At 54.9% G+C, this 56,920-nt stretch carries 52 protein-coding genes, 1 rRNA gene, 2 pseudogenes and 1 riboswitch (1 of these 56 cut by a window edge); of the genes and pseudogenes, 30 read left to right on the plus strand and 25 right to left on the minus strand.

Annotated elements, in window-relative coordinates; genetic code table 11:
• Positions 1-148 precede the first annotated feature (148 nt).
• A 5S ribosomal RNA gene (gene rrf, locus H616_RS0104780) occupies positions 149-264 on the plus strand.
• A gap of 147 nt (positions 265-411) precedes the next feature.
• On the opposite strand, the gene H616_RS0104785 is transcribed toward rrf, so the two are convergent.
• Entirely contained in the window at positions 412-981 is a 570-nt protein-coding gene (locus H616_RS0104785; RefSeq protein WP_051233983.1) for a hypothetical protein, read from the minus strand.
• Between the two features lie 73 nt (positions 982-1,054).
• Positions 1,055-1,507: an Rrf2 family transcriptional regulator gene (locus H616_RS0104790; protein ID WP_027966341.1), complete on the minus strand. Its 453-nt coding sequence runs from the start codon at positions 1,505-1,507 to the stop codon at positions 1,055-1,057.
• A gap of 257 nt (positions 1,508-1,764) precedes the next feature.
• Here H616_RS0104790 and hemN point away from each other — a divergent pair, with 257 nt between their 5' ends.
• Positions 1,765-3,150: an oxygen-independent coproporphyrinogen III oxidase gene (hemN, locus tag H616_RS0104800; protein WP_027966342.1), complete on the plus strand. Its 1,386-nt coding sequence runs from the start codon at positions 1,765-1,767 to the stop codon at positions 3,148-3,150.
• Between the two features lie 99 nt (positions 3,151-3,249).
• On the opposite strand, the gene H616_RS0104805 is transcribed toward hemN, so the two are convergent.
• A complete protein-coding gene (locus tag H616_RS0104805) occupies positions 3,250-4,329 on the minus strand; it encodes a linear amide C-N hydrolase (RefSeq protein WP_240470532.1) in 1,080 nt (359 codons plus the stop codon).
• Between the two features lie 57 nt (positions 4,330-4,386).
• Positions 4,387-5,739: an NADP-specific glutamate dehydrogenase gene (gdhA, locus tag H616_RS0104810; protein WP_027966344.1), complete on the minus strand. Its 1,353-nt coding sequence runs from the start codon at positions 5,737-5,739 to the stop codon at positions 4,387-4,389.
• Positions 5,740-6,101: 362 nt separating this feature from the next.
• On the opposite strand from gdhA, the gene H616_RS15530 reads away from it, so the two are divergent.
• The 4 genes from H616_RS15530 (at position 6,102) to H616_RS0104830 (ending at position 10,258) form a co-directional block, all read left to right on the plus strand.
• A complete protein-coding gene (locus H616_RS15530; protein WP_156906421.1) occupies positions 6,102-6,248 on the plus strand; it encodes a hypothetical protein in 147 nt (48 codons plus the stop codon).
• A gap of 67 nt (positions 6,249-6,315) precedes the next feature.
• A complete protein-coding gene (locus H616_RS0104820) occupies positions 6,316-8,427 on the plus strand; it encodes an adenosylcobalamin-dependent ribonucleoside-diphosphate reductase (protein ID WP_035572611.1) in 2,112 nt (703 codons plus the stop codon).
• A gap of 84 nt (positions 8,428-8,511) precedes the next feature.
• Positions 8,512-9,261, plus strand: a complete 750-nt coding sequence (locus H616_RS0104825; protein ID WP_027966346.1) for a hypothetical protein — start codon at positions 8,512-8,514, stop codon at positions 9,259-9,261.
• Positions 9,262-9,328: 67 nt separating this feature from the next.
• The gene (locus H616_RS0104830; RefSeq protein ID WP_027966347.1) at positions 9,329-10,258 is read left to right on the plus strand and encodes an ROK family protein; all 930 of its coding nucleotides are present in this window, start codon (positions 9,329-9,331) and stop codon (positions 10,256-10,258) included.
• 248 nt (positions 10,259-10,506) lie between these two features.
• On the opposite strand, the gene H616_RS0104835 is transcribed toward H616_RS0104830, so the two are convergent.
• A complete protein-coding gene (locus tag H616_RS0104835) occupies positions 10,507-10,818 on the minus strand; it encodes an ArsR/SmtB family transcription factor (RefSeq protein WP_027966348.1) in 312 nt (103 codons plus the stop codon).
• A gap of 292 nt (positions 10,819-11,110) precedes the next feature.
• On the opposite strand from H616_RS0104835, the pseudogene H616_RS15680 reads away from it, so the two are divergent.
• The 3 genes and pseudogenes from H616_RS15680 to H616_RS0104850 all read left to right on the plus strand — a co-directional run bounded on the left by H616_RS15680 (position 11,111) and on the right by H616_RS0104850 (position 12,909).
• A pseudogene (locus tag H616_RS15680) lies at positions 11,111-11,944 on the plus strand (arsenic resistance protein).
• 36 nt (positions 11,945-11,980) lie between these two features.
• Positions 11,981-12,367 carry a DUF6858 family protein gene (locus H616_RS0104845; RefSeq protein ID WP_027966349.1) on the plus strand — a complete coding sequence of 129 codons (387 nt, stop codon included), beginning with the start codon at positions 11,981-11,983 and terminating at the stop codon, positions 12,365-12,367.
• Between the two features lie 107 nt (positions 12,368-12,474).
• Positions 12,475-12,909, plus strand: a complete 435-nt coding sequence (locus H616_RS0104850) for a universal stress protein (RefSeq protein ID WP_027966350.1) — start codon at positions 12,475-12,477, stop codon at positions 12,907-12,909.
• A 133-nt stretch (positions 12,910-13,042) separates the two neighbouring features.
• Here H616_RS0104850 and H616_RS15535 read toward each other — a convergent pair whose 3' ends face one another.
• Complete coding sequence (locus H616_RS15535) at positions 13,043-13,282, minus strand: hypothetical protein (RefSeq protein ID WP_156906422.1); 240 nt, start codon at positions 13,280-13,282, stop codon at positions 13,043-13,045.
• Here H616_RS15535 and H616_RS0104855 point away from each other — a divergent pair.
• The 3 genes from H616_RS0104855 to H616_RS0104865 all read left to right on the plus strand — a co-directional run bounded on the left by H616_RS0104855 (position 13,281) and on the right by H616_RS0104865 (position 17,124).
• Entirely contained in the window at positions 13,281-14,486 is a 1,206-nt protein-coding gene (locus H616_RS0104855) for an NnrS family protein (RefSeq protein ID WP_027966351.1), read from the plus strand. The genes H616_RS15535 and H616_RS0104855 overlap by 2 nt on opposite strands.
• A 210-nt stretch (positions 14,487-14,696) precedes the next feature.
• A complete protein-coding gene (locus tag H616_RS0104860) occupies positions 14,697-15,491 on the plus strand; it encodes a Crp/Fnr family transcriptional regulator (RefSeq protein WP_240470534.1) in 795 nt (264 codons plus the stop codon).
• Positions 15,492-15,657: 166 nt separating this feature from the next.
• Positions 15,658-17,124: a peptide MFS transporter gene (locus H616_RS0104865; RefSeq protein ID WP_027966353.1), complete on the plus strand. Its 1,467-nt coding sequence runs from the start codon at positions 15,658-15,660 to the stop codon at positions 17,122-17,124.
• Here H616_RS0104865 and H616_RS14205 read toward each other — a convergent pair.
• The 3 genes from H616_RS14205 to H616_RS0104880 all read right to left on the minus strand — a co-directional run bounded on the left by H616_RS14205 (position 17,077) and on the right by H616_RS0104880 (position 21,219).
• Complete coding sequence (locus tag H616_RS14205; RefSeq protein WP_084155727.1) at positions 17,077-18,048, minus strand: LysR substrate-binding domain-containing protein; 972 nt, start codon at positions 18,046-18,048, stop codon at positions 17,077-17,079. The genes H616_RS0104865 and H616_RS14205 overlap by 48 nt on opposite strands.
• 137 nt (positions 18,049-18,185) lie before the next feature.
• A complete protein-coding gene (locus tag H616_RS0104875) occupies positions 18,186-20,066 on the minus strand; it encodes a TRAP transporter permease (RefSeq protein ID WP_084155723.1) in 1,881 nt (626 codons plus the stop codon).
• Between the two features lie 151 nt (positions 20,067-20,217).
• On the minus strand, positions 20,218-21,219 hold the full coding sequence (locus tag H616_RS0104880) for a TAXI family TRAP transporter solute-binding subunit (protein ID WP_027966355.1): 1,002 nt from the start codon (positions 21,217-21,219) through the stop codon (positions 20,218-20,220).
• A 398-nt stretch (positions 21,220-21,617) separates the two neighbouring features.
• On the opposite strand from H616_RS0104880, the gene H616_RS0104885 reads away from it, so the two are divergent.
• From H616_RS0104885 to H616_RS0104905, 5 genes are all read left to right on the plus strand, one after another.
• Positions 21,618-22,871: a 2-aminoadipate transaminase gene (locus H616_RS0104885; RefSeq protein WP_027966356.1), complete on the plus strand. Its 1,254-nt coding sequence runs from the start codon at positions 21,618-21,620 to the stop codon at positions 22,869-22,871.
• 28 nt (positions 22,872-22,899) lie between these two features.
• The gene (gene hglS / locus H616_RS0104890; protein WP_027966357.1) at positions 22,900-24,264 is read left to right on the plus strand and encodes a 2-oxoadipate dioxygenase/decarboxylase HglS; all 1,365 of its coding nucleotides are present in this window, start codon (positions 22,900-22,902) and stop codon (positions 24,262-24,264) included.
• Between the two features lie 123 nt (positions 24,265-24,387).
• Positions 24,388-25,155: a sulfite exporter TauE/SafE family protein gene (locus tag H616_RS0104895; RefSeq protein WP_027966358.1), complete on the plus strand. Its 768-nt coding sequence runs from the start codon at positions 24,388-24,390 to the stop codon at positions 25,153-25,155.
• Between the two features lie 255 nt (positions 25,156-25,410).
• A complete protein-coding gene (locus tag H616_RS0104900; protein ID WP_051233985.1) occupies positions 25,411-26,877 on the plus strand; it encodes a serine hydrolase in 1,467 nt (488 codons plus the stop codon).
• A gap of 137 nt (positions 26,878-27,014) precedes the next feature.
• Positions 27,015-27,890 (plus strand): DMT family transporter, encoded by an 876-nt coding sequence (locus H616_RS0104905; RefSeq protein ID WP_027966360.1) that lies wholly within the window; start codon positions 27,015-27,017, stop codon positions 27,888-27,890.
• Here H616_RS0104905 and thiE read toward each other — a convergent pair.
• Both thiE and thiM read right to left on the minus strand, forming a co-directional pair.
• Entirely contained in the window at positions 27,887-28,501 is a 615-nt protein-coding gene (gene thiE / locus H616_RS0104910) for a thiamine phosphate synthase (protein WP_027966361.1), read from the minus strand. The genes H616_RS0104905 and thiE overlap by 4 nt on opposite strands.
• Complete coding sequence (gene thiM / locus H616_RS0104915; protein ID WP_027966362.1) at positions 28,491-29,351, minus strand: hydroxyethylthiazole kinase; 861 nt, start codon at positions 29,349-29,351, stop codon at positions 28,491-28,493. Before thiM ends, thiE begins: the two co-directional genes overlap by 11 nt.
• Before the next feature lie 31 nt (positions 29,352-29,382).
• A riboswitch (TPP riboswitch) is annotated at positions 29,383-29,489 on the minus strand.
• Positions 29,490-29,642: 153 nt separating this feature from the next.
• On the opposite strand from thiM, the gene dbpA reads away from it, so the two are divergent.
• The 5 genes from dbpA to H616_RS14215 all read left to right on the plus strand — a co-directional run bounded on the left by dbpA (position 29,643) and on the right by H616_RS14215 (position 34,944).
• Positions 29,643-31,034, plus strand: coding sequence for an ATP-dependent RNA helicase DbpA (dbpA, locus tag H616_RS0104920; protein WP_027966363.1), 1,392 nt, complete (start codon positions 29,643-29,645; stop codon positions 31,032-31,034).
• Positions 31,035-31,046: 12 nt separating this feature from the next.
• A complete protein-coding gene (locus H616_RS14210; RefSeq protein WP_035572617.1) occupies positions 31,047-31,949 on the plus strand; it encodes a PA4780 family RIO1-like protein kinase in 903 nt (300 codons plus the stop codon).
• Positions 31,950-32,092: 143 nt separating this feature from the next.
• Positions 32,093-32,431: a P-II family nitrogen regulator gene (gene glnK / locus H616_RS0104930; RefSeq protein ID WP_027966364.1), complete on the plus strand. Its 339-nt coding sequence runs from the start codon at positions 32,093-32,095 to the stop codon at positions 32,429-32,431.
• Positions 32,432-32,517: 86 nt separating this feature from the next.
• Complete coding sequence (djlA, locus tag H616_RS0104935) at positions 32,518-33,285, plus strand: co-chaperone DjlA (RefSeq protein WP_027966365.1); 768 nt, start codon at positions 32,518-32,520, stop codon at positions 33,283-33,285.
• A 105-nt stretch (positions 33,286-33,390) separates the two neighbouring features.
• Positions 33,391-34,944: a Na+/H+ antiporter NhaC family protein gene (locus tag H616_RS14215; protein ID WP_051233987.1), complete on the plus strand. Its 1,554-nt coding sequence runs from the start codon at positions 33,391-33,393 to the stop codon at positions 34,942-34,944.
• 46 nt (positions 34,945-34,990) lie between these two features.
• Here H616_RS14215 and ribA read toward each other — a convergent pair whose 3' ends face one another.
• Positions 34,991-35,626 (minus strand): GTP cyclohydrolase II, encoded by a 636-nt coding sequence (ribA, locus tag H616_RS0104945; RefSeq protein ID WP_027966366.1) that lies wholly within the window; start codon positions 35,624-35,626, stop codon positions 34,991-34,993.
• A 157-nt stretch (positions 35,627-35,783) separates the two neighbouring features.
• Here ribA and hemE point away from each other — a divergent pair, with 157 nt between their 5' ends.
• Together hemE and H616_RS0104955 are read left to right on the plus strand one after the other, a co-directional pair.
• Complete coding sequence (gene hemE, locus H616_RS0104950) at positions 35,784-36,860, plus strand: uroporphyrinogen decarboxylase (protein WP_027966367.1); 1,077 nt, start codon at positions 35,784-35,786, stop codon at positions 36,858-36,860.
• A complete protein-coding gene (locus H616_RS0104955) occupies positions 36,853-37,227 on the plus strand; it encodes a VanZ family protein (protein ID WP_027966368.1) in 375 nt (124 codons plus the stop codon). Before hemE ends, H616_RS0104955 begins: the two co-directional genes overlap by 8 nt.
• 31 nt (positions 37,228-37,258) lie before the next feature.
• On the opposite strand, the gene H616_RS0104960 is transcribed toward H616_RS0104955, so the two are convergent.
• Entirely contained in the window at positions 37,259-38,185 is a 927-nt protein-coding gene (locus tag H616_RS0104960; RefSeq protein WP_027966369.1) for a LysR family transcriptional regulator, read from the minus strand.
• 139 nt (positions 38,186-38,324) lie between these two features.
• Between H616_RS0104960 and H616_RS0104965 the strand changes: the two genes are divergently transcribed.
• On the plus strand, positions 38,325-39,101 hold the full coding sequence (locus H616_RS0104965) for a ferredoxin--NADP reductase (protein ID WP_027966370.1): 777 nt from the start codon (positions 38,325-38,327) through the stop codon (positions 39,099-39,101).
• A 20-nt stretch (positions 39,102-39,121) separates the two neighbouring features.
• Here the strand turns inward: H616_RS0104965 and recG are convergent, their stop codons facing one another.
• Together recG and H616_RS14220 are read right to left on the minus strand one after the other, a co-directional pair.
• Positions 39,122-41,203, minus strand: coding sequence for an ATP-dependent DNA helicase RecG (gene recG / locus H616_RS0104970; RefSeq protein ID WP_027966371.1), 2,082 nt, complete (start codon positions 41,201-41,203; stop codon positions 39,122-39,124).
• Positions 41,200-42,156: a hydrogen peroxide-inducible genes activator gene (locus H616_RS14220; protein ID WP_051233988.1), complete on the minus strand. Its 957-nt coding sequence runs from the start codon at positions 42,154-42,156 to the stop codon at positions 41,200-41,202. Before H616_RS14220 ends, recG begins: the two co-directional genes overlap by 4 nt.
• 165 nt (positions 42,157-42,321) lie before the next feature.
• Between H616_RS14220 and H616_RS0104980 the strand changes: the two genes are divergently transcribed.
• Positions 42,322-43,188 carry an SDR family oxidoreductase gene (locus H616_RS0104980; protein ID WP_027966372.1) on the plus strand — a complete coding sequence of 289 codons (867 nt, stop codon included), beginning with the start codon at positions 42,322-42,324 and terminating at the stop codon, positions 43,186-43,188.
• A gap of 43 nt (positions 43,189-43,231) precedes the next feature.
• Here the strand turns inward: H616_RS0104980 and H616_RS0104985 are convergent, their stop codons facing one another.
• The 4 genes from H616_RS0104985 to gmk form a co-directional block, all read right to left on the minus strand.
• Positions 43,232-43,621, minus strand: a complete 390-nt coding sequence (locus H616_RS0104985; RefSeq protein WP_027966373.1) for a RidA family protein — start codon at positions 43,619-43,621, stop codon at positions 43,232-43,234.
• 81 nt (positions 43,622-43,702) lie between these two features.
• Positions 43,703-45,838, minus strand: a complete 2,136-nt coding sequence (locus H616_RS0104990; RefSeq protein WP_027966374.1) for a RelA/SpoT family protein — start codon at positions 45,836-45,838, stop codon at positions 43,703-43,705.
• An 86-nt stretch (positions 45,839-45,924) separates the two neighbouring features.
• Positions 45,925-46,188 carry a DNA-directed RNA polymerase subunit omega gene (gene rpoZ / locus H616_RS0104995; RefSeq protein ID WP_027966375.1) on the minus strand — a complete coding sequence of 88 codons (264 nt, stop codon included), beginning with the start codon at positions 46,186-46,188 and terminating at the stop codon, positions 45,925-45,927.
• A gap of 98 nt (positions 46,189-46,286) precedes the next feature.
• The gene (gene gmk, locus H616_RS0105000) at positions 46,287-46,910 is read right to left on the minus strand and encodes a guanylate kinase (protein ID WP_027966376.1); all 624 of its coding nucleotides are present in this window, start codon (positions 46,908-46,910) and stop codon (positions 46,287-46,289) included.
• A gap of 192 nt (positions 46,911-47,102) precedes the next feature.
• Between gmk and H616_RS14225 the strand changes: the two genes are divergently transcribed.
• Genes H616_RS14225 through H616_RS14230 form a run of 3 tightly spaced genes read left to right on the plus strand, consistent with a single transcriptional unit; the run spans position 47,103 to position 49,403 of the window.
• Positions 47,103-47,774 carry a lysophospholipid acyltransferase family protein gene (locus tag H616_RS14225; protein WP_205619061.1) on the plus strand — a complete coding sequence of 224 codons (672 nt, stop codon included), beginning with the start codon at positions 47,103-47,105 and terminating at the stop codon, positions 47,772-47,774.
• The gene (locus tag H616_RS0105015) at positions 47,771-48,721 is read left to right on the plus strand and encodes a phosphatidate cytidylyltransferase (protein ID WP_027966377.1); all 951 of its coding nucleotides are present in this window, start codon (positions 47,771-47,773) and stop codon (positions 48,719-48,721) included. Before H616_RS14225 ends, H616_RS0105015 begins: the two co-directional genes overlap by 4 nt.
• 7 nt (positions 48,722-48,728) lie before the next feature.
• Positions 48,729-49,403, plus strand: coding sequence for a CDP-alcohol phosphatidyltransferase family protein (locus H616_RS14230; RefSeq protein WP_205619062.1), 675 nt, complete (start codon positions 48,729-48,731; stop codon positions 49,401-49,403).
• A 2-nt stretch (positions 49,404-49,405) separates the two neighbouring features.
• Here the strand turns inward: H616_RS14230 and H616_RS0105025 are convergent.
• From H616_RS0105025 to hemP, 6 genes and pseudogenes are all read right to left on the minus strand, one after another.
• Positions 49,406-50,086: pseudogene (locus tag H616_RS0105025) on the minus strand (ATP-binding cassette domain-containing protein); the annotation flags it as partial.
• A gap of 56 nt (positions 50,087-50,142) precedes the next feature.
• Positions 50,143-51,168, minus strand: coding sequence for a FecCD family ABC transporter permease (locus H616_RS0105030; protein ID WP_051233993.1), 1,026 nt, complete (start codon positions 51,166-51,168; stop codon positions 50,143-50,145).
• Positions 51,165-52,130 carry a heme/hemin ABC transporter substrate-binding protein gene (locus H616_RS0105035; RefSeq protein ID WP_051233995.1) on the minus strand — a complete coding sequence of 322 codons (966 nt, stop codon included), beginning with the start codon at positions 52,128-52,130 and terminating at the stop codon, positions 51,165-51,167. The genes H616_RS0105030 and H616_RS0105035 overlap by 4 nt, the downstream gene beginning before the upstream one ends.
• A 9-nt stretch (positions 52,131-52,139) precedes the next feature.
• Positions 52,140-53,183: a hemin-degrading factor gene (locus H616_RS0105040; RefSeq protein ID WP_027966381.1), complete on the minus strand. Its 1,044-nt coding sequence runs from the start codon at positions 53,181-53,183 to the stop codon at positions 52,140-52,142.
• Between the two features lie 11 nt (positions 53,184-53,194).
• Positions 53,195-55,222 carry a TonB-dependent receptor domain-containing protein gene (locus tag H616_RS0105045; RefSeq protein WP_027966382.1) on the minus strand — a complete coding sequence of 676 codons (2,028 nt, stop codon included), beginning with the start codon at positions 55,220-55,222 and terminating at the stop codon, positions 53,195-53,197.
• Positions 55,223-55,350: 128 nt separating this feature from the next.
• Positions 55,351-55,554: a hemin uptake protein HemP gene (hemP, locus tag H616_RS15360; protein WP_338035743.1), complete on the minus strand. Its 204-nt coding sequence runs from the start codon at positions 55,552-55,554 to the stop codon at positions 55,351-55,353.
• Between the two features lie 255 nt (positions 55,555-55,809).
• Between hemP and ilvD the strand changes: the two genes are divergently transcribed.
• Positions 55,810-56,920, plus strand: partial view of a dihydroxy-acid dehydratase gene (gene ilvD, locus H616_RS0105050; RefSeq protein WP_027966383.1) — the 5' portion only. Its footprint extends 578 nt past the window's final position; 1,111 of the gene's 1,689 nt are visible here — the first part of the coding sequence; it begins with the start codon at positions 55,810-55,812; its stop codon lies beyond the right edge, outside the window.

The raw sequence follows: 56,920 nt of genomic DNA on the forward strand, positions 1-56,920 counted from the left end.
GGTGTTGAGCTAACCGGTACTAATTGCCCGTGAGGCTTGACCATATAACCCCAAGCCGTTTGATCACGAGACACACGGCCGGATACGCAACTACAGTGCCAACAGTGGCCTGTTGAGACGATCTCACAGCATGATTTACCCCTTTTCGCCTGACGACCATAGCGTGCGTGAACCACCTGATCCCTTGCCGAACTCAGTAGTGAAACCGCTCCGCGCCGATGGTAGTGTGGGGTCTCCCCATGCGAGAGTAGGTCATCGTCAGGCACTTATACCAAAAGCCCCGAGCGCAACGCGCTCGGGGCTTTTTTTATGCCTGGGGTTGGTCCTGGAGTTGGTGTTTGAGTTATCGCCAAACGGCTACGTAAGCTGTTATATGTTTGTAGGCCAAGGGTTAGCCCATCAAGGGCTAGTCTATAAAGAGGGACTCTCGCAGAGTTGGTTCATGCGCTCTATTGCTTGTTTGGCACCTTCTAAGCCAAAGGCCATGAACCAAGGATCATTTTCACTACGCATCATGCGAACTCGCATGATTTCTCCTGTGGTCATCTCATTCAGTAGCAGTGTCATTTCTTCCAGGTTGAAACGAGCATAGAAACCGTCATCTCCACGATTGGTAATAAAGGCAACACTGCCGCTATGGATCGGCTGCTCATCAACTCGTATGTCTGCCGCCACGTGATTCTGTATTTCGCTCTGGGCTTGATTTTCTTGAAGCCTGACGCGTAACTCCACCCAAGGTTGCTGGCAATGGCCTGGGCGAGCGTTAATGCTTAAGATAGAGTCAGCATAGCTGCTATCGTCCAGAGCGCGTGCATAGTGCTCATCCCCCAGTGATAGCACCAGTGATTTCCAGCGTCCGTGAGACTCGATATCACCGATATTGAAATTGGTTGCCTGTACTTGGCTAGTTAAAGCGAGTGACGTTAGGCATAGCATTGTGTGCTGGAGAGCCCGTTGCGAGAAAAGCTTCATAGAGCGCATGAGTCAGATTGATTCCTTGCAAGTGCTAGGGCAAAAGGGGGATTTGAGACTGTAATGTGATGACATCGTTCAGCTATGGTTTCGATGGTGACGCGTCAAGTTGCAATAGCTTGATCAGTGCTGGTTCTTGATGGGTCAGTAAGTCGGCTAGGGTGTAGCGGTCCAAAACCTCAAGAAAGGCGTTCAGGGCATCCTGTAGTATGAAGCGTAGCTGGCAGGCGGGCGTAATCGCGCACTGATTATTGTCGCTAAAGCATTCCACTAGCGTAAAGCCATTTTCGAGTTGGCGTATTAACTCACCCAGAGCGATGGCTTCAGGAACTCGCTGCAACAGTAGCCCACCATGTTTACCACGAATTGCTGTGATATAGCCGCAATGGCTGAGTTCTTGAACCACTTTCATCAGATGGTTACGAGAAATGGAAAAGCGCTCGGCGATGTCAGCAATGGTGGAGCGCTTTTCACCTTTTAGCGCCAAATAGATCAGCACGCGCAGTGAGTAGTCCGTGAAATGGGTCAGGCGCATGAGTGTCCCTACACAATGGCTAATGGCTAATGGCTAATGGCTAATGGCTGAGCTGAAGGTGAATCCAAGTTAAATAATCATAATATTTTGCCATAGCCTGAGGGTTTCGGCACGAAACGACGTGCCTATAAAGGCATTGTTGATCCAGGTCATCTATCTCTTGAAGGAAGTCCACGGCTAACGCTAAGACTGGCATAATTCATTCATATGCTACCGACCACGTCGGTGGTTCTCGTTCCAAGAGGCCTGATTCTGCCATGTTTAATACGCTTCCGTTCATTCGCCCGTTGGTCGAAAAATATGACCGTCCAGGACCGCGTTATACGTCGTATCCTACGGCGCCTCAGTTTCAGACAGCATTTGCTGAGGATGACTATCGTGAGGCTGCTCGGCGTAGCAACGAGGTAGCGTCGCCTAAGCCGCTATCGGCTTATATACATATCCCGTTTTGCGAAAGCCTGTGCTACTACTGCGCGTGTAACAAGATTATTACTCACAACCATGAGCGGGCGGCGGAGTACCTAGAGTGGCTGAAGCATGAAATTAACATGCAAGGCGCCCTGTTTGATGACTCGCGTTATATGACGCAATTGCATTTGGGGGGCGGCACTCCGACTTTCCTCAGTAATGCGCAACTCGGTGAGCTGATGGCAGCGCTGGATGAGGCCTTTCATTTTGCTGAACCGGAGGCACGTGAGTTTTCCTTGGAGGTTGACCCGCGGACTGTGACACCGGAGCAAATTCGAGAGCTACGCGAGCTTGGCTTTAACCGTTTAAGTTTTGGTGTGCAGGATTTTGATCGTCGCGTTCAGGAAGCCGTCAATCGTGTTCAGAGTGAAGAACAAGTGATTGAGCTGGTAGCGACTGCTCGTGAGGCTGATTTTGCGTCGGTCAGTGTGGATCTGATCTATGGTTTACCATTACAGACAGTTGCCAGCTTTGATACGACGTTGGAAAAAATTATTGCTCTGCGTCCAGACCGCATCGCTACCTACAGCTACGCTCACCTGCCTGAGCTGTTCAAGGCTCAGCGCCTGATTCGCCCTGAGCATATGCCACCGCCAGAGCGAAAAATGGAACTGTTGGAGCTGACGATTCGGCGTCTCACAGAAGCCGGTTATCTCTATATTGGTATGGACCATTTCGCGCTACCCAACGATGAGTTGTCGTTGGCTAAGGAAAATGGCAGTTTGCAGCGCAATTTCCAGGGTTATTCCACTCATGCCGATTGCGACCTTATCGGCCTTGGTGTCACGGCGATTGGTAAAGTCGGTGATAGTTATAGCCAGAATGTTAAGGAAACTGCCCAATATCAGGCTCGGCTTGAAGAAGGCCGGCTACCTATTATGCGGGGCTATCGCCTGCACGCCGATGATATGCTGCGCCGTGACGTAATCAATACGTTGATGTGTCACGGCAGTGTGGATTTCGCAGTCATTGAAGCGGCTCATGGCATCGACTTCAAAACAACCTTCGCTGATGCGCTGCAAGAACTGCAGGAAATGGCGGATGACGGGCTGGTTAATATCAGCGACACAGCGGTTGAGGTGTTGCCAGCAGGGCGATTGATGATGCGTAATGCAGCAATGGTTTTTGATGCGTACTTAACGCGTAGTGCTGGGCGATATTCCCGTACTGTTTGAGACGTGTTTATATAAAAAATTATAAAAAAGCCCGCCTTGTGGCGGGCCTCCTGTTAAATAGTGCCTGGTTTAGACAGCCTTGCTTTAGATACCCAGTATTCAGATACCTAAAAACTTGAACGGCTTGGACTCCTCAAACTCACTATTCACCATGCCTGAGTAGATGTTTCTCTGATGGGGCCCAAGGTCAAGTTTTAAGACCTTGCCATTTTCCTCAGAGAAGTCCAGTTGCTCCATGTCTACCCAGAAGACGTTCGGTGTCAGCGCTGACTCAAAGAAATAGCGCTTGTTTTTCTGGTCGGACACGGTGCGCCAGCGAGTAGATGAAATATTGGGTTGGTCGGGTGTTGTGATACCAAATGGTACCGACACATTACGGATGACGCTAAATACACTGGCTAAGGATTCTCTCGTATTGCCTGTTCTGGGTACTGCATTGACATAGAACGAGGCGCGAGCAAAGCGGTCAGAGGCACGATTAGTCCCGGGCAACATGACGGTGCCATCTATCTGTTGCCAGTATTCATTGATGGCGAGCTGTCGTTCAAAGGTTGGAGAGTTGGTGACTACCTGGAAGTCGTTGCTATGGTGAACAACGCGCTGACCATCAATATATTCGATGATAGCGCTATCACCGGACGCGTCTGAAAGCGCGAGGTGCAGGGTAGCCAGCCTGTCTTGCCCTGGAACGTTGTCGGTTACCAGAGTGAAAGGATCTTTCTCCAGCTCCGCTACGGCCTCTTCCACCGTGGCGAAATTATCGAGCATGTATTGTGCCCAAGCAGCGATGGTCAGCCCCGGTGAGCTGCCATCGTATTCAGGGTAAGACGATTCAACAAGCCATAATATGTTGGCAACCAAGCCTTCTTCGTTCATGCCATCAGTGGTGGAAATGTCGTAGCCTGAGCTGATTACGCTGCCATATTTTGACGTCCACTCGAGAGAGTTGGGGCCCGCCTCGCCAGAGCGTTCCATGCCGCGTGGAAATACCCATAGATTGGTTCCAACATCTTCTCTCCAATCCATGGAGCGAGCTGTCATGACCTCGTTATCAATGCCTTGGTAAATAAAGCGTGTGCAGGCTTCGGCGTCATTGAGTGTCAGCAGGCTAACGGGAGCCAGCATCAAGCCGCAAATAACAGCATGGCAGCGTCTTTTTGAGTAGAGCGTTCTCAGCATGATAGACCTCTCCAGTTAGAGATTGTCATCGCCTGGGGTTTAGTAGCGACGGTTGAATCAGCAGACACCCTGCTCGATCATGGCATCAGCCACCTTACGGAATCCGGCGATATTGGCGCCTAGCACCAAGTTGTGTGGCTCATTGAACTCTTCTGCTGTGGTCGCACAACTTTGGTGAATATTAGCCATAATCGCCTGGAGCTTAGCATCAACTTTCTCAAGGGACCACTGCTCCATACTGCTGTTCTGAGCCATCTCCAGCTGGCTGGTGGCGACTCCACCAGCATTCGCTGCCTTGCCTGGGCCATAGGCAATTTTTGAGGCGATGAAGTGATTTGCGGCATCTGCGGTAGAGGGCATATTGGCCCCTTCGCTCACGCAATACACACCGTTATGGGTTAGCGCTTTTGCATCGGATAGCGTCAGCTCGTTTTGTGTGGCACAAGGGAAGGCCGCATCTGCTTTGACACGCCATACGGCATGCCCGTCGTCTGGGTAATCCCCTTTGGGAATATAGGTCGATTCAGCATGCTGCTCGGCATACTTAGTCAACGGCGCGCGCTCCACTTCCTTGAGACGCTTAAGGGTTTCAAGGTTAATGCCGCGGGGGTCATGGATCGTGCCGCCAGAGTCGCTGCAGGTGATGGGCTTGGCGCCCAATTGATAGAGCTTTTCGATAGTGTAGATTGCGACGTTGCCAGCACCTGACACTAAGCAAGTTTTGCTACGTAGATCTTCTTTACGGGCAGCCAACATATTCTGAGCGAAGTAAACCGCCCCGTAGCCGGTTGCTTCCTTGCGCCCCAATGAACCGCCCCAGTTTAAGCTCTTGCCAGTCAGAATGCCTTCGTAACGTGCGGTAATGCGCTTGTATTGGCCATACAGGTAGCCAATCTCACGAGCGCCCACACCAATGTCGCCGGCTGGCACGTCGCGGGTTGGGCCGATATGGCGATACAGCTCGGTCATGAAAGCTTGGCAAAAGCGCATGATTTCGCCGTCAGACTTGCCCTTGGGGTCAAAGTTGGAACCGCCTTTGCCGCCGCCGATGGGTAGCCCAGTTAGTGCATTCTTGAAGATTTGCTCGAAGCCCAAAAATTTGATGATGCTGGCATTCACGCTGGGGTGAAAGCGCAGGCCACCCTTGTATGGACCTAAGGCCGAGTTGAACTGAACACGATAACCTTTATTGATTTGAACGCGCCCGTGATCATCGACCCAGCAAACGCGAAACATGATTTGTCGTTCCGGCTCAACCATCCGTTCGATGATGCTGTGTTCATGATAGCGGGGGTTACTCTGAAGTAATGGACGTAGGCATTCCAGAACTTCCTCAGCAGCCTGGTAGAACTCACTTTGTGCTGGGCTGGTGGCGCGCAGACCAGAGAGGGTGTCGTGAATGTAGTCCATGTGTGCAATCTCGGCGAAATAAGTGGGGCCGTCACTATACGGCCAAGCTGTGCTATGCATCAACCGCATGGGGTATACGCACTTTGGCTAACACCACGCAAGACAGCTTGGTGTTTCCCACAGCCGTATTCCAAACCGTGCGATCGCCGCCGTTGCTGGGGTGTTAAATTGTCAAATGAATAACGCTGTTTTTTACAAAATATTACCCTATGTAGTGCTTGTTTTTATTCTTTCGCCTATATATTGTGCTTTAACTATCTTGGTAGGCGAAAAAACAAACGTAAGGATAAGTGCTTGATAGGCGTTAGTGTATCGCGCGGGTGCCTGGCGAATATGGGTAGATTTGTTGAACGTTTTGTGTGGTGACGCGACGAAAAGAGCCTGAGGGTCTGTTGTTTCAGCGCCGCTTGTCGAGTGAAGGCGACACCGATACCGGCACCAAGATTGGTCTGCTGACCAAAAACTTTTCGATGGCCGTGAAGAAGGCGCGCCGTTTGCTGAGCTACTGATTCGCTTGAAAAAGCTGGCGCATAGCGCCTGATTGCTTGTTAACTGATTTTTACGGAGCTAATCCGCATGAGTACGTCCACCAACGCAGTAACGTTGTCCAACGAGGTGCCAATGCAAGAGCCCTCGCGTGATATCTGGGATGCTAAATACCGTCTCAAGGATCGCCATGGTGCTGCGGTGGACAAAGATGTTAGCGCCACTTGGGAGCGCGTCGCCAGGGCTCTGGCCGCAGTGGAAGGCGATAACGCCAAGGTTTGGCTACCGAAGTTTCGTTGGGCGCTGGAAAACGGCGCGATTCCCGCTGGACGCATTATGTCCAATGCTGGCGCCGAGGATTTTAAACCGGCGGTTAGTCTGATTAATTGCACGGTTTCCAGCACCATCCGTGATTCCATGCGCGATATTCTGAGCAGTGTTGTTGATGCTGGTATGACGCTTAAGGCGGGTTGCGGTATTGGCTACGACTTCTCTACGTTGCGCCATAAAGGTGCCTTTGTGTTTGGTGCGGGTGCGGGGACTAACGGTCCGCTGGCGTTCATGGATATCTACGACAAGATGTGCTTCACCGTAGCCTCTGCCGGCGGCCGTCGTGGTGCTCAGATGGGCACTTTCGATGTCGGCCACCCAGATGTGCGCGAGTTTATCGAAGCTAAACGTGAAGCGGGTCGTCTGCGCCAGTTCAACCTTTCGCTGCTGATTACCGATGAGTTTATCGAAGCGGTCAAGAATAATGCGGATTGGCCGTTGGCCTTCCCACTGCATGGCGGCGAGAAGGGTGATGTTAGCGAAAATGAGCTGATTTACCGCGACTGGCCGATAATTGAAGACGACTACACCGTTGATGCTGAAGGGCGTGTAGCTTGCCGTATTGTTGATGTGATCAAGGCGCGCGAGCTGTGGGACACTATCATGCGCTCGACCTACGACTTCGCCGAGCCAGGCTTCATCCTTATCGATGAAGTCAATCGCATGAACAATAACTGGTTCTGCGAGGAAATCCGCGCAACCAACCCGTGCGGTGAGCAGCCTCTTCCGCCAGAGGGGGCGTGCTTGTTGGGTTCTGTCAATCTGACCCGCTTTGTTATCGACCCCTTCGGCGATAGCCCGAGCTTTGATTGGGCGCGTTACCGCGAGGTGGTTGCCATCTTTACGCGAATGCTCGATAACGTAGTAGAAATCAGCGGCCTGCCGCTGGAAGGCCAGCGCCGCGAGATCGAAGCCAAGCGCCGTCACGGCATGGGCTTTCTGGGTCTGGGGTCAACGCTGACCATGCTTAAGATTCCTTACGGCTCGGCCGAATCGCTGGCCTTTACCGAAGAGATCAGCCGTAATCTCGCCATCGAAGGCTGGAAGCAAGGGCTTGAGCTGGCACGTGAAAAAGGTATGGCTCCGGCGTTGAAAAAAGAATACGAGTTGACGCCAAAGATGCTGCGCATTCGCCCAGAGCTGGCCGCCGATGGTTATGAGGTGGGTGACAAACTGCCGGGTCGCATTCTGCTCGCACGTTACAGCCGCTACATGCAGAAAATTGCCGACGTTGAGCCGGAGCTGGTAGCTGCGCTGGCGGAAGAAGGGGCACGCTTTACTCACCACAGCTCAATTGCACCGACCGGCACCATCAGTCTGTCGTTGGGTAATAATGCCTCTAATGGCATTGAGCCATCGTTCTCGCACCGCTATTACCGCAACGTGATCCAGTCGGGTAAAAAGACCAAGGAGCAGGTCGAAGTCGTCTCTTTTGAGCTGGCCGCCTATCGTCATTTCATTGCCGCTGATGCCGTAGAGAGCGACCTGCCCGCCTACTTTATTACGGCCGACTCGGTCTCGCCTAAACAGCACGTGGCTGTTCAAGCCGCTGCTCAGGCTTGGGTTGACTCGGCCATTTCTAAAACCGTTAATGTGCCGACTGAGTTTCCGTTTGATGAGTTCAAGGGGCTCTATTTAGACGCCTACGCCAGCAAGCTTAAGGGCTGCACCACCTTCCGCTTCAATCCCGAGGCCTTCCAAGGTGTACTAGTGCGCGAAGATGATCTCAAGAGCACTACCTATGTGTTTGACCTGGAGAATGGCGAGCGTGTTGAGCTGAGTGGTGATGAGACGGTGATCTATGATGGCGAAGAGCATAATGCAGCTAATTTGTACGATGCGTTGAAGGAAGGCACTTATGGCAAGTGGTAAGTCACGATCTACTGCGCTCGCCGAGGCGGCCGTGACTGGCCGTTGCGTGAGCGCCACAGCACAACCTTCTGAAGGAGCCCTCTGATGGCCGTCGAGATCACGTCAAAGATTGTTGCATATAGTGTCAAAAAGCCGGAAGACGTGCCTGCACCTGCACCATTGGCTGACGATAGTCCGCTGACCGTGCGTATTCCTTCGCGCCCTGAAGGCACGCTGGAGGCGGTATCGGAAAAAATTTCCTACGTCGGGGCTGAGGGCCGCAAGAAAGTTTATCTGCTGGTGTCATTCATGCCTGTGGAGGGCGTTATTAACGGCCAACGCGTCGTCATTGAGCGCCCAGTGGAGTTTTTCTTCCCGTCGGGGCAGTTGTCCAGTGAGCATCAGTGGATTACTGCCACCATGCGCAGCCTGTCGCTGGCTGCACGCGGCGGCTACGTCACTCAGGCAGTGGCCGACCTGCGCAAGGTAGCCTGGGATAAGGGATTGGTGCGCTGCGGCTGGAATCGCTATGGCAAGCCGGTTTTTCACGACTCCGAAGTGGCTGCCATTGCCTGGTCGATTCAACAGATTCTATATCGCCGCGGTTTCCTTGATGAGGACGGCTTGCAAGTGCCGGTAGAGGATCTGGTGGTTCGCTACTCGCAGCGGCTGGCTAGTGGCAACGCTTGGCAGCCGCCCAGCGATGAAGAAATCCAACGTGCTGAACAGGAGGCGCAAGCCAGCAATGGCGGCCCCGTTGTGGTGGGGCACTGCCCCGAGTGTAACGGCGAGCTGATCATGATGGACGGCTGCCCCACCTGCTACGCCGGTTGCGGTTGGTCCAAGTGCGGATAAAAGCAGCAGGGTGTTGAGCAAAATGCGGCGTTCTGCCTTTCACCAAAGGCACAAGGAGACGTGCGTCATGCACAGTGATTGGCTGATCGGTATTGATCTTGGTGGCACTAAAACGGAAGTTATCCTGCTCGATCGGCATAGCAAGGAGCACTTTAGAAAGCGTGTTATTACGCCTGCGGGCGACTACCGTGCCACTCTTGAAACTATTGGTTTATTGGTGCGGGAAACCGAGGCGCAGGTTGGCGTGACAGGGTTGCCGGTGGGGGTTGGCATCCCAGGTAGCGTGTCTGGCATTACCGGAAGGGTGAAAAATGGTAATTCCACCTGGCTGAACGGCCAGCCCATGCAGGATGACCTGTGCCGCTTGCTGCAAAGGTCAGTCACCCTGACCAACGATGCCAACTGCCTTGCACTTTCTGAGGCGACAGACGGCGCTGGCAAAGATTATGGCATGGTATTTGCGGTGATTTTGGGCACCGGCTGCGGGGCCGGTATCAGTGTGAATGATCGGGTTCTTAGCGGCCCTAATGGTGTGGCGGGAGAGTGGGGGCATAACCCTCTGGCTTGGACGTCACAGTCGGAGCTAGCCGCACGCCCGTGCTTCTGCGGTCGCCATGGCTGCAACGAAACCTTCCTCTCAGGCACCGGGCTTTCATTGACCTATCAACGTTTGACTGGCCAGCAGCTACCCGCGCTTGATATTGCCAGCAACGCGCGCAACGGTGATCCCGATGCAGCCGAGGTCATGGCCCATTATCTGGAACATCTGGCTCGCGGCCTGGCTGCTGTTATTAACGTGCTAGACCCAGACGTGATTGTGCTGGGCGGCGGCATGAGTAATGTGAAACAGCTCTATGAGGGGCTACCGGAAAAACTGCCACAGTACGTGTTCGGTGGAGAGTGCCAAACCCCCGTCGTCAGAGCGGAGCACGGAGACTCTAGCGGTGTGCGCGGTGCTGCGTGGCTGGGGCGGCCTTTGAGATGGCCGGCGTTTTAATCAGCCATCGCCAGTGCTTTTCGACGACAAGGGGAAATGGTAGGTGCTGGCGCTTGAGTTGCTGTTGACTCAAGCGTGAGTGTTTTCACTCAGCTCGCTACCTTGTGGCTGTTATTCATCCTGGGCCTTCCGTGCCAATAGCCGTCTCAGATGGTGGTGTCGACCAGTGCAACCGGGTCGCGAGGCAGCAGTTTGCCGCGTCGGGTTGCCTCTGTTTTTTTGAGACGCGCTTGTGTGGTAGCCAGCGTTTAAACGCAAAACTGCTCGTAAAGCACATGGATGACGGCTAGTGCCTGTTCACTGCTGATGCGGTAGTAAATCTGTTTGCCGTCTCGGCGCGTTGCTACGAGTTCTTCACGGCGCAATACCGCTAGTTGTTGCGACAAAGTGGGTTGTTGAATATCCAGCGCATCTTGTAGCTCGCCAACATTATGTTCGCCCTGCGACAGTTGGCATAGCAGTAGCAGGCGGTCTTGGTTGGCTAGTGTCTTGAGTAGTCGCTCTGCCGTATCAGCGTTCTCGTGAAGGCGTTCGATATCCAGTGTGCGCTCATGTCGCATAATATTTCTCCTGTTTTTGTTATATCATAAAAAACATTATATTTTACCACAAACTGTATGCTGAATTTCTGCTCCGTGCTAACACCCTTTGCCGCGTTGGTTCATGGTTGCAAAACGCTGTTACGGTATCTTCTAGTAACATTTTGATAATAGAGCATTATTAATGATGAGTCTGCTTTCTCGCATAACTCGCAACTTGACCCTGGCTATTCCGGTAGCGATGTTGCTGGGGTACGGGCTGGTTGGTTCGACGGACTGGTTGCAGCTGCTGATTGTGCCGCTGACCTTGCTAATGGTTTATCCAATGATGGTGAACCTTAAGTTGCGCAAGCTGTTTGAAGGTAGCGATGTCAAAGCACAGCTGCTGGCGCAGGTGATTAACTTTGGCATCATTCCGCTTGTAGCGTTGGCACTGGGGCGACTGTGGTTTCCTGATCAACCCTATTTTGCGCTGGGCCTGCTGTTGGCGTCGCTACTACCAACCAGCGGTATGACGATTGCTTAGACAGGTTTTGCCAAGGGCAATCTTGCTGCAGCGGTCAAGATGACGGTACTTGGTTTGATTCTTGGCTCGTTGGCTACACCGTTTTATGTGCAGTGGTTAATGGGCGAAAGCGTGCCGGTTAATCTAAGTGCGGTATTTCTACAAATCGGTTTGGTCGTGTTTGTGCCGATGCTGGCTGGTCAACTGACCCAACGTTATTTGATTCGTCGTTATGGACAACAGGGTTACCAGAAACAATGGGCACCCAAGTTCCCGCCATTATCGACTCTTGGTGTGCTAGGCATTGTGTTTGTTGCTATTGCCATCAAGGGCGCAGTTTTAGTGTCTCAGCCTGCCATGCTGCTGGATATTCTAGTACCGCTGTTGGTGCTTTATTTTTTCAATTATGTCTTCAGCACTTTTGTGGCTAAGCGGCTGTTGTCTCGCGGCGATGCTATTGCGCTGGTCTATGGCACGGTAATGCGAAATCTGTCGATTGCGTTGGCACTTGCTATGAACGCTTTTGGCGAGGCGGGAACCGATGCTGCGTTATTCATTGCGGTGGCTTACATCATTCAGGTGCAGTCTGCGGCGTGGTATGTGAAATTCAGCGAACGCTTATTCGGACCTAACGAGGCTTGATTCCATTTGTAACATTTATCCCAAGGAGCGATTTTCATGCAGTACACCCATTTTATGGATAAGTACCCAACACATCATGCTGACCTGCTTAAAGCTGAGACTCGCTTTGTGTCGGTTGATGACGTTATTCGCTATTTTCGCAATAAAGTGGAGGCTGATCCTCGCGCCTGTGTGATTGCCGAGTTTGATCACTACGCGCATACCAAATCGCTCCCCGAGGGGGAAGTGGCAGCGGATATTCTTGCCGCCAAGCACTTGGTATTTTGTTTTGGCCTGAAGCTGCCCAATGCATTGGCTATGGCACCGCGGCCGCGTTCGATAGGTGTCACTGAGTTTGAAGACCGCTTTGTGATCGCGTTTCTGCAAGCGCCGAACCCGATGATGAATGATGTGATGCAGGAATGGGTGGAAAGCTGCTCTTGAAGGTTACGTGAGTGCTTTGTAATCCAAATCAGGCAGGCCGTGTTTAGCTATGGTAGGTTGGTTAATAAGTATTAACGACAGTAACCCGAGCAATCATGGAGACAAATATGTATCAATCTATTTTGGTACCTATCGACGGGTCAGACCAGTCTTGTGAGGCACTTCGAGTGGCCGCCAATTTGGTGGATCCTGAGTCTGGTAGCCTTTACGCACTCAATATTCAAGACCCGCCGCTTGCTGATGATGCGATGGGTAGAGCGGCTGGTTTGCTTGCGACCAATGCCGATGAAATAGTGCAGAAAGAAGGGCGTGCAGTCATTGAACAGGCCTGCGAGCGGGTTGGTTTAACTAACAAGCAGGTACAGCCGATTGTGTTTTCCGGCAAGCCGGCTCAGGTCATTCTTGATGAGTCTCGGCGTTTGGGTGTTGATGCGGTTGTCATGGGAAGCCGCGGCAACAGCAACATCAAAAGCCTGGTCGTGGGTAGCGTCTCGTATCGAGTGATGCATGTAGCATCCTGTGCCGTGATCATTGTGGGTTAGTTTGCTTTTTCATTGGGCGTGATACGGTGACTCTCGACGATGACTTCTGTAGCGTTTTTTTACGGTAATCGCTTTTTGAATAGCATCGTTTTGCGTGCTTTGGTGTAACGTGGCATGGGTGACTCCATGCCGCTCACTCTGATTTGGGTTCAGGCGCACTCGCCAACGGGATAGCTAAGCTGATTGAGGGGTTGGTAGAAAAAAGTGAATAGCTACCAAGGGAGCCTCCCTTTAAAGAGGTATTTTTTATGCCTCTTATTGGGTCGGCAGGATAAATACCGCACAATAGCCATAACCACGTATTTGACTCGGGTGTTTTCTGCTGTTTCTTTCCAGGTACGTTTTTCAGTGCGACTTTCAGGGGGCGTGCCATGCCGGCTTCTTCTGTTACCTCATCCCCGCTCGCTCAGCTAGCCGTTATGCGGTTAGCGTTCCGGCCATTTTTTCTGCTCGCTTCCCTGTTTGGTATCGTATCGCTGCTGGTGTGGCTGGGTTTTTGGCACGGCACCATCGTGTTGCGGCCACAAGGTGGCTTGGTGTTCTGGCATCAGCATGAAATGTTGTTTGGTTTTGCTGCCGCCGTAGCAAGCGGATTTCTACTGACAGCGGTGCAAAACTGGACTGGCCTGCCGAGCCTGAAAGGTGGCCCGCTGTTAGGGCTGGTGGCGCTATGGCTGGCAGGGCGCGTGTTAATGGCGTTTCCGTCAAGCGCTGCATCGTGGCTGGTGGCGGGGGTGGACCTGTTGTTTCTGCCCGTCGTGGCGCTGATTATGGCGCGGCTGGTGATTACTGCCAAGCGTTGGCAAAACCTGATTTTTTTGCCGGTACTCGGGCTTCTGATCGCTGCCAACGTTGTTATGCACGCTGGTCTAATTGATGGTGATCCGTTGCTGGTTCGCCGCTCGGCTTACCTGGCGGTACTGCTGATTACGCTGTTGATGGTGGTGGTCGGCGGACGGGTGATTGAGATGTTTACGGCCAATCGACTAGGGCGGCTACGTGCGGCTCCCTGGCCTGCTCTGGCCAGGCTGACCCGTGGCAGTACCTTTGCGGTGGTGTTGGCCCAAGCACTGATCGTGCTAGGCATTCCGCTGCCTAATAGTGCGCAGGTGATATTGCTGATTATTGCTGCGCTGGCTAATGCGGTTTCCCTTTCCCGGTGGGGCGGGCTGCATAGCGGCAGCGAACCACTACTGTGGGGGCTGCATGGCAGCTACGCGTTCATTCCTCTGGGGCTTGCTATGTGGGCGTTGTCGCTGCTGGGGATGTTTCGTACGGAGCTTGCTGTGCATGCGCTAACCATTGGAGCCATGGGCACCATGATGTTGGCGATGATGTCGCGAGTGTCACAGGGCCATACTGGACGGCCTGTTCGCACCTTGCCGGGCATTGGTGTGGCACTGAGCATGATGCTACTGGCGGCATTGATTCGCTCGCCGCTGCTGGTCTTCTTCCCACAGATCACCTACTGGACCTACACACTGAGCATTCTACTGTGGTGTTTGGCTTACGGGGTCTTCCTGTTTCACTACACGGTGCCGCTGATGTCGCCCCGTATTGATGGCAAAGGCGGCTGATAGTCCAGTTAATTAGTCCCGTTAATTACTAGGGAAAATCGGCTACGTGGAACATTATTTCTAGAATAAAGAAAAAGCGCTTCTTGGCTTACTTGTAAAGTCCAAAAAGGATGACTTGTGTCAATAGTTAGCCCCGCCTAACGATGAGGAAGCCTGTTAGTCTGGGTCAGTGTTGGTTGGGTCAGCCCATCGTTCTGCTGTTGATAGCCGATGCCTGTATTGACGATTAAAAAACGGAAGATGAAGGGGGTGTCGTTGGAGACGATTCCAGCGCGAGATGGGCCGGTAAGTGCGCCAAGTATGTTAGTGCGTCGCTCGGGACGTTTGCAGGGATTGGTGCGAAACGTGCCTTGGTTAAGCGATTTGGACGATGCGGATGTTGACGCGCTGTTGAGAGGTGCTCGTATTCACGCGTTGCAGACCAGTGAATGGCTGTATGAGCAGGATACGCCGGCTGACTGGCTGTATATTGTCATCAACGGGGCCATGCGGTTAGTGCGTAAAACCCATCAGGGGCGTCAGGCTACTATTCGCTGCGTTGAGCGCGGCGGGCCGCTGGGGCACCTTAGTATGGTGGCTATTCCTAGTGTGTACTTGTACTCAGCGCAGACATTACGCAAAAGCCAGTTGCTGGCAATTAGTGCACAGCAAAGTCGTCAGTTGATGGATCGTAACCCCAAGTGCCGAGCGATATTCATGAGCCGACTGGCCGTTGAGCTTACCAACCGCTTGGAAGACTTAGCCCTGATGACCCAGGGTGATGCCATGGTTAGGCTAGTAAGTTATCTCTTACGCGAACTGACTGATGCAGAATCCAGTGAGCCACGAGTGGTTCGTTTAACGATTCCTAAGCGTTGGCTAGCTTCTCAGCTAGCTATGACACCAGAAACGTTGTCACGCTCGCTATCGAAATTGCGCGAAAGTGGTGCAATCACTGTTGAAGGTCAGCGGATAGAAGTGCTCAGTGAGCAACAGTTGCGAGATATTATGTTGTCTGCAGAGTAGTGCGGTGCATGGCGCTTTCTGCTGGGAAGTGCTTTTGCTTCTCACGCGTTTTTGACCCGTCGCAGGCTCTCTATGTATGGTGATTTTTCCTGTCGAAGGCCTTTTAATCAGTTGTATAGCTGTCTAGCCCATGACAGCTAATAAAACAGTTATCCGCGGAGTAATAATGACTGGCACGCAAAATAGCCACCAAGCAAAAGGTGAGCGAACTTTCTTTGGCCACCCTAGGCCCCTTGCTACTTTGTTTGGTATGGAGGTCTGGGAGCGGTTTTCGTTCTACGGAATGCAGGCGATTCTGCTTATTTATCTGTATTACGAGACAGCGCGCGGTGGGTTGGGCATCAGTCAGTCGGTCGCCATTGGTGTTGTGGGGGCTTACGGCAGCGGGGTTTATTTGGCGGCAATTCTTGGCGGCTGGTTTGCTGACCGAGTGTTTGGTGCTGAGCGGACGTTGTTCTATTCTGGAATGATTGTCATGCTTGGCCATATTGCGCTGGCGATTGTGCCGGGAGTGTATGGGGTCGCTTTTGGCTTGGTAAGCATTGCGCTGGGCAGTGGCGGGGTGAAGGCGACCTGCTCTTCATTGGTTGGTACGCTCTATGCGCCTGGTAGCCCGCGTCGAGATGCTGGGTTCTCTATTTTTTACTTAGGCATCAATATTGGCGGCTTTGTTGGCCCGCTGATGACTGGGCTATTGCAGAAAAGTTTTGGCTTTCATCTGGGCTTTGGTCTTGCCGCTGCAGGTATGGCGTTGGGTCTATTCCAATATACTCAAGGCCGCAAGGCATTGCCTGATGAGCAGAAGCTTCCGCCAACACCCTTGTCAGCAGGAAGTGTTAAATATTACGCGGCTGCGGGTGTTGTCGTTGTTGCTTTGGTAGCTATGGCTGTTGCTGTGGACTGGATTCGGGCAGATAACTTAGCGAGTGTACTGCTAGTTATTATCGCGCTGGCGGCTATTGTTTATTTTTGGGTGATTCTACGTTCGCAGCGGGTGAGTGTAGAAGAGCGTCGTCGCGTTTATGCTTTTATTCCGCTGTTTCTTACCAGTGCGGCTTTTTGGGCGCTATATAGCCAAGTCTACACGGTGATTACAGCGTTTTTTGATCAGCGAGTAGATCGGACGTTATTCAACTTTACTGTGCCGGTAGGTTGGTTGGTGTCGTTGCAGGCGCTTACCATCATTATCTTTTCTGGCATTTTTGCTTGGCTCTGGACCGCTTTGGGTAAGCGCCAGCCCTCGTCTGCTGGAAAATTTGTTATTGCTATGTTTTTGATTGGTCTAACGTTTCTAGGGTTTGTGCCGTTTTTGAGCGGCTTGGCAGAAACTATGCCCCTGGTGATGTTAGTGGTTCTATTGCTGGGCTTCACGTTTGCCGAATTGTGCTTGTCGCCCATAGGGTTATCGGTTTCGACCAAGCTGGCACCTAAAGCCTTTCAAACTCAGATGTTGGCACTATTCTTTATCTCTATGGCGCTGGGGTTTGCTGCAGGTGGTGAACTGGGTAGTTTCTACACAGCTGAATCGGAAGCTACGTACTTTCTGGTTATGGCGGCAATCGGCCTAACGGGTGGCGCTATGCTGTTACTGTGTTTGCCCTTGATCAAAAAGGTCATGCAGGGCGTTGAATGACGAGTGTTGCTTTCGCTGTATGCGCTGGGGTTGGTGGGCTTCGGCGCAGGCCAGTATATGGCTGACGAAATGCTGAACTCTGGAGAGTTCGCCTAGTTTTTCTGGGTATACCAGGTAGTAGGCATCAGGGCGACGTAGTGCATGGGGCCAAGCCAGTGCCAGCTGGCCGCTCTCCAACTCGTGTTCAATCAATAGTTTGGGTATCAGCGCTAGGCCGCCGCCAGCCATAACGGTGTGAATTAACATCTGAAAGGTTTCTAAGCGTGTGCCGTGATAGCTGCTGTTGGAGGTGATTTGCTGGCTGGCAAACCAACGGTGCCAGGCGTCTGGGCGTGTTGATAGGTGAAGCAGGCGGCACTGGGCTAAATCTTCACCACGCGTCAGCGATTGGTCGGCAAGGTAGCTGGGCGAGCCCACTGCGACGACCTCCTCGTCAAATAACTTGTGACACTCTAGGTTCGGCCAATGACCATGGCCGTGGAAGAAAGCAACGTCGATGTCCTGCTGTTCTAGGTCAAAGGTCTGGACACGGTCAGTAATATTTAACGTGATGCGCGGGTGGGCGGCGAAGAACGTTGGTAGGTGCGCGGAAAGCCAGCGAATGCCGAAGGTCGGCAGAGTCGCCACTCGTAGCACCTCGCTACGGTCACTGTAGGTCATGATGGTGTTGGCTGACATTTCGAGGTGAGCAAGAATTTTGCGTACCTCGGCAAGATAGAGCGCACCCTCTGGTGTTAGCACCAATGTACGGCGAATGCGCCGAAACAGCTTGTGCTGTAGATAGTCTTCGAGTTGAGCCACCTGTTTACTGATCGCGCTTTGTGTCATGTGCAGCTCTTCGGCTGCACGGGTAAAGCTTAAGTGGCGTGCCGCCGCTTCGAAACACTGCAGGGTCGTTGTTGAAGGTAAGTGGCGTGCCTTCATCAGGTTATCCGGCGGCTGAGACATGGCGTCGTATGGCCTCATAAAAGGTGGCAGGAAACCGCTTGGTTAATGGCACCTTATACTAACGCATTCGGGTGGGGTCGGGGGCCCCGCGCCGAGTCGGCGCGGGGTGGAGGTTAGCTGTTTGAGACGACTGGACTGAGCCCAGGGTCTTGAGGACGGCGAGATTGTAGCCATGCCACAAGCGCTAGGGCTCCCAGACCAAGGGCACTGGTCAGTGGCTCGGGAGCAATCATGGCAATGCCTGATGCCAACAGCACCAAGCGTTCCCAAGGACGGGTGTCACGCACGAAGTGGCCCATGAGTGCCGCACTGACACTGATCAACCCGATCACCAAGAGCAGGACGGCGATGGTAAGTCCGATGGGAGTGGGGTCGACCATCACAAGTGCTGGGTTATAAATCAGGGCGTAGGGAATGATGAAGGCGCCAATGGCAAGCTTGAGTGCTGTTACCCCTGTTTTCATGGGGTTCGCTCCAGCAATACCGGCTCCGGCATAAGCAGCGAGGCAAACGGGCGGGGTGATGTCTGCCACAATGCCGAAATAGAACACAAACAGGTGCACTGACATCGGCGCTAGGCCAAACTCGTTAATCAGTGCTGGAGCTGCAATGGTGGCAGTAACGACGTAGTTGGCCGTTGTTGGCAGCCCCATACCGAGCACAATACAAGCCAGCATGGTAAAGATAAGCGCCAGGATTAGCGTGCCATCAGCAAGGCTGATGATGCCCGCAGCAAACTTTGCCCCTAGGCCTGTCATGCCGACGACACCAGCAATGATACCTGCGGTTGCTACGGCGGCGATTACTGGCAATGCCACGCGTGCGCCACGGTCGAGCAGCCTGACCAAATCAGGTAACGATGGGCGGGTTTCTTTGCGTAGCAGGCTGACAAGAAGTGCTGTTGCAATGCCTAAGAGTGCAGCGCGCTGAGCGGTGAAGCCGACGCTGACGGTGGCCACAATGACCACGAGGGGCAGCAGCATATACCCTCGGCTAAGTAGCAGTTTGCGCTTGCTGGGCAGCTGGTCTTTGGGAATGCCGAGTATGCGGCTACGCTTTGCTTCAAAGTGAACACCAAGGAAGATACCGCAGAAATACATCAACGCAGGAATTAAAGCGGCATACATGATTTCGCGATAGGAAACCCCGACATACTCAACCATGATAAAGGCGGCTGCGCCCATCAAGGGCGGCATGATCTGGCCGCCGGTTGAGGCTGACGCTTCAGCGGCACCTGCCACTTCAGGCCGAAAGCCGGCTTTTTTCATCATCGGAATAGTGAATGAGCCAGACGCGACGGTGTTGCCCACCGAACTGCCTGAAATCATGCCTTGCAGGGCGCTAGCAATGACAGCGGCTTTAGCTGTACCGCCAGTGAAGCGTCCTGTTGCAGCGACGGCCAGATCGTTGAAAAAGCTTCCTACGCCGGTTTGAATTAGCACAACGCCAAAGAACAGGAATAAGAAGATGAACTTGGCAGAGATTTGTAGTGGCGTACCGAACACGCCACCTTCGCGAAACCACAAATAGGGCGCGATATCTTGGAGCGGGAAGCCTGGGTGCGATAATAACTGGGTCGGAATATGGTTGCCTAGGAGAGCGTAGACAATTGCCAGTGAGGCAACCACCACGATGGGTAAGCCGACGGTGCGCCGAGTCGCCTCCAGCACAAAAAGAACGCCTAGCCCAGCAACAATCAGGTCAAAAGCGGTATAGCCAGTAATTCGTGCGCGAAGCACTTCGTCATAAAACAGGATCTTATAATACGCACCGAAGGTTGCCGCGAAAGCCAGTACCACGTCATACCATGGCACATGATTGCGATTACGCTGGCTGCGAGATGCGGGAAACAGCAAGAAGATCATGCCTAGCGCGAGGCCCAAATGTACCGCGCCCTGCTTCTGCGAAGGCAGAGTACCAAAGTAGCCGGTATACAAATGGAAAGACGACAGGGCTATGCCAAGCAGTGAGACAGCCCAGACCCAGCGGCCCATGTCTGATCTGACATTGGCTTCGCGGTCGTATTTTTTTAGCAGTGCCTCTGAGTCAGCAGGACTTTTTTTTTATCCACAGTGTTGGTCTCTCGTTGAAAGCGTAGTGGTAACACAAGCTACCACTACGCCAGAATGACTTATCTTGAACTGCTTACTTGGCAAGGTCTTCAAGACTGGTAATGCCGGTTTTCTTGCGGGTGACAATCTGGATGACCTCGGGGTAAATGTGGCCAATAAACGCGACGTTTTCGATAGCACCACTGTCAAACTCACCGCTACCTTCAATCGCGTCTTTCGCTGGCGCATGTACCGTCATGCCCAGGTCCATACGGTCGTCACGGATGCTGACCAGGTTTTCGATTGACGCCCCAGTTTCAATGTTGGTGAAGTTGGCATCGTTCAGGTAGTTGTTCCAGATTGTCGCCATCTCGCCACCCAGCGGGTAGTAAGTGCCGCCTTGGCTGCCGGTGCCAAGAATGTATTCATTTTTATCTTCGGTGATGTTGATTTCGGCGACTGGGCCGTCGACCGTCAGGCCTTGCTCTTCATAATAGCGTTTGGCACCGGGGTGAACCGGAATGCCGTCGGCGCCATTCAACGCATTTTCCAGTGTCATGAATGCTGATTGGGCGTGTGTGTTTTCATCGGCTTTTTCGTGCATCAGGCGGGCCAGCTCATAGCCCATTTCGTCGTCGATAGTGTGTGTATTGCCCACCAGGACGGCGTAGGCCGTTACCGTAGTCACATCGTCATCAAGGAACTCATAGTTATCCTTGGAGATGACAAAGCGCCGATAGTCGCTGTTGGCTTCGATATTATCTATTGCGGCATCGGTCAGGTTGAGCATAACCACGTCACCTGCGGCAGCCTGAAGGTTCTCGATGCTGCCTGATGGGAGACCAAGGATACCGATAGAGATGTCGATGTTGCCATCCTGCACGCCATCAAGAGCCGCGCCAAAACCTTCTTGGTAAGCGCTGTAGTCTTCTTCTGTTACACCGTGAGCGCTGAGGATCAGCTGAGAAACCTGCTGTGTCGTGCTAGCAGGTGGGCCGATAGCCACGTTGGGCTTGCTGGTGCTAGCGTCGCCACAGCCGCTGAGAAGTGTGCCAGCAGCAAGGGCAATTGCGGCAGAGGTAAGCAGACGAGTCATGGGATTCTTCCTATTGTGGTTTAGCGTTATGTGGCTGAAAGCCATTCAATCAGCAATTTACGGATATAAGCCGTTTGCGGCAGTCGGCTCATTCAACGCAGCGCCTATTGCGGGCTCGTGCAGTTTTATCTGGCGCATTGTTGTTCTATGCCGACGCAGACACAAAAGAATGTTTGGAATCATACCATGAAATTATTTCATGCTTTTCGCGGCGTCCTCACTGTTATGCGGCTGGGCGACAGTGAGAGTCACGAATTTTCGGAATGCATAGCGGCTTTTTTTTCGTTTGAACAAGGCGGTTCGGGTCTGTTTTTATAAAAGGAGCTGTTTTATCTCTTGCTTTTACCCGTAAGCGTAGCCCACCAATTACTTACATGGCCCATCAACAGGATCGTGACATGGAACTTCTGCACGTCAGTGACTCGCTTGGCATCGTTCATCCCATCTGTATCGAGCGTGGCCGTAATGCCGATGTCTGGGACGAGCAAGGCAAGCACTATATAGACTTTGTTGCTGGGATTGGAGTGCTTAACGCTGGGCATTGTCATCCCGCCGTTGTTGATGCTGTTAAAGGGCAAGTCGAAACGTTAATGCATTCTGCTTTTAATGCGTTGCCGCATCGAGGCTACTTGAATGTTGTCAGCGCGCTGGATGCGTTTGTTCCGGTGTCTTATCCCCTATCCTGCATGTTGACTAACAGTGGTGCCGAAGCCACCGAGAATGCGCTCAAAGTGGCACGTGCCGCGACGGGGCGTCAGGCTGTGATCGCGTTCGATGATGGCTTCCATGGTCGCACGTTGGCGGCACTGAATCTGAACGGCAAGGTTAAGCCTTACAAAAACTGCCTAGGAACCTTGCCTGGCCCCGTGTATCACGTGCCGTTCCCCAGCCGTGACAGTGAGACCGATGCTGATCAGGCCATGGCCGCGATTGAGCGACTGTTCGAGGTTGAGGTTCCCGCCGATGAGGTGGCGGCCATTATTGTGGAGCCGGTTCAGGGAGAGGGTGGTTTTCGCCTGCTGTGTGCTGATTTCGCTGCTCGCTTACGAGCGCTATGCGATAACCACGGCATTGTGTTGATTTTCGATGAAATTCAATCAGGCTTTGGCCGAACCGGTGAGCGCTTTGCTTTTTCACACCTTGGGGTTGAGCCAGACGTGCTACTCATGGGCAAAAGCATGGCAGCCGGACTGCCGCTGGCTGCCGTGGTGGGCAAGTCGACGGTGATGAATGCGTTGCCTAAAGGTGGCTTAGGTGGCACGTATTCAGGCAATGCGGTGGCCTGTGCGTCCGCTCTAGCGGTGATGTCGTTAATGAGTGAGCAAAACGTGAAGCGCTGGGGTGAGGCTCAGGAAGCGCTAATTCTAGAGGCATACCAGAGGTGGTGCGACTCGGAGCGCTACCCCATGCTGGCGGGTTTGAATGGTGTTGGTGCCATGCGTGGCATCGTGTTTAACGATACCGCTAACGCTACGGGTGCAGAGCACTTGGCGGCGCTGCTGGTTGCAGGGCGGGAGCAGGGCGTTTTGCTGATGCCCAGTGGGCGTCGCCGTAACGTACTTCGGCTACTACCGCCGTTAACCACTGAGCCAGATGTCATGAAAGAAGGTCTGGCGCGAATTGAGCGAGCGCTGGATACGCTGAACCCTTAATGATAAAAATTTTTAGGAGCCATGAGTCATGAATACCTCGGCCTTCGTCAGCAGTGACGAGATTCGCGATCGTTTTTCTCGGGCCATGTCGGCCATGTATCAGGCTGAAGTGCCACAGTACGAAACACTATTGGCGCTGGTTGAGCAGGTCAATCGCGAAACATTGGAGCGTGACCCCGCATTGGCTGAGCGGTTGGAGTCCCATAATGAATTAGCGCGGCTTGGTGTTGAGCGGCACGGGGCCATTCGCGTCGGTACTGCCGACGAGCTTGCGATGTTGCGCCGTTTATTCGCGGTGATGGGCATGTTCCCCGTAGGGTATTACGACCTGTCAGAGGCTGGCGTGCCGGTTCACTCCACCGCGTTTCGCCCGAAAGAAGATGCGGCGCTGGCGCGCAACCCTTTCCGTATCTTTACGTCGTTGCTGCGCCTAGAGTTGATTGAAAGCGAGGCGCTGCGTGACAAGGCCGCTGAAATTTTGTCTCAGCGCGATATTTTCACTGCTCAAGCGCGTGAATTGACCGCCGTGGCTGAGGAGCAAGGTGGGCTTGACGAGGCACAGGCTGAGCGTTTTGTGGCAGAGGCGCTGGAGACATTTCGTTGGCACCAAGATGCCACGGTTGATATGGAAACCCACGCAGCGCTACAGGCGGAACATCGCCTGATTGCGGATGTGGTGTGTTTTCGCGGCCCGCATATCAATCACCTGACACCGCGCACCCTCGATATTGATGAAGCTCAGCGGCGCATGCCCGCCATGGGCATGAATGCGAAAGAGGTTATCGAAGGGCCGCCGCGCCGCAACTGCCCGATTTTATTGCGTCAGACCAGCTTTAAGGCGTTGGAGGAAGCCATCCGCTTTACCGGCGATCGTCAAGGCACGCATAGCGCACGCTTTGGCGAGATTGAGCAGCGCGGAGTCGCGTTGACGGCCGAAGGACGCACGCTGTATGACCAGTTGCTTGGCGAGTCGCGCCAGCGCACGGTAGGCCTGAGCAACGAGCAGCACCAGCACGTGCTGGCTGAGGTATTTGCTGATTTTCCTGATAGTGACGATGAGCTGCGCCGCCGAGGCCTAGCGTTCTTCGAGTATCGCCTGACCGAAGCAGGCAAAGAGGCTAGTGCTGCGGCAGGCGCGTCTGATATGGAGGCGCTCATCACGCAAGGGCTGGTCGAGGCGCTGCCGATTACCTATGAAGACTTCCTGCCCGTTAGTGCGGCAGGTATCTTCCAGTCTAACCTGGGAGGCGAGCAGGGCGAGGCCTACGCCGGCAATGCCAATCGCGATGCCTTTGAAGCGGCGCTAGGCGCGGCGGTGACAGATGAGCTGGCGCTTTATGCCGAGCGTGAGCGCCTTTCGCGCCAGGCCGTGCTGCGCGCGCTGAGGGCTTGATACGTAAGCTCGTATTTGATTGCAGGTAATGCAGGTAATATCGGGGCTGGTCAATGACCAGCCCCGATGTGTTTCCGGTATGATGCGATGCCTCAATCGCCATGATCTTTGACAGGACTCTATATGCCGTTACTCGATGCGTTGTCACCATTGTCGCCTTCTTTAGGTGGGCTGCTGATTCTGCTTTCGGTAGTAACCTCAGCGTTTACGGCGGCTTTTGGTGTTGGCGGCGGAGTTTTGATGATTATGGCGCTGGCCCAAGTGATGCCGGCGGCAGCGCTGATTCCCGTGCATGGCATGGTGCAGTTGGGGTCAAACGTTGGCCGCACCACGATGACCTGGCGGCACGTGGACCGAAACACACTACTGTTTTTTGTTCCTGGGGTGATTCTTGGCGCCTTGGCTGCTGCGTGGCTGGTGATTCGCTTGCCTGCAGGCGTACTGGAGCTATGTATTGCGGCTTTTGTGCTGTTTACCTGCTGGGGCCCCGGCGTGCCGAAGCGCGCGCTACATGGTGCTGGGATTGTTGTCGCGGGTGCCGTTACCACGTTGCTGTCTAGTTTGGTGGGTGCAAGCGGCCCGATGGTGGCGGCCTTTGTGAAACAGCGTCAGGAGGGCCGGTTGGCTAAGGTAGCAACTTTTTCGGCCTGTATGTCGTTACAACATTTGACCAAAATATTTGTATTCGGCATGGCCGGCTTTGTGTTTCGTGAATGGCTGGGACTGATGGTAGCGATGGTCGTAGCGGGACTAGTGGGCACTTGGCTAGGACTTAAGTTATTGCATCGACTCTCTGAGCATCACTTTGACAACCTGTTCAAGTGGGCGCTGACGCTGTTGGCGCTGCGGCTGGTGTGGTTAGGTGTTAGCCGGTGGTCGGGCATGGCGTGAGTCGTTAAGAATAGTGACTAAACGTCGTTGTTAAGAATCGTCGCCATGGGGCTGTTAGTGAAACTCTGCCCTATAAAGCCGCGGACAAATGTTATATTGTGGAGTTAGGTTAATAGTTAGTCGCTAAAATGCGTCACTTTACTTTTACTTTTGTCTATTTTCTGCGTGAACTGTGATTTGATGCATGTACAGTGGGAAATCTTACGTCATACTACGTCATTGGTCGTCGTGAATTACTAACTTCAGGGGAATATTATGCTGCCTACACCCTACCGGCGGTACTCGTTAGTCGTCACTCTTGTTTTGGCGCTTGGATTGCTGCTGGCTGGTAAGGCGGTGGCTGAAGGTAATCCGCGCTATGCCGGCATTGTGATTGATGCTGACACGCACGAAGTTTTGTATGCCGAAAATGCTGATGCAAGGCGTTATCCCGCATCACTGACCAAAATGATGACGCTGTATATGCTGTTTGAAGAGCTGGATAACCAGCGCTTAACGCTTAACAGCCCGCTAAGGGTGTCAGCCACTGCAGCGGCTAAGCCGGCCACTAAACTGTGGCTGAAAGCCGGTTCAACGTTACCGGTTGAGACCGCTATTCAGGCGCTGGTTGTGCGCTCTGCCAATGATGTTGCAGCGGTTGTTGCTGAGTCGCTAGGTGGTACGGAAAGTGAGTTTGCACAGCTGATGACAGCTAAGGCGCGTGATCTGGGTATGCATAATACAACTTTCCGTAATGCCTCTGGCTTGCCGGACAGTCGCCAGGTAACAACGGCGAGAGACATGGCGATGCTGTCACGTCGTTTGATGCTGGATTTCCCCCAGTATTATCATTATTTCTCGCTGCAGAGTTTCACTTGGCGCGGAAAAACAGTGCGTGGCCACAATCGCCTGTTAGCCAGCTATCCCGGCGCGGATGGCCTGAAAACGGGGTTTATCCGTGCATCAGGCTTTAACGTAGCAACCTCGGCTGAGCGTGATGGCCGTCGTATGCTGTCTGTTGTCATGGGGGGGTATAGTTCTAAGTCGCGCGATAAGCACATGGCTAATCTGCTAGATCGTGGTTTTCTGCGCGCTTCGCTTAGTGATGGCAATGGCTGGATGGCCAACACCGCTATTTCTGATGAACAGTTGTTGATACCTGGTGTTGAACCAAGGCAGCCTGTGCGTCAGATGCTAGCGGTGAATACGGCTGCGCCAACAGCGAGTGCAGCGCAGCGGTCATATCAGCGTACTGAGCCGTCGCGCCAGCGGGTGAGTAATGAACTCACACCTGCCGTTGCTAGTCGCAGTTATGCAAGTGCTGATAGTCAGGAACTGGTAGCGTGGAGTGACACGCCAGCAGGTTCTGCCGCCACTGCTCGTGCAGATGAGCCGCTGGTTGTTGAGGCATCACCTGCAGCGCGTCAGGCGCCAGTAAGAGCGACTCCTGTTGTTGCTCAAGCCTCTGCGCCGGTCAATACGGTGTCTCCTGCTACGTCAGCCGGTGGTGAGTGGGGCATTCAGGTCGGTGCCTTCAGTAGTCTCGATAGTGCTCGTGCCCTAGCAGTAAGAGCAGCCCGGGCCGCGAAAGTTGGTGAAGAGCAGGTGGCCCTGCCCCAAGTGGCTGGTGCCAGTGTTTATCGTGCACGTTTGATGGATATGGGTGAAGGCCAGGCGCGTAATGCGTGTCGGCGTCTTCAGTCGAGCGGTATGGACTGCATGGTCGTGCAGGCCAGCCTGTAATCTATGACATTCCCCCGTCGTGCTGGCCGCCGCAAATAACGCATTATATTAGGTAGTCACTGTTGGGTTGCAACGAACACACCGCTGGCTTTGCCGGCGGTGTTTGGTGTTGGGATGAGCTGAGAGGAGTTGCCGCGATGCCCGCCACGTTGAAAGGCATTCTTTACATGTGTGCTGGCGTGCTGTGCCTTGCGTTGGGCGATGCTATCACCAAGTGGCTAGGGGCGAGTTACTCGCCGTTACAGATCATCTTCTTCCGCACCTTGGTGTCATTACCGCTAATCATCCTGATCGCACATTTCAATGGTGGCATACGCACTCTGGGTACCAAGCGGCCTGGCGTCCACTTGCTGCGTGGGTTGATTTTCTCTGGCACGATGATTTGCTTTATGTGGGGCTTGACCCTCCTGCCACTGGCTGAAGCCACCGCTATAATATTTGCTGCACCGTTGTTTGTGACGCTACTGTCGGTGCCGTTGCTTAAAGAGCGGGTCGATAAGCCAACCATTATCGCAACGCTGCTCGGTTTTGTTGGCGTGATGATTGTTGTGCGTCCAGGCGCCGATAGCTTTCAACCGGCCACGCTGATTGTTTTAGGGGCCGCCGTTTTCTATGCGCTCACTCTGATTACCGCTCGCCGCTATGGTAGTCGTGAGCACTTGTGGGCAATGGTCTTCTATACCACGTTGATTCCGATGCTGGTGTCTGCGTCGACACTACCTTGGGTATGGCAAACACCCGCCACGACGGATTGGCCGATATTTATACTGGCCGGTATTCTTGGGGTAGGCGCTATGGCGGGGATTACTATGGCGTTTCGCTATGCACCTGCGGCACTGGCCGCGCCGTTTGATTATACCGCCCTGATTTGGGCAGTGTTGTTGGGCTGGTGGGTCTGGGGTGAAGTGCCAGATCTCTGGGTACTAATTGGCGGCACTGTGGTGATTTTCAGTGGCCTGTTAATTGCTTGGCGAGAAGGGCGCGTCGCCCTCACGCGCCGCCCTGCAACCTAAGTATTGAAAAACCCCTGAGCAGCAGCCTGGGGGTCTGGTGTGCCACAAATAGCCGACACGACGGCTAGGCCATCGGCACCGGCAGCCCGTACCTTTTCAACATGTTCACGCTTGAGCCCACCGATTGCCACATTAGGCAGTGGGCTGGCTGCGACCAGTGCTGCTAGGCCGTCGAACCCTATCGGTGTGGCATGATCGCCCTTGGTGGCAGTAGCGAACACCGGCCCCAAACCCAGGTAGTTTAGGGCGGCAGCGTCTAGCTGTGCTAGTTGCTCTAAACGCTGTACCGAAAGGCCGAGAATCGCCTTTTCCCCCAGAGCGTTGCGTGCCGCCGCAACGTCGCCATCGTCTTGCCCGATATGCAGCCCATCTGCGCCGCTGGCTAGTGCGACTTCCAGGCGATCATTAATGATCAGAGGAACGCCGCTGCCAGCAAGAGCCTGTTTAATCTGACGCGCCTGGGACACCATCTCGGCGTCGCTGGCGTGTTTGTCTCTTAATTGGATGAGGGTTGCGCCACCGCGAACGGCGGCGGCAACAGTCTCCACCAGCCCGTAGCTTTTGCACAGTGCGGGGTCGGTAACGAGGTAAAGAGACAGATCAACGTGCATCGGTAATCTCCAGTCGGGCATGTTGGGTGAGAGTATTGCTGTCCAGAGCATAGAGCGTATCAAGAAACGCCACACTAAAGCTGCCAGGCCCTTGTGCTATCCGGCCCGCCAGTTCGCCGGCCACGGCATAGCTGGCTAAGGCTGCTGTGGTTGCTAGGAAGATATCGTCGGTGCTTTCGGTATCGGCTTGGGCAATCCATGCGCCAACAACGCCGGTGAGCGAGCAACCCAAGGCGGTGACTTTGGGCATTAGCGCATGACCGCCGTCAATACGAGCTATTTTCTGCCCATCGGTTACTAGGTCGGACTCACCAGTTACTGCCACCACTGCGCCGCTATATCTTGCCAGTAAAATGGCCGCCTCTTGAGCGCTGTGGCTAGTGGTGGTGCTATCAACGCCGTGGCCACGACTGTGTTGTTGATGGAGTGAGCTGGCTTGGTCAGATAACTTCGCCAGGCTCAGAATCTCAGAGGCATTGCCGCGAATTACGCTGGGTGAAAGCCTCAGTAATTGAGCACCGACTTCTTGGCGATAGCTTGTGGCGCCAACTGCCACTGGGTCCAGCACCCAGGGTGTTTGGGCGCCGAGGGCGGCACGCGCGGCGATTTCCATGGCGTCTACCCAGCGGGGTGAGAGGGTACCGATGTTAATCGTCAGCGCACCTGCCATGGCGGCAAACTCAGCGACCTCCTGTTTGGCATGCGCCATGGCGGGTGATGCGCCAATCGCGAGTAGCACATTAGCCATGACGTTCATTGATACATGGTTGGTAATGTTGAGAATCAGCGGGGAATTTGCGCGTACGCGGTTAAGGCGTAAGGCAAGGTCGAGTGTTGGACTAGCGGTCATTGTGGTGCCCCTCAGCGAGGAGTCGGCGTCTGCCGATAGACTGCCGACTCCCTACGCCGGCATTATCCGGTTCAGGTGGTAAGGGTGCATCTCAGTCGTTGCTCGTAATGTTTCGCAACAACGCCCCTGTCATGTGCGTTACTATCCGTGTTTATGGCAGCTATTGTAAAGCCTGTGCTGTGTTACATGCTGCCGCTCTGTTTCTGCTATTCTGTCCAGTTTCCACCATCGCTTGTCGAGCGGCTTCGATAGCTGAGCCGCTACAGGGTTACTCTTCGAGTCTATTTCATCGTGAATCAAACCACCTCTGACTTTGCCACGTTGCCGCTGCTGCCGGAGCTGCTGTCTAACCTTGCTTCGCTGGGCTATCACACCATGACGCCGATTCAGGCCGAGGGGCTACCGCCCGTGCTGGCGGGTCGTGATGTTCTTGCTCAGGCAAAAACGGGCTCTGGAAAAACCGCCGTTTTTGGCTTGGGACTGTTGTCGCGCCTGCAAGTGTCAGATTTCCGAGTGCAGGGGCTGGTGTTGTGCCCCACTCGTGAGCTGGCAGATCAGGTTGCCGGTGAAATCCGCCGACTAGCGCGTAGCCTGCCTAACGTTAAGGTATTGACGCTGTGTGGTGGTGCACCGATGGGGCCGCAGCTTGGGTCACTAGAGCATGGTGCGCATATCGTTGTCGGCACGCCGGGGCGGGTGGAAGAGCATCTGCGGAAAGCAACGCTGGTGCTGGGTTCGCTGACGACTCTCGTGCTGGATGAAGCAGACCGTATGCTTGACATGGGGTTTCAGGCGGCGATGGAAGCCATTATCGCCGAGACGCCAGCCAGCCGTCAGACCCTATTGTTTAGCGCAACCTATGATGAGAGTGTTCGCCCCATTGCCGAGCGTTTGATGCGTGAGCCCGTTAAGGTAGAGGTGGAGGACGCTCATGATGAAACGACGATTCGCCAGCATTTCTATCGGGTTGACGATGAGTCATTGCGTTTTGACTCCCTGCGTCGGCTGCTGCTGACGCTGAAGCCAGCATCAAGCGTGGTGTTTTGTAATACCAAGCGCGAGACAGACGATGTGGCTGACGCCTTGAATGATGCAGGCTTCAGTGCACTGGCGCTGCATGGCGACCTTGAACAGCGTGACAGGGACCGCTTATTAATTATGTTTGCCAATGGCAGTGCTTCAATTCTGGTCGCTACCGACGTAGCGGCCAGAGGCTTGGATATCGCTGCTCTGGACGCGGTGTTTAACTATCGCATTGCTCGTGAGCTTGAAGTGCATGTTCACCGTGTTGGGCGCACTGGCCGAGCAGGAGGCTCTGGAGTGGCCTGCACTCTGGTTAGTGAGAAAGATGACTACCGGCTGGCGCGCTTGGCAGAGTTGCTGAATGAGCGCCTCGACGTACAACCGTTACCCGGCCCTGAAGTGTTGGAGCAGTTGCCTTTTCAACCGACAATGGTGACGTTGCAGTTAGGGGCGGGAAAAAAACATAAGTTGCGCCCTGGAGACATTTTGGGTGCCCTAACCGGCGACGGTGGGATTGCCGGGGATCAGGTAGGTAAGATTAAGCTGCTCGCCAATAGCGCTTATGTGGCGGTACATCGTGAGGTTGCCGCAGCCGCCCTGAAGCAATTAAGCACGGGAAAACTCAAGGGCCGTAGCTTTCGTGCCCGGTATATTAGTTAGCAATGTGGTGATATGAAAATACCCAAAAGACTACAGTCGTTAGTTGATGATGGCCTGATCGATGCCGTGGAAGGCCAACTGATGAGTGGTAAGGAAGCTCAGGTATACGTGGTGCGCTCCCATGGAGAGCGGCGTTGTGCCAAGGTGTTCAAGGAAGCCAAAAAGCGTAGTTTTAAACAGGCTGTGCAGTATCAAGAGGGGCGAAAAGTGCGCAATAGCCGCCGCTCCCGCGCCATGGCCAAGAAAACCCGCTACGGCCAAAAAGAACAAGAGCAAGCCTGGCTTAACGCGGAAGTTGATGCCCTTTATCGGCTGGCCGAGGCCGACGTGCGGGTACCTAAGCCGCATGGTTTTGTCGATGGCGTTTTGCTGATGGAAATGATCACCGATGCCGAAGGATTAACTGCGCCACGGTTGGATGACGTGGTACTCAGTGCCGAGCAAGCTCAAGCGTATTACACCAAAATTCTTGGTGATATCGTGCGTATGCTGTGCGCAGGCCTGATTCATGGTGATTTGTCTGAGTTCAATGTGCTGCTGTCTGCTGACGGCCCCGTCATCATTGATCTTCCTCAAGCGGTGGATGCCGCAGGGAATAATAGCGCCGAAATGATGTTTGAGCGCGACGTTGACAACATGCGCCGTTACTTTGGTCGTTTCGCTCCTGAGTTACTGGCCACCGACTACGGCAAAGAAATATGGGCGTTGTATGAAGCGGGCGAACTGCACCCTGATAGCCAGTTAACCGGGTGCTTTGAACATGACACCAGCGCAGTGGATGTGGATGACCTAATGACCGTGATCGACGATGTGCGCGAAGAGGAAGCTGAGCGGCTTGCGGCGCTGTCTGGTGACCACGATGCAGGGGTAAAAGAAGCCGCTCAAGAATGGCGCGAGTCTCATGGCGACAGCTAGCTGAGTTTTCGCTGTGAATGGGGGTTGAGCGGGTCGGTTGTACGCCGGTTTTTTCAATCGGGCCGAGGCAGTGTATCCTCAGCAGCATTGCAGCCGGTTTCGCAGTGGCGCTACCGGAACACGAATTACGCGAGGATAAGATCATGAAACTGGTGACTGCCATCATCAAACCGTTCAAGCTCGACGACGTTCGTGAGTCGCTCTCTGACATTGGCGTTCAGGGCATCACGGTGACAGAAGTAAAAGGGTTTGGCCGCCAGAAAGGGCACACGGAGCTGTATCGTGGTGCCGAGTATGTGGTGGACTTTCTACCCAAAGTAAAACTGGAAGTGGCGGTCGATGGTGACATGATCGATCAAGTGATTGACGCCATTACAAAAGTGGCCAATACCGGAAAAATTGGCGACGGCAAAATTTTTGTGACGGCCCTAGAGCAAGTTATCCGGATTCGCACGGGCGAAACCGGTAAGGATGCCGTTTGACTGGACGCTATGGTTTATGTGGGCGTGCTGAGCATTTAAGCACGCCTTTTTTATTGATAAATATTTGATTCCATTGGAGAGATGCCATGCTGATGGCAGCCTTGATCGGCGGTTTTGTTGGTTTTCTTATCAGCGGTAACTTACTTGGGCTTGTTGCAGGGGCTGCGCTGGGCTGGTGGCTTGGAAGCCGAGTTCGCGGTGGCATGGGACTGAAAGAGTTACAACGCCATTTTCTGGATGCAACGTTTGCCGTTATGGGCTGCTTGTGTAAAGCCGATGGCCAGGTCACCGAAGAAGAGCTGGACGCGTCGCGCAAAATGTGGGATTTATTGCGCCTCAACGAGGAGCAGCGTGCCAAGGCTCGGGAAAATTTTAACCGCGGTAAGGCATCAAACTTCGATCTTGATGCTGAAATTGCCAAAGTCGCCCGTATTACTCGCGGACAACGCGCTTTGCGTCAGATGTTCCTGCAAGTGCAGCTGTCAGCGATTGCTGCTGATGGTGTACTGCACCCTGCGGAACACCGGATGATCATGCATATTGCTCGAGGGCTGGGTTGCAGTGAAGCTGAGATTCAGCAGATCGAAGCGATGTTGCGTGGTGCCAGTCAGGCCGGTAGTGCTCAGCCGTCAGGCCCCTCGCTGGAAGACGCTTATGCAGTGCTGGGGGTTAAGCCAGATGCTAGTGATGCCGAGGTAAAGCGAAATTATCGGCGCCTGATGAGTGAAAATCACCCGGATAAACTGGCATCAAAAGGTCTGCCTGAAAGCATGCGTGAGATGGCGAAAGAACGCACCATTGAAATTGGTAATGCCTATGAGAGTATCCGCAAAGCCCGCGGTGATGCTGGCTGACACGCTGCGCTGTGCTGTTTTGATATAGGTATCAGCTACGTCGTGTCACTCACATGACTCTATTGACGACAACATTGATCACAACAAGAAACGCAGGAGCCCTTGATGACATTCGGTATTTTTTCCCTGTTGCCGCCACTGTTGGCAATAGTGCTGGCGCTGGTGACGCGCAATGTGATTCCGGCGCTGTTCTGCGGCGTTTGGTTAGGCGCGACCATGCTGGTGGGTGGCAATCCCGCTATTGGGCTGTATGACACGTTTGATGCCTTTATTATTCCGAGCGTGGGTGATGAGTGGAGCGTCACGGTACTGATCTACTGTGGCTTGTTTGGTGTGCTGATTGGGGTGCTGGAGCGTACGGGAGGTGCTCAAGCCATCGCGCGTTCGATTTCTGCGCGTGTTGCGTCGCGCCGTGGTGCACAGGGTGCCACCATGGGGTTGGGTGTGCTGATTTTCTTTGAAGACTATTTCAACGCCTTAACCGTGGGCAGTGTGATGCGCCCGATTACCGATAAAATGAGGGTTTCTCGGGAAAAGCTCGCTTATATCGTTGACTCTACCTCGGCACCAATGTGTTTACTGGGCCCAGTCTCAACCTGGGTGGTTTTTGTTATGGGGCTGATCGGTACACAGTTGGTTGAAATGGGGGCCAGCGGCTCAGAGTACCTGATTTATCTGTCGACGATTCCGCTGAATTTTTATGCTTGGTTGGCGCTGGGTCTCATCATCTATATGGTAATTACTCAGTGGGACTTTGGCCCCATGGCGGCTGCAGAGCATCGTGCCCGCACTACCGGTCATGTCATGGCAGCTAATGCGGCTCCCCCCTCTGGTGCTCACGAAGAGAATCTCAGCGTAGTCAGCGAAGATCAGGCGCGTAAGCGTAATATGTTGGTGCCTATTGCTGTGCTGGTGTTAATGATTCCACCCCTTTTCCTATGGACCGGAAACTTCCCTGAAAACGATCTCGTGACCGCGGTGGGTAATGCCAAAGGTGGCTTGTCAATTCTTATGGCCACGCTGATGGCGGTGGTTGTTGGTTTGACCATGGGGATGGTACAGAAGCTGTTCAATTTCCGTGAAGCGATGGATATTGTGGTGGATGGCATCAAAAGCATGACGCTGGTGTACATCATTCTGACCCTGGCCTGGTCGATCGGCAGCGTGACGTCAGAGCTCGGCACGGCTGCCTACTTGGTCACTCTCGCGGAAGCCAGTTTGTCGCCCAGTATGGTGCCGGTGTTGCTGTTTTTGATTGGGGCGGTGGTCGCTTTTACCACGGGAACTTCCTACGGCACCTTTGCCATCATGATTCCTATTGCCATGCCAGTCGCTGTCGCGATGGACCTGCCACTGGCACTGACCATTGCCGCTGTGCTTAGCGGAGGGATCTTTGGTGACCACTGCTCGCCGATTTCCGATACAACCATTTTGTCGTCTGCTGGGTCGTCCTGTGATCATATTGACCATGTGCGCACACAGTTGCCCTATGCGATTACCGCCGGGGTTGCGGGGATCACGGGCTTTTTCATTGCTGGGCTAACGCAAAGTACACTGCTGGGAGCGGTCAGTGGTTTGGCGGCACTGCTCGTCATTGCTGTCACGCTCAGGCTGGTGTGGGGAGCGCCTCACGGGGCGGAATCAGCTCGCGCTAATTGAAGCAAGAGATAGACTAGGGCCCCGCATTAGTTGGGCCCTGGCTTTTTTAGGGTTTACGCTTATTGCTTGGATTTTCTGCGGGGGTGAAGTCGCCCAGTGCCATCATGTGGCCTAGTTTACCGGCCTTGGTAGAAAGATAGTGCTCGTTGTGTGGGTTAAGGCCGGTGGTCAGCCCAACTCGTTCGACGACATCAATACCCTCGTCGGTTAACGCGTTGACCTTGCGGGGATTGTTGGTCATCAGGCGTAGCGCCTGAATATCGAGATGGTTCAGCATCGGCAAGCACAGGTCGTAACGGCGCATATCTGCAGCGAATCCCAGCCGCTCATTGGCCTCTACGGTATCGGCACCCTGGTCCTGCAGGTGGTAAGCACGAATTTTATTAAGCAGCCCGATACCCCGACCTTCTTGGCGTAGATAGAGCAATACGCCACGACCCTCCTCGGCAATTCGTCGCAGGGCTTCCATCAGCTGGTAGCCGCAGTCACAACGCATTGAGAACAAGGCATCGCCGGTCAGGCATTCCGAGTGAACACGGCCCAGTACCGGCTCGCCATCACCAACGTCGCCAAGCGTTAGGGCGATATGGTCTTTGCCGGTTGCTTCGTCTTCGAAGCCGTGCATAGTAAACGTAGCCCAAGGCGTGGGCAGTCGAGAGGAGGCGATGTAGCGAATCGTCACAATAGACCTCGATGAAAACCTGTCGGGCCGGCTGGTATCGCCGACGATAAGTACAGCAGTTTATCATCAAGCTGGCCTTGGCTCACGGTATACAGGCCGCTAATCTTGGGCTGATAAGGTATGATACGCCCACACTTTTTCGTCAATGGATGAGCGCATGGAACTCAAGAACGATCGTTTTCTCCGCGCACTGGCGCGTCAGCCTGTGGACCGTACCCCTGTATGGATGATGCGCCAGGCCGGTCGCTATCTGCCGGAGTACCGTGCGATACGCGCAGATGCTGGTGGTTTCATGGATCTTTGCCGCAACCGCGACTTGGCTTGTGAGGTGACGCTGCAGCCGTTGGAGCGCTTTCCGATGGATGCGGCCATCCTGTTTTCTGACATCTTAACAATTCCCGATGCCATGGGGCTGGGGTTGTATTTTGAGACAGGTGAAGGGCCTAAATTCCGCAAGACAGTGCGCAGCGCCGAGGACGTGGCTGCGCTGACGGTGCCGAATGCTGAGCGCGATCTTGACTATGTGATGAATGCGGTTAAGACCATTCGCCATGAGCTGAATGGGCGAGTGCCATTGATTGGCTTTTCCGGTAGTCCTTGGACGCTGGCTTGTTACATGGTGGAAGGCGGCTCCAGCCGTGATTTTCGTCACATTAAAACGATGCTTTACGACACGCCAGACGTGATGCATCAGTTGCTCGATACGCTAGCTGAATCGGTGACGGACTACCTTAATGCGCAAATTCGCGCTGGCGCTCAGGCCGTGCAGATTTTTGACACCTGGGGTGGTGCGCTCTCAACACCGGCGTATCGCGAGTTTTCATTGCGCTATATGGAACAGATCGTTGCGGGATTGATGCGTGAGCATGAGGGGCGCCGTGTGCCGGTTATCCTGTTTACCAAAAATGGCGGCCAGTGGCTGGAGGATATTGCGGCGGCGGGGTCAGATGCCGTTGGCTTGGATTGGAGCACGGAAATGTCTAATGCGCGGGCGCGAGTTGGCCATCGCGTAGCGCTGCAAGGGAACCTGGACCCTAACGTGCTGTTTGCCCACCCATCTGCCATTCGCGCTGAAGTCGCGAGAATTCTCGACAGTTATGGCCAAGGGCCTGGTCACGTATTTAATCTGGGGCACGGTATCAGCCAGTTTACTAACCCAGATCATGTGACGGCCTTTGTTGAGTCGCTGCACGAGCTGAGCCCTGCTTACCATCGCGAAATAGCGCTTGGTTAAGCGACTGTTGCGGCGTTTGCAACAGCGGCGCAACTGGTGGGCCTGGCTAGCTGTGGTGGCGATGCTGGCGGTTGCCTGGGGGAGTCTTACGCCCGCCAGCGGACTGCCTCAGACATTGCCCTGGGACAAAGCTAACCACTTTATGGGTTATGGCGTTATTGCCGGCCTGATTCATCTCGCTGGCCTTCGTGCCAGCGGGGCGTTTTGGGTGGCGGTGATTTACGGTGTCACCCTCGAAGGTCTGCAGATGGTCGTGCCTGGCCGCTTGGGTGGCGACCCTTATGATGTGCTGGCTAATACCCTCGGGGCCGGTAGTGCGATTGTGTTACTAAATGGTGTTGCACGCTGGCTGAGTCGGGCAGGCTAGGGCATTGGGCCGTGCGGCAGGTTGTTGAGCATTAGGGTAAATAAGGCACATCGATCTGATCACTGCGCGTGGCACCCTCCGTCATTTGGCGACAGAGCTTTAGGAATTCGCGCATGCCGGTGGCTAAGTATTTATGACGGTGCCAGATAAAGCCGAATTGGCGTTTTAAATCCAGCTCGGGTGTCGCTACCGGCACCAGGCTGCCACGCCGGAAAGCGTCCCTCAAGGCCAGGCGTGATACGCAGCCAATCCCCAGGCCAGATTCCACCGCACGTTTGATTCCCTCAGTATGCTCCAGCTCCAGAAGGGTATTGAAGCGCCCGCGCCGATGGCGAGCTGCCTGCTCCAGCGTTAGCCGTGTGCCTGAGCCTTGTTCACGCATGATCCAGTTTTCGCGTAACAGCTGATCCAGCTCTACCGCTTGGCCATCTGCTAAGGGGTGATCAGGGGCACAAAATACAGCCAGTTCGTCTTCCACCCAAGGCTGAGTGACGACATCTTCGTGCTCACAATGGCCCTCAATCAGCCCTAGATCCAGCTCGTGATGCAGTACGCTGTCGATAATTGCACGAGTGTTGCGCACCTGGAGCCGGACTCGGCTACCTGGGTGGCGTTGCATGAAGTTACCGATCAGCAGCGTCGCAAGGTAGTTACCAATTGTTAGGGTGGCGCCAACATCCAAGCTACCGATGCCTTGGCGACCATGCATCAGATTTTCGATTTCCTGAGCGCGATCAAGCAACGCAACAGCCTTGGGAAGCAGCTGGAATCCCATGCTGTTGAGCCTCAGTTGGCGGCCAGTGCGGTCTAGTAACTGGCAGGCGAACTGGCGCTCCAATTCAGCTAAGGCGGTGCTGGTGGCGCTTTGCGACAACGATAATACTTTCGCTGCTTGCGAGACGCTTTCGTGCTGGGCAACCGCAACGAAGACCTCCAGTTGACGCAGGGTATAGCGCATCCACAGCCCCTTGTGGCTTAAATCAATAAAATGGATAGGTATTATCCATACAATTCATTTCACAGATATTGTGCGTCCTTTTATACTTCTTCGCAAAACTGATTCGCTTAATTATGCCTTAAAGAAATATGGAGCTCCGATGAGCAAGTTTGCCCTGGAAGATGTTCTCAGTGTGCATCACTGGAACGGTACCCTATTCAGCTTCCGTACCACCCGTGAACGCAGCCTACGTTTTAAGAATGGTCAGTTCGTGATGATTGGTCTTGAGGTAGATGGTAAGCCGCTGATGCGGGCGTATTCTATCGCCAGCCCTAACTATGAAGACCACTTGGAGTTTTTCAGCATCAAGGTGCAGGATGGTCCGCTGACGTCGCGTTTGCAGCACCTTAAAGTGGGCGATCAGATTATGGTCAGCCGTAAGCCGACCGGTACCCTCGTGCTGGATGACCTGCTGCCAGGCCGAAATCTGTATTTGCTATCGACGGGCACTGGGTTGGCGCCGTTTATGAGCCTGATTCAAGACCCTGAAACCTACGAGCGTTTCGAGAAAGTGGTATTAGTGCATGGCGTGCGCCAGACCAGTGAATTAGCTTATGCTGACTTTATCCAAGAAGAGCTGCCAGCACATGAATACCTGGGCGAGGAAATTGCCGAGAAGCTGGTGTATTACCCTACCGTGACTCGTGAGTCGTTTCACACCATGGGGCGCCTTACGGACCATATTCGAAGCGGAAAGCTGACCGCAGATGCCGGCCTGCCAGCTATCGATCCGCGACAGGATCGTGCCATGATTTGTGGCAGCCCAGCGATGTTGGAAGATACCAGTGCGCTGCTCGACGAGCTAGGATTCAAGATTTCTCCGCGTATGGGCGACCCAGGCGACTATGTCATTGAGCGCGCTTTTGTTGAGAAGTGATAACGTGAACGTGGAGGGCGCTAGACCTGCCCGTAGCGGCTAGCTTCCTTGCCGAGCCAGCGGCGAATAAGCGGCTGGCTGGCTTGAGGGTGCTGAGCAAGTAACGCATCGGCCAGCGGTGTCACGCGAGAGAGCAAGTCGGCATCGCGCTCAAGGTCGGCAATCTTCATGTGGGCTAAACCGGTTTGGCGGGTGCCGAGCACTTCGCCGGGGCCGCGGATAGCGAGGTCTTCTTCGGCGATACGAAAGCCATCGTTGGTTTCGCGCATCACGCTGAGCCGTCGCTTTGCGTGTTGAGACAACGGTGGGTGGTATAGCAGCACACAAAAGCTTGCAATGGAGCCGCGTCCTACGCGTCCACGCAGCTGGTGCAATTGAGATAGCCCCAATCGCTCTGGGTTTTCAATAATCATTAGGCTGGCATTCGGTACGTCAACGCCCACTTCGATCACGGTCGTTGCCACCAGCAAATCTAGCTCACCTTCCTTAAACGCGCCCATCACATCGGCTTTTTCAGCAGGCTTCATGCGTCCGTGTACCAGGCCGATATTCAGCTCCGGCAGCGCGTCAGCCAGTTCGTCCCGAGTCGCCTCGGCAGCTTGGCACTGCAAGGCTTCTGACTCTTCGATCAGTGTACATACCCAATAGGCTTGACGACCGTCGGCACAGGCACTTCTGATGCGTTCAGTGATCTCGGGGCGGCGCTCATCAGGCATCGCTACGGTTTTAACCGGGGTCCGGCCGGGCGGCAGCTCATCGATCACTGAGACGTCAAGGTCGGCATAAGCGCTCATGGCTAGAGTGCGTGGAATCGGTGTGGCGGTCATTACCAGCTGGTGGGGTGTAAGGCCGCCAGCCTCTCCTTTCTCGCGTAGCGCTAGGCGTTGATGAACGCCAAAACGGTGTTGTTCGTCGATAATTGCAAGGCCCAGCCGCTGGAAGTGTACATCGCTCTGAAACAGCGCGTGGGTGCCAACAACCATGCGGGCTCGGCCATCCTGTATGGCAGCCTTGGTATCAAGACGCTGTTTGCCTTTGAGCTTGCCGGATAACCAGGCAACATCAATACCCAGCGGCTCAAACCAAGCACGAAACGAGCGATAGTGCTGCTCGGCAAGAATCTCGGTGGGCGCCATTATGGCGGCCTGGCAGTCTCCTGCAATAGCCGATAGTGCTGCCATGGCAGCAACCACCGTCTTGCCCGACCCGACATCACCCTGTACCAGGCGTAGCATGGGATAGGCGGTTGCTAGATCAAGGCGGAGCTCATCCAGAACACGACGCTGGGCACCGGTTAGTGAGAAAGGCAGCTGGGTGAGAAAGCGCGCTTGCAGGTTACGCCCGTCAGGTAGCGCTGGGGCGCCGTCTTGCTGAATGCGCAAGCGTACTTCGCGTAGGCTTAATTGGTGAGCCAGTAGTTCTTCCAGTGCCAAGCGCCGTGTGGCTGGGTGTTGCCCAGCGGCAAGGTGTTCGGGGTCGGTCTCTGGGGGTGGGTAGTGTAGTGCTCGCAGGCAGCCGTGCAGCTCGGGCAGCGCGAAACGCTGGCGTAGTCGCTCGGGCAGCCACTCGGGCAGGGCTTCGGGGTTGGCATCTAGCCGTTCGAAGGCTTGGTCGATTAATGCGCGTAAGCGAGACTGGTGCAGCCCTGCCGTTGTGGGATAAATCGGAGTGAGATGATCTTCCACAGGCAGCGTGCTGTCGCTGATTAGGCGATATTCCGGATGATATATCTCAAGCCCTGTAGCGCCAGCGCGAGCCTCGCCAAACGCGCGTACTTGCGTGCCTGGCTGAAACTGCTGCTGTTGGGCTGGCGAAAAATAAAAAAACCGCAAGCTGATCACACTGCTGGTATCGCTGAGCCGAATCAACAGGCTGCGTCGTCGCCCCTGCACCACCTCAGCGGCAGCAATTTTCCCTTCCACGACGGCCTCATCGCCGGAGCGCAGGCTGGCAATGGGGGTGATGCGTGTGCGGTCCTGATAACGCAGCGGCAGATGAAACAGCAGATCGCTGATTTGCGCGATACCTAGCCGTTCCAGCTTGATAGCGAGCGCTTCGCCGACGCCTTTGAGCTCTGTGACGGGTGCATTAAGCGAGCTCATGCCGAGCCGACGCCGTTAGCCGGTGCCACGGACGCTGTGTCAGTGGTTGCACGCGGCGTACACTGAGCGATGGCGTGTGTTACCGCATCGATGGCTTTGTGGCGTGGGAAGCTGGCGCGCCAAGCAATTGCCACAGTGCGTTCGGGGGCTGGCGGTGTAAACGGACGGCTGGTTAACAGGCCGCTTTCGTAATGGTTGGTGCCAATGGCCGACTGTGGCAGTACGGTGATGCCTAAGCGCGATGCTACCATATGGCGAATGGTTTCCAGTGAGCCACCTTCAGCGGTTAAGGTGTTATCAGGGTTGTTTAGTGTATGGCTGATGGCTGGGCAGGCCTCAAGAATTTGGTCGCGGAAACAGTGGCCTTCGCCGAGCAGCAACAGTCGCTCACTGAGTAAATCTTCCTTATCGATAGTAGCGCGGCTGCTCCAGTGGTGGTCGGCAGGCAGCAGTACTTCAAACACTTCATCGTAGAGTGGTTTGGTTACCACGTCGGCCTCGGTAAAAGGCAGAGCGACAATGATGGCATCCAGTTCGCCGTTGCGCAGTTTACGGCGCAGGTCGCCGGTAAAGCCTTCTTCGATATATAACGGCATCTGCGGTGCTAGCTGAGTGAGCGCAGGGATTAAATGCGGAAACAGGTAGGGCCCGATGGTATAGATGGCGCCAAGGCGTAGCGGGCTGGTTAGCTGGTCGCGACCCGCACTGGCCATCTCGTTGATCAGGCCTGCCTGCTCTAGTACACGCTGTGCCTGAGCAATGATTTTCTCGCCCAGCGGCGTGGTTTGCACGGCTGACCGAGAGCGCTCAAAAAGCGCTACGCCGAGCTCCTCTTCAAGCTTCTTTACGGCCACCGACAGGGTGGGTTGAGAAACAAAGCAGCGCTCGGCAGCGTGCCCGAAGTGGCGCTCTTGAGCCAGGGTTACGATATAGCGCAGTTCTGTTAGAGTCATTGGCGTCGTTGGGCTTCCTTTCTCTACGGTATTCCTTGGCCAATTCGGCCTGGCTGGTTTGGTTCTGCCATGAGCCTAATGTGGCGCTCGCCGTGGTTGGGAGCCTGTTTCCTTATTTCGCTAGTCGTGATTGTAACTATGGTTGTAACAGGGGGCGAGGCAAAGGTGAAGACAACAACGTTGATAGTTGGCTGTGGAGATATAGGTATTGCTTTGGGGCAGCAGCTTATTGAGGCTGGGCACCGAGTGGTTGGCGCGAGGCGTCGGCCACAAAAGCTCGATGGCAGTGGTATTGAGGGCGTGGCGATTGACCTTGCCGACCCCGCCACATTAAGCGCGTTGCCAAATGCCGATATTGTTGTTTACGCCGTGGCCGCTGATCGTTTTGATGAGCAGGCGTACCGAGCCGCGTATCTTGATGGCCTGAGCGCCGTACTCAAGGAGCTAGAGCGTCGTAACAAGCCGCCAGTGCATGTGTTGTTTGTGTCTTCGACGAGCGTTTATGCTCAGCAGGATGGCGAGCAGGTTGACGAGCATAGCGCTGTTGAGCCAAGTGGCTTTTCCGGCCAGCTGATGTGCCAAGCCGAACACGCGTTATTGACCCACCCGCTGCCTGGCAGTGTCGTGCGATTCTCAGGTATTTATGGGCCAGGTCGTGAGCGTTTAATTCGCCAGGTATGTGAAGGACGCATTGCGCCAGCTACGCCGGTAATGTATTCCAACCGTATCCACCGTGATGACTGTGCGGGCGTGCTGGCGCACCTCGTGGGTCTTGCGCTGGAGGCCAAGCCATTGGCGCCGATTTATCTGGGCACCGATAGCGAACCCACGCCGCTGCATGATGTGATGGTGTGGCTTGCTGAGCAGCTATCGGTCGAGGTGGTTGATGCTGTGTCGTCACCGCTACGACGGCGAGCCAGTAAGCGCTGTAAAAACGCATTGTTGCGGGAAAGTGGTTATGTGTTCCGTTACCCAACGTTTCGAGAGGGGTATGCACAGGTGCTGCGTGAGGGCGGCTATTTACCTGGCTGAGCATCAACAGGCGCCGTTAGGCGCCTGAATAATACCGGTGCCTTCAGCTATTGATGACCATGATGGCATCGGCTTCTACTTGACTGCCTTTAGGGAGCGCTTTGACACCAATGGCGGCACGCGCTGGGAAGGGCGCTTCAAAGAACTCTTCCATAACCTTGTTGATGATGGCGAAGTTGTCTAGGTCAACAAGAAAGAGGTTGAGCTTGACGATATCCTGCAGACCGCCCGGCGCTTCTTCGCATACCGCTTTCAGGTTGGCAAATACCTGGCGTGCTTGAGCCTCGAAACCGCCGTCGACGATTTCCATCGTGCTTGGGTCTAACGGAATCTGACCAGAAACGTAAACGGTATTGCCTGCTTTGATGGCCTGAGAGTACGGGCCGATGGCGGCAGGGGCTTGGTCTGTGTTGATAACCGCTTTGTTGCTCATGGAAGTCTCCAGCGCTTTATGGGTGAAAAATTCGAGTGAAACCGGTGAAAAAGCGAAAGTAACACGTTAGGAGGTAGGGTATCAGTTACCCAGGCGGGTAATTTTGCCTACATTGTGCAGGTTGCGCATACGCTTGATGATCCGCGCTAAGTGGACGCGATCACGTACCGCTAGCGTCATGTTGACGATCGATAAGTGGGTATCCCGCTCTTCGATATCAATGCGCTCGATATTGGCACCCGCATCAGTAACCAGCGCGGCAAGCTCAGCCACCAGGCCGCGGCGTGTCGCGATTTCTAGGCGCAGCGGCACGGAGTAGTCGTCGTCGGCGCTGGGCGACCATTCCATTGCAAACAGTTTGTCTGGGTCGTTTTTTAGCTCGGCCAAATTGCGACATTCGGTGCGATGTACGACAACGCCTTTGCCCGCCGAAAGGTGCCCAATAACATCATCGCCAGGTAGTGGGTGGCAGCAGCGGGCAAACTTAACCACCATGCCTTCGCTGCCGCTGATAATGATTGGCTTTTGAGGCTGTTGCCCCGTTGGGCGGTCAATCGGTGTGTCGCCATGCTCCAGCTTGACGAGTTGCTGCGCCACGATTTGTGCGATGCGCGTACCCAGTCCGATGGACTCCAGCAGGCTATCGCCGCTTTGCACCTTGTATTCGTCAATCAGGCCCGTAAACGTGGTGGGGCTGAGTTCATCCAGACTGGTTTCGAAGGCGCTCAGTGCTTTGTTAAGCAAGTGGCGGCCCAGCTGCACAGCTTCTGTTTGCTGCTGATGCGTGAGCGCATGGCGAATGGCTGAGCGAGCCTTGGCGGTAATCACAATATTGAGCCAGGCGGGGCTGGGACGTGCGCCAGGTGCGGTAATGATCTCTAACGTTTGGCCACTTTGTAAGCGGGTAGAAAGCGGCGCGAGGTGTCGATCAATACGGCAGGCGATACACTGGTTGCCGATATCGGTATGTACGCTGTAAGCGAAGTCCAGCACCGTGGCACCCTGGGGCAGTTCCATGATGTCGCCGCGAGGCGTGAAAATGTAGATATCGTCAGGGAACAGGTCGTTTTTGACGTGCTCGATAAACTCCAGCGAGTTACCCGCCTGGCGCTGCATTTCCAGCAGCCCTTTAACCCAAGAGCGTGCCCGTGCGTGGCTGCCCTCTGCAATGGGATGATCGGTTTGGCCAGCCTTGTATAGCCAATGGGCCGCTACGCCGTTGTTGGCCATGGCTTCCATTTCACGGGTGCGTATCTGCACTTCGATAGGCATGCCTTCGGTGCCAAACAATGTTGTGTGAAGGCTTTGGTAGCCATTAGCTTTGGGAATGGCAATGTAGTCTTTGAAGCGGCCAGGCACGGGTTTGTACAGATTGTGTACCAGCCCAAGGATACGGTAGCAGCTATCGACATCTTCGGTGATGATGCGAAAACCGAACACGTCCATAATTTCTGCAAAGGGTTTGCGTTGGTCGCGCATCTTGCGATAGATGGACAACAAGTGCTTCTGGCGGCCGATGACAGCGCCGGATAGTCCTTCGTCGTCCAGGCTTTTCTGTAGCGTATTTTGGACTTGCTGTATGGCTGAGCGGCGATGCCCCCGAGCGCTGGCTACGGCGCGCTTGATACGCTCTGAGCGCATTGGATAAATGGCTTGAAAAGACAGATCCTCAAGCTCAATACGAATGGTATTGATACCCAGACGACTGGCGATGCGGGCGTAAATTTCCAGCGTTTCACGGGCAATGCGGCGCTTTTTGTCGGGGCGTAATGCTCCCAGCGTTCGCATGTTATGTAGCCGATCGGCCAGCTTGACGATGATGACCCGGATATCACGGGACATCGCCAACACCATTTTCTGGAAGTTTTCCGCTTGAGCCACGGCCTTGTCTTCGAAGGTGATCTGGGTCAGCTTCGACACGCCATCGACCAGATCAGCCACTTCCTCACCGAACTGTTCAGCCATGGCCGGCTTATCCACCCCGGTATCTTCGATAACATCGTGAAGCATGGCTGCCATCAGACTTTGGGCATCCATGTGCATATTGGCCAAGATGTTGGCCACAGCAAGGGGGTGGGTAACGTAAGGCTCGCCTGAACGACGGCGTTGGCCGTCGTGGGCTTGCTCAGCATAATAAAAGGCACGCCTGACCTGGCGGATTTCATGGGCTGGGAGGTAGCCGCCTAGGCGGTCTGCCAGGTCATCGATGGTGAACATGCGTCATGCCCTGAGTGCGATCGGAGAGTCCGAAAAGTAGGTTGTCACTTGGCCAGGTGAGTTGGCTAGTTTAGTGACTCATGACCTCAGTCTTCGATAGCAAGGTTCGCGCTGAAATCGGGACGCTGGCGAACCGGTGCGGCTTCCAATGGCTCGTTAAGCACGGTGTGATCTACCAAGCCTGCAGCGATTTCGCGCAGTGCCACGACAGTCGACTTGTCGTTTTCCCATGGCACGAGAGCGTCGCGTGAACCGCGAGCCAGCTGGCGTGCACGATGGGTAGAGATCATCACCAGCTTGAAGCGGTTTTCGACGTTTTCTAGACAATCTTCGACGGTAACTCGCGCCATGGGTGTATTCCTGAAAGAAATGAGGTGATAGCAGCGGCAATCCAGCACGTTACGCGCAGGGGCTTATGCTAATGAGTAGACCGCTTAGATTACTCGACTTAAGGCGCATCTGACAAGAGCGCGGCGAGTAAGGGGGCGTGTCGGTCCTGCATGCGATCGCGTTGCTGGCGCCGAGCGATAACTAGCGCGTGAAGCTCGTTGAGCGCGGTGGTGAAGTCATCATTAATCACCAGATAGTCGTATTCGTTGTAGTGCGACATTTCGCTGATGGCTTCCTGCATTCGCGCAGCAATCACGGTGTGCTCATCGGTGCCGCGCCCAGACAGGCGGTTTTCCAGCTCGTCGCGTGAGGGCGGCAGTATGAAAATCGATACGGCATCGGACATTTGCTCGCGTACCTGGCGTGCGCCCTGCCAGTCAATTTCGAGAATAACGTCTTGGCCAGCCGCCAGACTGCCTTCAATAGCAACACGCGAGGTGCCATAGTAGTTATCGAACACTTGCGCATATTCGAAGAACTCGCCGCGCTGAATCATCGCCTCAAAATCGGCATGTTCCACAAAATGGTAGTTCACGCCGTTGACCTCACCAGGACGGCGCCCACGAGTTGTGTGTGACACCGACACGTGAATGCCGTCCAAACGGTCAATCAGCTCGCGTACTAAGCTGGTTTTGCCGGCACCGGAAGGCGCGGAAACGATGAAGAGGGTTCCTTGGGGCATGGCGAGTATTCCTGTTTCGACGGCAACGCATGACAGCGGGGGTAAGTCTCAGGCGAAAATGGGGCTAACGCATGAAAAGGCGGAGTATCGCATATTTCGCCGCTGACTCCAGCCGTCGTTGCTTCTCCTGGGCCTTGCGTGCTGCCATAATTTGCTCTTGCCTTGCCAATCACAACAGGACATGGAGTCAGTATGGGCCAGATAATCTCGCCGCTGGTGGCGACACTGGTGCGCCTGTTTGCGCGCTTCATTACCGCGGTGCGCGGCATCTGGGATGGTGTCGCCCCAGTAGATAAGCAGCGTATCTATTATGCGAACCATGCCAGCCATGGCGACTTCATTCTGGTATGGACAGCACTGCCGCCACCCTTGCGGCGTCACACACGGCCGGTGGCAGGGGCCGATTACTGGCTGAATGGTCGGCTGCGTAGTTGGCTGATCCGCGATGTGTTTAAGGCCGTGCTGGTTGATCGCAATGCCGACACGCGCCAAGACGACCCCATCGAAACCATGAGCCAGGCGCTACACAGTGGCGACTCGTTGATTTTGTTTCCTGAAGGCACACGAAACCTTGGTGATCAGCCCCTGCAGCCGTTCAAAAGCGGGCTGTTTCACTTGGCCCAGGCATGCCCTGAGGTGGAGTTGGTGCCGGTGTGGATCGCAAACCTTAACCGCGTGATGCCCAAGGGGGAGTTTGTGCCCATTCCACTGATTTGTACCGTCACCTTCGGCGAGCCCGTCGCGCTTGAGAGCGGTGAAGACAAAGCGGCTTTTCTGGCTCGCGCGTCGTCAGCCCTTGAGAGGCTGAGCCCAGATTACGAACCTGCCGAGACTACGTTAGATTCAACAGAGAGCCCATCATGACCGCCTTACACCCTGATCTCTTTGCCTTGTTGTTTGGTATTGGCGCATTGCTGGTGACGGCGTCATTGATTGGTTATGTACTGCAGCGGCGCTACTCGCCTCGGGGTGACAATGCCGTGATTGAAAACCTCAACCAGCGTATCCGCTCGTGGTGGATCATGGTGGCGTTGATGGCGCTGGCGTTTCTTGGCGGTAAAACAGGCGTGGTGATTCTATTTGCCTTTGCGTCTTTCTCGGCGCTGCGTGAGTTTGTCACGCTGGTTAATGCGCGTCGCGCCGACCATTGGGCATTGGCCGTGGCATTCTTTGTGATCGTGCCTGTGCAGTACTATTTTATCTGGATCGAGTACTACGGCATGTACTCGATTTTTATTCCAGTCTATGCGTTCTTGCTGCTACCGATACTGGCCACACTGCGCGGTGACAGTCAGGGGTTTTTGATACGCGTAGCGGAGGTGCAGTGGGCGCTGATGATCTGCGTATTTTGTGCCTCGCATGTGCCGGCGTTATTGAGCCTAGACATACCCGGTTATGAAAACCGCAATGTGTTGCTGATCGCCTTTTTGATCGTGGTCGTTCAGCTTAGCGATGTACTGCAGTATGTGTGGGGCAAGTTGCTTGGGCGGCGCAAAATTGCGCCTAGGCTGTCACCGTCTAAAACGGTTGAAGGCTTTGTAGGTGGCGTTGCCAGCGCGACTCTGGTGGGGGCAGGACTCGCCTGGATGACACCGTTTGGCGTGCTGGCCTCAGCAGGATTGGCGCTAATGATAGCGTTTCTGGGCTTTTTGGGTGGGCTGGTGATGTCAGCGATTAAGCGTGATCGCGGCATCAAGGACTGGGGGCACTTGATTGAAGGGCATGGCGGCTTTATTGATCGTCTTGACTCGGTGGTGTTCTCTGCGCCAATTTTCTTTCATGTCGTGCGCTATTTCTGGTCGGTAACTTGATATGACAATGAACAATGATCGACGTCCACTGGCCAGCCGCGACACCAGCTGGGCCCAAGCGATTGCACGTCGGCTGGCGGCAACATCACTCACCCCGGATCACGTCTCTCAACTGAGTATGCTGGCCGCCGCGATTGCTGGCGGTTGCTATCTGTTGGCTGGGCATAGTGAAGGCTGGGTGCGAGGGGCATGGCTGGTGCTGGCTGTGCTGGGTTGTCAGGGGCGGCTGTTATGTAATTTATTCGATGGCATGCTGGCTATCGAGTCGGGTAAGGCCTCTGCCGAAGGCGCGTTCTGGAATGAGGTGCCGGACCGTGTATCAGATACGTTGATTCTGGTCGCCGTTGGTTACGCCACTAGTGAGCCAGCGCTGGGTTGGGCTGCCGCTGCGCTGGCTATTCTGACCGCTTATGTGCGCGCTTTTGGCCAGGCCTGCGGGCAGGCCGCCGACTTTATTGGCCCCATGGCCAAGCCGCATCGTATGGCATTGTTGACGGGAGCCACCTTACTGAGTTTGTTTGCCCCATTATGGGATGGGCGTAACGAGCTGCTCCTCGCTGCGTTATGGCTGATTGCCATTGGCAGCCTAGTGACGGCTTGGCGGCGTGGTCGGCGTTTACGCTTGGCTATGGCCAAGACTATGCCCAAGACTATGCCCCAAGACATCACAAAAGATGGCTGACGTTAACGCTTGATGGCGAGCCAGCGGTCGTTGCCCTGTTGAATATCCTCCAACTCGACGCGGTAAGTTTTTGCTAGTTGTGATGAGTTAAGTACGTGATCGGGGTGGCCTGCGGCAATGCGCTGGCCCTGATCCATTAGCCATACTCGGTCGGCAAAGCGCAGTGCCAGGTTGATGTCGTGCAGCACGCACACCACGGCCATGGCGTGTTGGCGCGTCAGGCGCTGCAATAGCCGCATCAGTGCCTGTTGATGGCCGATATCCAAAGCGCTGGTGGGTTCATCCAATAGCAGTAGCCGTGAGAGCCCTGATGTTTGGGCCAGTTGGCACAGTGCGCGCACGATCATCACGCGTTGCAGCTCACCTCCAGACAGCGTCGGCGCGAAGCGAGAAGATAGGTGCGCGATGTCCATTTCGTGCATCCAGTGGCGAGCCTCGGTCTCACTGGCACGGGCACCGAGCGTCGCCAGTTCTTTCACGCGCCAGTCAAAAACCGGCTGTTCACGCTGAGCGACGACTGCGCGTCGGGCCGCTAGCGTTTCGCGTTGCCAGTGAGTCAGGCTGATATTATCGAGACATACTTGCCCAGTGTGCGGGGCGCGAAAGCCGGAAAGCAAACTCAACAGCGTGCTCTTACCCGCGCCATTGGGGCCGACAATAGCTAAGAGCTCGCCAGGTCTGACTTGGTCACTAAAGGGGAGTAGTTCTGGCTGTTGTGTGAATCCGGCGTTATTTAGTGTCAGCATGACGGCCTGCCACGCATTAACAGCCATAGGAAATACGGGCCGCCAATCAAGCTGGTGAGTAGGCCGACGGGAAGTTCTGCGGGTGCTGCCAGGCTGCGTGCCAACGTATCAGCCAACACCAGTAATACGGCGCCACCAAGCATTGATGCAGGCAGCAGCAAGCGATGAGACGGCCCCAGCCAGAGACGCAGGCAGTGGGGCACCAGTAGACCAATAAAGCCGATGATACCCGCCAATGCGACGCTGATACCTACGCCTAGCGCTGTTGCCAGAACGACGCGCCGACGTAGCCGTGGCGCATCAAGGCCAGCGCCATGAGCCGTGAGTTCACCAAGCTGCAGCAGGTCCAGCTCGTGGCGGCTACGGTATAGCCCCCACAGTGCTAAGGGCGCGCAAATTAATAGGCCGATCACCGGTGGCCAAAGGGCATTGGCTAAGCTGCCCATGCCCCATAGACTCAGTTGGCGCAGTTGTTCATCACTAGCCACAAAAGCCAGCACGCCGCCGCCGGCGCCAGCCAGCGTATTAATGGCCAGCCCCGCCAGTAACAGAGTGAACAAACTGCTGGCGCTTTGGCCTCTGGCGCCGATGAAGAACACGAGTAGCCCGACGACGAAGGCGCCACTGAAGCCAGCGAGGAACTGGCCATACAAACCAAACGCGCTACTGCTACCACCGATCAGTACGATCCATAGCGCGACCGCTAGGCCTGCGCCGCTGGCCATGCCTAGCAGTGTGGGATCGGCCAGAGGGTTGCGAAACAACCCCTGCATGGCCGCTCCGCTGCCCGATAGCAGCATGCCGACGCATAGCCCGAGCATGACGCGTGGCACGCGTAGCTGCCACCAGACCTGCCAGGCGTTCTGAGATGATTCTCCACGCAACATCGGTAAGGATATCCCTAGTGACCCACTTGATAGCGACCAGACCAGCGCGACGAGTAGAGCGCCCAATAGCAACTGGCAAGGGCCGAGCGGGTGTGGTTGCCAGCGATGCAGAGGGAGCGTGGAGGTTTTCATGGGGCCTCCGAGTGGTGGATATCGGACAATGCGCGGTGTAGATCGAGAAGTGCCTGTGGTGTGCGTGGCGTAACCCCCAGCAGTGCTACGCTATCGACGGTTACATAGTGTTTGGCGTTGCCCGCGGGCGTTAACGCTAGTCCTGGTAGCTGCCACAGCCCCTGTTCGCCGCCCAGCGCATTAAGGCCTGTCTCGGGGATGATCACTACCTCAGGCGCAGCGGGAACTAAGCCTTCGGCAGAGACCGGCTTATAGCCGTTAAAATCAGCAAAGGCATTGTTGGCACCGAGTAGATTGATAACACGGTCAGCGCTGGTGTCACGCCCACTCACCATTGGTGTCATGCCGCCATGATGTAGCAGAAACATCACGTTGAGACCACGTAGCTCAGGTAAAGCCGCTACTTGGTGGTGTTTGGGTAACAGCCGGTCGATCAGAACCTCGCCCTGACTGTCACGTTGAATGGCCGTGGCAATCTGGCGAATCTTGCTGTTGAGCTCGGCCTGCATTGACGGAGGTTCCGATGGCCGTTGAGCGCGCGGCAACTGGATATGCGTCAGGGTAACGCCGCTGGCTTCAACTTGCGCCAGCACTTCTTTGGGTCCAGCCGCATGGCTGGCGATAATTTTGTCTGGTTTGAGGCCCAGCACGCTTTCGCCCGACAGGTTGCGTAGATAGCCCACTGATGGCAGCTCGGTAAGTGTCGGCGGAAACGTCACGGTATCATCACGTGCGATCAGCTGATCTGCTGCGCCCAGTTCGGCGACGATCTCTGCTACATCGCCCCCCAACACCAGCAGGCGCGGTGTGTGGGAGTTGCTGAATGCGGTGCTGGCGGCAGTGGTATTCGCTATGGTCAGCAAATACAGGCTGAGCAGGGCGGTAAACGCTATGGCCAGAACGGGGCGTGGCTTCTTGGTCGTCATGGCACGCAATTGAGGCGATATGGCGCGATGTGGCATGAGCAGTCCTTAAGCGGCTTGGTGAGAGTGGCCGAGCCGGGCCAGCAACATGCGCCAGTCGCTTGACTCCGTATTGCCCTCGCGGCGTTCGCCGTAGATTTGAAGTATCAGCTCGCCCTGGGCGTCAAATGCTTCAAGGCTGGTGACGCCACCGTCGCGGTTGGGTTTGTGTACCTCCCAGATACTCTTGATCGCGGCATCGTCCAGGTGAAGCGTTGTGTCTTCGGCGAACAGGTTGAGCCAGCCGCGCGCACGCACCGGCTTCGGAACGGTGCCCGTGCGAATCTGTACGCAGCCGGGACTGCCCACAAACAGCATTATCGACTGCCCGCAGTCGGCGGCTTCGGTTAGCAGTTGCTCCACGCTATCTTTCGCTACGGCACGGGTAAAACGGCCTTCCATTAGTGTATTTGCCTGATGACGGGTCAATTGATACTGACGCAGCAGGCCAAAGAATTGATGTACGTCGCTGAGACTGGCCCAGTCATCAGCCAGCCCTGCTGGGGCTTGAGTTGGTGCAGCAACAGCGTCGGGCTTGGCTTGTCCGACAAACTCAGGGTGCTCCGTGGTGCCTTCGTCCCACAATGCTTGCCATGTTCCGGGGGCGGTAGCCGATAGGTTGAATACCTTATGTACGGCGCGTCCGTAGCGGTCAAACACCTGTAGGCTGAATCGCTCTCCTTCAGGTAGCGCATCACGAATCAAGCAGGCCCAGTACCAGTGGTTGAATAGCAGGCGCAAATCAAGACCGCCAGGGTCAAGCATTAAGCCGGCGTGATCACCGCCTTGAAGGTGTGGGTAGCCGCCTTTTTGTTCAAGAACGGCATGGCGCGAGCGGGTCAGTGCTTTGACGCGGCCAAGGCTGGCAAAACGTGCGGCTAACGCTTGGGGTGACAGGTTGATGGTGACAACATCTTCACCTAGGCGGGCGGCCTGTAATGCGCCCTCGCTGATGCCCAAACGCTCGGCCAGTATAATGGCTGGCGTGGCTGGTGAGCTTGACCGCAGCGAACGAAAGGCGTCGAGAATGGCAATACGGCTGTCGTCAGTCATAAAAATATCTCCTACCACTGATAGCTGAAGTTGGCGAGTAAGTTGCGTCCGCTGCCAAGGCTACCGTCGGGCCGGTACCAGACCTGATCGGCCAAGTTGGCTAGGCGCAGCGAGGCGGTGAAAGCTGGCGTTGCCTGCCAGCCAAGGTGCAGGTCGTTGAGTCCGTAGCCGGGTAAGCGGCCTGCATCGGTTTTGTCGAATGACTGGGCGAAACGGCCGCGCCAACCAAGGGTCAGGTTGGCGTCGGCGACGTGCCAGTCCACGCCTAATGTGGCTTCGAGAGGTGTCTGGTTTTGTAGCCCCTCATCGGTTGCGCGGTCGCGGCCTGATACCTCAGACACGCCTGCTGAGGCACTTAGCGCAGTAATGGCCTCAGGCTGCCAGCCGAGGCGTAGGTCATAGCCCCATAGCTTGGCACGCGAGACGTTGACGGCTTGCGTGGTGCCTGCCATTAGGTCGACGTCGGAATCGATGAAATCGTTGGCGTCGGTGTCGAAGTAGCTAGCGCGTAGCGACCAGTCGTTTATTTGCCAGTTGAAGCCGCTTTCCCAGGTTTTGCTGGTTTCAGGTTTGAGGCCTGGGTTGGGAACCCAGAAATTGTCTGGCGCGCAGAAAAAAGGCCCCGCACAAAAACCAGAGAAGTGGCGCTCATCGGCGTACAACTCGCTTAAGGTTGGTGCGCGGAATGCTTCGGCATAGCCGGTGTAGAGCATTAGGTGGCTACTTGGCCGCCATGAGAGACGCACTTTGGGTGACGCATGGTCATGCTTGCTTTCGCGGTGGGTTCCGTTCCTGGCGCGATAGCGGTCGTATCGAACGCCTAGGCCAAGATCAAACTCACCCGCGCCACCATTGCTTATGTAGTCGCCTGCAGTCAGCGTATCGTCTACATAGAGCGCGGCGGTATCGATATCGGCATCAGGAAAGCCAGAAGCGGAACCGCCAGGCCTCTGTTCGGCGCGCTCCAGCTCGGCGCCGAAGGAGAGTGTCTGAGCGAGCCAGCCATGGTTGAGATGATGATAGCCGTCGCTTTGCAGGCCATAACGAGTCAGGGTGCGTGAGCTGTCTTCACTGTCGATATCTTGTCGGCTTAGGCTCAAACGGTTGTCGATTCGGCTTGTTGCGGCAGGCTGCCAGCGGTGTAGCAGCTGAACGTTATCGCTTTTGACATCACGGTCGACCAAGCCGCTGTCGTCCTCAGCAACCAGTAGCTCGGGGTTGGCGGGTTGATGTGCGCGCTCATCATAGTGCTGCCAGCTGGCACTTAGCTGATGATCTTCGGCCAACTGCAAACTGCCTTTGGCTAACAGGCTGCGTAAGCTGGCATCGTCTTTGGCCTCTTGCCCTCCGGCGCGACGGATATCACCCGAGTTGCTGTAGCCCAGCGATACCAATCCCTGGCGCTTACCGACGCCAACACCCTGGCGACCAAATAATGTCACTTGGGCGCCTGACTCTCTGGCGGCGCTGGCGGCCGATGCACTTAGTCGCACACCGCCGTTTTCACCAGCTGCCAGCAAGTCGTCGGCATCTATCGTCGAAAGGCTGACCACGCCACCCATCGCATTGCTTCCGTAAAAGCTAGACAGTGCCCCGCGAGCAATTTGAATCTCTTTTATCAGCGCTGGGTCGGCAAAATAATTGCCGATATGGCCGGTGTTGATATCCTGGCGAACACCGTCGAGGCGTACCTGCACGCCATTTTTGCCAAATCCGCGCATGCTCAGAAACTGTCCATTACGTCGGCCACTGCCGCTAACGTGTATGCCGGGTTGTTGAGACAGCGCGTCTTCCCAGCGTGTTGCCGTAGCGAGTTCTGGGTCGCTGCGATCAATCACATCAATAATCATGGGCGTTCGATACACGTCGCCAGGGTGTCGGGTGCCGGTGACCAAAATGTCCGGCTGGGGGGTGCTGGCAAGAGCGGTAGAGGTGCTACTGCTAGGAGCAGAGGCCGGAGTATCAGCAAAGGCGGTAGGCAGAAAAGTGGCGCAGTACATCAGAGCCAGCCACCCAGTGCCGTGAAACGTGACGTTCATCGGTTAGGTATCCAATTAAGGTTTTTGGCTGGCTAGGGCGTTACCCGGGCTGGCGTGGTGTTATTTAGTGAGGCGCGTTTGATGTTGCTAATAGCGCTGGCTGAAACAGCGGTCAGCCCCTGAGAAGCTCAGCTGGTCAGAATTAATCGATCATTCCGTGTGCGGCGCAGTTGATAACAACGCCCGTTATGTTCAATGACCAGCAGGCCCGTGTTACCGAGTAAGGAATGGCTCGTGACCGTGTCGCCGTCAATGGCGAGGTAGCGCTGTCGAGAGGAGAGGGTGACAGGCCTATCGTCAGGATGAGGTGTCGAACTCATAATGATAACCATGCGCTAATAGAAATTGTTTTCAAATGGTATGTTTTTTTGTTTGGTTCTTCAAGTACGACGTTCGAGTAACAACGTTTGAGTCACACAGTTTCAGGCAAGATATGCCTTGCAAATATCGTCGAGCGCAGGTGCTGAGAGCCTGATACTATGGCGGTTTAACAACTTATTATGATCGGCTGAGCGGTGCAGCAGGCCTTGTGATGAGGGCTGGCCATCGCCGTCGAGTTTTGCTGCTGACTGCGATAGGAGTTTTTCATGAGCGATACCCCCAACGATTCACGCCGCCGTCACTCCGCTCTAGTGGTAGATGGCCCTGGCAAATCGGCAGGCCGCGCTATGCTGCGTGCGGTGGGCTTTACGGATGCGGATTTCAAAAAGTCTCAGGTCGGTATCGCGTCGACCTGGAGCATGGTGACGCCGTGCAACAGCCATATCGGTGAGCTGGCTGAGCATGCACGAGACGGTGCGGATGAGGCGGGCGGTAAAGGGGTGATTTTCAACACCATCACCATTTCCGATGGCATCGCCAACGGCACTGAAGGCATGAAGTATTCGCTGGTCTCGCGTGAAGTGATCGCTGACTCCATCGAAACCGTGGCTGGCTGCGAAGGCTTTGATGGCATTGTGGCTATCGGCGGCTGCGACAAGAACATGCCCGGCTGTTTGATGGGGATGGCGCGCTTGAATCGCCCCAGCGTATTCGTTTATGGCGGCACCATTATGCCGGGCGAAGGCCATACGGATATCGTTTCGGTATTCGAGGCCATGGGCGCTCATTCGCGTGGCGATATCGACCTGATCGAACTTAAGCAAATCGAAGAAACGGCGATTCCAGGCCCAGGTTCCTGTGGTGGCATGTATACCGCTAACACCATGGCCTCAGCCATTGAAGCGCTGGGTATGAGCTTACCGGGCAGCTCGGCGCAGAATGCCGTTTCTCGCGACAAGCGTGACGACTGCGAAGCCGCAGGTAAGGCCGTGCTGGCGCTGTTGGACCAAGACATCAAACCGTCTGACATCATGACCCGCAAGGCGTTTGAGAACGCCATTACCGTGATCATTTCACTGGGCGGCTCAACCAATGCTGTACTGCACCTAATCGCCATGGCACGCACCTTAGATGTGCCGTTGTCGCTGGATGACTTCACCAACATTGGTAAGCGTGTGCCAATGCTTGCCGACTTGCGCCCCAGCGGTCACTACATGATGAGTGAGCTAGTCGCCATCGGTGGTATTCAGCCCTTGATGAAAGTCTTGCTGGACGCCGGCATGTTGCACGGCGACTGCCTAACCGTTACCGGAAAAACGCTGGCCGAAAACCTAGCCGAAGTAACGCACTACCCAGATGATCAGGAAATCATCGCGC

Origin of the sequence: Halomonas halocynthiae DSM 14573, assembly GCF_000425725.1 — a bacterium.
In the GTDB taxonomy this organism is placed as follows: Bacteria; Pseudomonadota; Gammaproteobacteria; order Pseudomonadales; family Halomonadaceae; genus Halomonas; species Halomonas halocynthiae.

Bases quoted from the DNA above. Each gene is read 5' to 3' on its own strand.
- H616_RS0104855 (WP_027966351.1), top strand. From the start codon at position 13,281: ATGCCGGCTTCTTCTGTTACCTCATCCCCGCTCGCTCAGCTAGCCGTT.
- H616_RS0104880 (WP_027966355.1), bottom strand. From the start codon at position 21,219: ATGACTCGTCTGCTTACCTCTGCCGCAATTGCCCTTGCTGCTGGCACA.
- H616_RS0104820 (WP_035572611.1), top strand. From the start codon at position 6,316: ATGAGTACGTCCACCAACGCAGTAACGTTGTCCAACGAGGTGCCAATG.
- H616_RS0105045 (WP_027966382.1), bottom strand. From the start codon at position 55,222: ATGAACGTCACGTTTCACGGCACTGGGTGGCTGGCTCTGATGTACTGC.
- glnK (WP_027966364.1), top strand. From the start codon at position 32,093: ATGAAACTGGTGACTGCCATCATCAAACCGTTCAAGCTCGACGACGTT.
- H616_RS0104785 (WP_051233983.1), bottom strand. From the start codon at position 981: ATGCGCTCTATGAAGCTTTTCTCGCAACGGGCTCTCCAGCACACAATG.
- hemN (WP_027966342.1), top strand. From the start codon at position 1,765: ATGTTTAATACGCTTCCGTTCATTCGCCCGTTGGTCGAAAAATATGAC.
- H616_RS15535 (WP_156906422.1), bottom strand. From the start codon at position 13,282: ATGGCACGCCCCCTGAAAGTCGCACTGAAAAACGTACCTGGAAAGAAA.
- H616_RS0104965 (WP_027966370.1), top strand. From the start codon at position 38,325: ATGAGCAAGTTTGCCCTGGAAGATGTTCTCAGTGTGCATCACTGGAAC.
- H616_RS0104835 (WP_027966348.1), bottom strand. From the start codon at position 10,818: ATGCGACATGAGCGCACACTGGATATCGAACGCCTTCACGAGAACGCT.
- H616_RS0104845 (WP_027966349.1), top strand. From the start codon at position 11,981: ATGCAGTACACCCATTTTATGGATAAGTACCCAACACATCATGCTGAC.
- H616_RS14220 (WP_051233988.1), bottom strand. From the start codon at position 42,156: ATGACTCTAACAGAACTGCGCTATATCGTAACCCTGGCTCAAGAGCGC.
- H616_RS14215 (WP_051233987.1), top strand. From the start codon at position 33,391: ATGACATTCGGTATTTTTTCCCTGTTGCCGCCACTGTTGGCAATAGTG.
- recG (WP_027966371.1), bottom strand. From the start codon at position 41,203: ATGAGCTCGCTTAATGCACCCGTCACAGAGCTCAAAGGCGTCGGCGAA.
- H616_RS0104875 (WP_084155723.1), bottom strand. From the start codon at position 20,066: ATGGGCCGCTGGGTCTGGGCTGTCTCACTGCTTGGCATAGCCCTGTCG.
- hemE (WP_027966367.1), top strand. From the start codon at position 35,784: ATGGAACTCAAGAACGATCGTTTTCTCCGCGCACTGGCGCGTCAGCCT.
- hglS (WP_027966357.1), top strand. From the start codon at position 22,900: ATGAATACCTCGGCCTTCGTCAGCAGTGACGAGATTCGCGATCGTTTT.
- H616_RS0104885 (WP_027966356.1), top strand. From the start codon at position 21,618: ATGGAACTTCTGCACGTCAGTGACTCGCTTGGCATCGTTCATCCCATC.
- H616_RS0104905 (WP_027966360.1), top strand. From the start codon at position 27,015: ATGCCCGCCACGTTGAAAGGCATTCTTTACATGTGTGCTGGCGTGCTG.
- H616_RS0104825 (WP_027966346.1), top strand. From the start codon at position 8,512: ATGGCCGTCGAGATCACGTCAAAGATTGTTGCATATAGTGTCAAAAAG.
- rpoZ (WP_027966375.1), bottom strand. From the start codon at position 46,188: ATGGCGCGAGTTACCGTCGAAGATTGTCTAGAAAACGTCGAAAACCGC.
- H616_RS0104960 (WP_027966369.1), bottom strand. From the start codon at position 38,185: ATGCGCTATACCCTGCGTCAACTGGAGGTCTTCGTTGCGGTTGCCCAG.
- H616_RS0105030 (WP_051233993.1), bottom strand. From the start codon at position 51,168: ATGAAAACCTCCACGCTCCCTCTGCATCGCTGGCAACCACACCCGCTC.
- thiE (WP_027966361.1), bottom strand. From the start codon at position 28,501: ATGCACGTTGATCTGTCTCTTTACCTCGTTACCGACCCCGCACTGTGC.
- H616_RS0104860 (WP_240470534.1), top strand. From the start codon at position 14,697: ATGCCTGTATTGACGATTAAAAAACGGAAGATGAAGGGGGTGTCGTTG.
- H616_RS0104900 (WP_051233985.1), top strand. From the start codon at position 25,411: ATGCTGCCTACACCCTACCGGCGGTACTCGTTAGTCGTCACTCTTGTT.
- H616_RS0104985 (WP_027966373.1), bottom strand. From the start codon at position 43,621: ATGAGCAACAAAGCGGTTATCAACACAGACCAAGCCCCTGCCGCCATC.
- hemP (WP_338035743.1), bottom strand. From the start codon at position 55,554: ATGGTTATCATTATGAGTTCGACACCTCATCCTGACGATAGGCCTGTC.
- H616_RS0105015 (WP_027966377.1), top strand. From the start codon at position 47,771: ATGACCGCCTTACACCCTGATCTCTTTGCCTTGTTGTTTGGTATTGGC.
- thiM (WP_027966362.1), bottom strand. From the start codon at position 29,351: ATGACCGCTAGTCCAACACTCGACCTTGCCTTACGCCTTAACCGCGTA.
- H616_RS14205 (WP_084155727.1), bottom strand. From the start codon at position 18,048: ATGAAGGCACGCCACTTACCTTCAACAACGACCCTGCAGTGTTTCGAA.
- gdhA (WP_027966344.1), bottom strand. From the start codon at position 5,739: ATGGACTACATTCACGACACCCTCTCTGGTCTGCGCGCCACCAGCCCA.
- H616_RS0104850 (WP_027966350.1), top strand. From the start codon at position 12,475: ATGTATCAATCTATTTTGGTACCTATCGACGGGTCAGACCAGTCTTGT.
- H616_RS0104865 (WP_027966353.1), top strand. From the start codon at position 15,658: ATGACTGGCACGCAAAATAGCCACCAAGCAAAAGGTGAGCGAACTTTC.
- gmk (WP_027966376.1), bottom strand. From the start codon at position 46,910: ATGCCCCAAGGAACCCTCTTCATCGTTTCCGCGCCTTCCGGTGCCGGC.
- H616_RS0104790 (WP_027966341.1), bottom strand. From the start codon at position 1,507: ATGCGCCTGACCCATTTCACGGACTACTCACTGCGCGTGCTGATCTAT.
- H616_RS0104830 (WP_027966347.1), top strand. From the start codon at position 9,329: ATGCACAGTGATTGGCTGATCGGTATTGATCTTGGTGGCACTAAAACG.
- H616_RS0105035 (WP_051233995.1), bottom strand. From the start codon at position 52,130: ATGCCACATCGCGCCATATCGCCTCAATTGCGTGCCATGACGACCAAG.
- H616_RS14230 (WP_205619062.1), top strand. From the start codon at position 48,729: ATGAACAATGATCGACGTCCACTGGCCAGCCGCGACACCAGCTGGGCC.
- H616_RS0104805 (WP_240470532.1), bottom strand. From the start codon at position 4,329: ATGCTGAGAACGCTCTACTCAAAAAGACGCTGCCATGCTGTTATTTGC.
- H616_RS0105040 (WP_027966381.1), bottom strand. From the start codon at position 53,183: ATGACTGACGACAGCCGTATTGCCATTCTCGACGCCTTTCGTTCGCTG.
- H616_RS14210 (WP_035572617.1), top strand. From the start codon at position 31,047: ATGAAAATACCCAAAAGACTACAGTCGTTAGTTGATGATGGCCTGATC.
- H616_RS14225 (WP_205619061.1), top strand. From the start codon at position 47,103: ATGGGCCAGATAATCTCGCCGCTGGTGGCGACACTGGTGCGCCTGTTT.
- H616_RS0104895 (WP_027966358.1), top strand. From the start codon at position 24,388: ATGCCGTTACTCGATGCGTTGTCACCATTGTCGCCTTCTTTAGGTGGG.
- H616_RS0104990 (WP_027966374.1), bottom strand. From the start codon at position 45,838: ATGTTCACCATCGATGACCTGGCAGACCGCCTAGGCGGCTACCTCCCA.
- djlA (WP_027966365.1), top strand. From the start codon at position 32,518: ATGCTGATGGCAGCCTTGATCGGCGGTTTTGTTGGTTTTCTTATCAGC.